At 43.0% G+C, this 56255-nt stretch carries 48 protein-coding genes and 6 tRNA genes (1 of these 54 cut by a window edge); 48 read left to right on the forward strand and 6 right to left on the reverse strand.

The features are described from left to right. On the forward strand, window positions 1-573 hold the 3' portion of the coding sequence (locus L3J70_03080; GenBank protein MCF6235354.1) for an HDOD domain-containing protein. It extends 276 nt beyond the left edge of the window; the window shows 573 of its 849 coding nt (coding positions 277-849); its start codon lies beyond the left edge, outside the window; the stop codon is at window positions 571-573. A gap of 4 nt (window positions 574-577) precedes the next feature. Continuing rightward, window positions 578-2338 carry an ATP-binding protein gene (locus L3J70_03085; protein MCF6235355.1) on the forward strand — a complete coding sequence of 587 codons (1761 nt, stop codon included), beginning with the start codon at window positions 578-580 and terminating at the stop codon, window positions 2336-2338. A 110-nt stretch (window positions 2339-2448) separates the two neighbouring features. Here L3J70_03085 and acnA read toward each other — a convergent pair whose 3' ends face one another. After that, a complete protein-coding gene (gene acnA, locus L3J70_03090; protein ID MCF6235356.1) occupies window positions 2449-5244 on the reverse strand; it encodes an aconitate hydratase AcnA in 2796 nt (931 codons plus the stop codon). Window positions 5245-5466: 222 nt separating this feature from the next. Continuing rightward, window positions 5467-6528, reverse strand: coding sequence for a DUF3549 family protein (locus L3J70_03095; GenBank protein MCF6235357.1), 1062 nt, complete (start codon window positions 6526-6528; stop codon window positions 5467-5469). A 165-nt stretch (window positions 6529-6693) separates the two neighbouring features. Between L3J70_03095 and mtnA the strand changes: the two genes are divergently transcribed. The 19 genes from mtnA to L3J70_03190 all read left to right on the forward strand — a co-directional run bounded on the left by mtnA (window position 6694) and on the right by L3J70_03190 (window position 28440). Beyond that, entirely contained in the window at window positions 6694-7734 is a 1041-nt protein-coding gene (mtnA, locus tag L3J70_03100) for an S-methyl-5-thioribose-1-phosphate isomerase (protein MCF6235358.1), read from the forward strand. 140 nt (window positions 7735-7874) lie between these two features. After that, window positions 7875-10460 (forward strand): DNA gyrase subunit A, encoded by a 2586-nt coding sequence (gyrA, locus tag L3J70_03105; protein ID MCF6235359.1) that lies wholly within the window; start codon window positions 7875-7877, stop codon window positions 10458-10460. 1 nt (window position 10461) lies between these two features. Then, window positions 10462-11544 carry a 3-phosphoserine/phosphohydroxythreonine transaminase gene (gene serC, locus L3J70_03110; GenBank protein MCF6235360.1) on the forward strand — a complete coding sequence of 361 codons (1083 nt, stop codon included), beginning with the start codon at window positions 10462-10464 and terminating at the stop codon, window positions 11542-11544. A gap of 22 nt (window positions 11545-11566) precedes the next feature. After that, window positions 11567-12730: a phosphoglycerate dehydrogenase gene (locus L3J70_03115; GenBank protein MCF6235361.1), complete on the forward strand. Its 1164-nt coding sequence runs from the start codon at window positions 11567-11569 to the stop codon at window positions 12728-12730. Window positions 12731-12735: 5 nt separating this feature from the next. Continuing rightward, a complete protein-coding gene (gene pheA, locus L3J70_03120) occupies window positions 12736-13824 on the forward strand; it encodes a prephenate dehydratase (GenBank protein MCF6235362.1) in 1089 nt (362 codons plus the stop codon). Beyond that, entirely contained in the window at window positions 13824-14690 is an 867-nt protein-coding gene (locus tag L3J70_03125; GenBank protein MCF6235363.1) for a prephenate dehydrogenase/arogenate dehydrogenase family protein, read from the forward strand. The genes pheA and L3J70_03125 overlap by 1 nt, the downstream gene beginning before the upstream one ends. Before the next feature lie 27 nt (window positions 14691-14717). Beyond that, window positions 14718-16052 (forward strand): 3-phosphoshikimate 1-carboxyvinyltransferase, encoded by a 1335-nt coding sequence (gene aroA / locus L3J70_03130; GenBank protein MCF6235364.1) that lies wholly within the window; start codon window positions 14718-14720, stop codon window positions 16050-16052. Window positions 16053-16057: 5 nt separating this feature from the next. Next, window positions 16058-16741 carry a (d)CMP kinase gene (gene cmk / locus L3J70_03135; GenBank protein ID MCF6235365.1) on the forward strand — a complete coding sequence of 228 codons (684 nt, stop codon included), beginning with the start codon at window positions 16058-16060 and terminating at the stop codon, window positions 16739-16741. Window positions 16742-16858: 117 nt separating this feature from the next. Beyond that, window positions 16859-18535, forward strand: a complete 1677-nt coding sequence (rpsA, locus tag L3J70_03140) for a 30S ribosomal protein S1 (GenBank protein ID MCF6235366.1) — start codon at window positions 16859-16861, stop codon at window positions 18533-18535. 260 nt (window positions 18536-18795) lie between these two features. Next, window positions 18796-19083, forward strand: coding sequence for an integration host factor subunit beta (locus L3J70_03145; GenBank protein MCF6235367.1), 288 nt, complete (start codon window positions 18796-18798; stop codon window positions 19081-19083). A gap of 350 nt (window positions 19084-19433) precedes the next feature. Further along, window positions 19434-19712: a LapA family protein gene (locus tag L3J70_03150; protein MCF6235368.1), complete on the forward strand. Its 279-nt coding sequence runs from the start codon at window positions 19434-19436 to the stop codon at window positions 19710-19712. Between the two features lie 134 nt (window positions 19713-19846). Then, entirely contained in the window at window positions 19847-20125 is a 279-nt protein-coding gene (locus L3J70_03155) for a helix-hairpin-helix domain-containing protein (protein MCF6235369.1), read from the forward strand. A gap of 90 nt (window positions 20126-20215) precedes the next feature. Continuing rightward, a complete protein-coding gene (locus tag L3J70_03160) occupies window positions 20216-21268 on the forward strand; it encodes a Wzz/FepE/Etk N-terminal domain-containing protein (GenBank protein MCF6235370.1) in 1053 nt (350 codons plus the stop codon). 36 nt (window positions 21269-21304) lie between these two features. Next, the gene (locus L3J70_03165; protein MCF6235371.1) at window positions 21305-22801 is read left to right on the forward strand and encodes a mannose-1-phosphate guanylyltransferase/mannose-6-phosphate isomerase; all 1497 of its coding nucleotides are present in this window, start codon (window positions 21305-21307) and stop codon (window positions 22799-22801) included. A 40-nt stretch (window positions 22802-22841) separates the two neighbouring features. Further along, window positions 22842-23717: a UTP--glucose-1-phosphate uridylyltransferase GalU gene (gene galU, locus L3J70_03170; protein ID MCF6235372.1), complete on the forward strand. Its 876-nt coding sequence runs from the start codon at window positions 22842-22844 to the stop codon at window positions 23715-23717. A gap of 57 nt (window positions 23718-23774) precedes the next feature. Continuing rightward, window positions 23775-24665 carry a cysteine synthase CysM gene (gene cysM, locus L3J70_03175; protein MCF6235373.1) on the forward strand — a complete coding sequence of 297 codons (891 nt, stop codon included), beginning with the start codon at window positions 23775-23777 and terminating at the stop codon, window positions 24663-24665. After that, on the forward strand, window positions 24658-25989 hold the full coding sequence (gene rlmD, locus L3J70_03180) for a 23S rRNA (uracil(1939)-C(5))-methyltransferase RlmD (protein ID MCF6235374.1): 1332 nt from the start codon (window positions 24658-24660) through the stop codon (window positions 25987-25989). Before cysM ends, rlmD begins: the two co-directional genes overlap by 8 nt. Before the next feature lie 10 nt (window positions 25990-25999). Next, entirely contained in the window at window positions 26000-26503 is a 504-nt protein-coding gene (locus L3J70_03185) for a hypothetical protein (GenBank protein ID MCF6235375.1), read from the forward strand. A gap of 17 nt (window positions 26504-26520) precedes the next feature. Further along, window positions 26521-28440 (forward strand): ATP-dependent DNA helicase, encoded by a 1920-nt coding sequence (locus tag L3J70_03190; protein MCF6235376.1) that lies wholly within the window; start codon window positions 26521-26523, stop codon window positions 28438-28440. A gap of 25 nt (window positions 28441-28465) precedes the next feature. Here L3J70_03190 and L3J70_03195 read toward each other — a convergent pair whose 3' ends face one another. Both L3J70_03195 and L3J70_03200 read right to left on the reverse strand, forming a co-directional pair. Beyond that, entirely contained in the window at window positions 28466-29188 is a 723-nt protein-coding gene (locus L3J70_03195; GenBank protein ID MCF6235377.1) for a hypothetical protein, read from the reverse strand. A gap of 133 nt (window positions 29189-29321) precedes the next feature. Continuing rightward, on the reverse strand, window positions 29322-30032 hold the full coding sequence (locus L3J70_03200) for a M48 family metallopeptidase (GenBank protein ID MCF6235378.1): 711 nt from the start codon (window positions 30030-30032) through the stop codon (window positions 29322-29324). Window positions 30033-30096: 64 nt separating this feature from the next. On the opposite strand from L3J70_03200, the gene hisC reads away from it, so the two are divergent. The 19 genes from hisC (at window position 30097) to L3J70_03295 (ending at window position 45805) form a co-directional block, all read left to right on the forward strand. Continuing rightward, entirely contained in the window at window positions 30097-31182 is a 1086-nt protein-coding gene (gene hisC, locus L3J70_03205) for a histidinol-phosphate transaminase (GenBank protein MCF6235379.1), read from the forward strand. 18 nt (window positions 31183-31200) lie between these two features. Further along, complete coding sequence (gene aroC / locus L3J70_03210; GenBank protein MCF6235380.1) at window positions 31201-32301, forward strand: chorismate synthase; 1101 nt, start codon at window positions 31201-31203, stop codon at window positions 32299-32301. 18 nt (window positions 32302-32319) lie between these two features. Then, window positions 32320-33459: an MFS transporter gene (locus L3J70_03215; GenBank protein ID MCF6235381.1), complete on the forward strand. Its 1140-nt coding sequence runs from the start codon at window positions 32320-32322 to the stop codon at window positions 33457-33459. 95 nt (window positions 33460-33554) lie between these two features. Next, window positions 33555-33631: transfer RNA gene (locus L3J70_03220), tRNA-Pro, on the forward strand. 34 nt (window positions 33632-33665) lie between these two features. Beyond that, window positions 33666-33742 (forward strand) — tRNA-Arg (locus L3J70_03225). 6 nt (window positions 33743-33748) lie between these two features. Then, window positions 33749-33824, forward strand: a tRNA-His gene (locus tag L3J70_03230). Between the two features lie 149 nt (window positions 33825-33973). Further along, window positions 33974-34058 (forward strand) — tRNA-Leu (locus L3J70_03235). Between the two features lie 177 nt (window positions 34059-34235). Further along, window positions 34236-35543 (forward strand): trigger factor, encoded by a 1308-nt coding sequence (tig, locus tag L3J70_03240; protein ID MCF6235382.1) that lies wholly within the window; start codon window positions 34236-34238, stop codon window positions 35541-35543. Window positions 35544-35584: 41 nt separating this feature from the next. Continuing rightward, complete coding sequence (clpP, locus tag L3J70_03245) at window positions 35585-36214, forward strand: ATP-dependent Clp endopeptidase proteolytic subunit ClpP (GenBank protein ID MCF6235383.1); 630 nt, start codon at window positions 35585-35587, stop codon at window positions 36212-36214. Window positions 36215-36298: 84 nt separating this feature from the next. Beyond that, window positions 36299-37573 (forward strand): ATP-dependent Clp protease ATP-binding subunit ClpX, encoded by a 1275-nt coding sequence (gene clpX, locus L3J70_03250; GenBank protein ID MCF6235384.1) that lies wholly within the window; start codon window positions 36299-36301, stop codon window positions 37571-37573. A 347-nt stretch (window positions 37574-37920) separates the two neighbouring features. Next, window positions 37921-40347: an endopeptidase La gene (lon, locus tag L3J70_03255; protein MCF6235385.1), complete on the forward strand. Its 2427-nt coding sequence runs from the start codon at window positions 37921-37923 to the stop codon at window positions 40345-40347. 248 nt (window positions 40348-40595) lie between these two features. Next, window positions 40596-40874 (forward strand): HU family DNA-binding protein, encoded by a 279-nt coding sequence (locus L3J70_03260; GenBank protein MCF6235386.1) that lies wholly within the window; start codon window positions 40596-40598, stop codon window positions 40872-40874. Window positions 40875-40889: 15 nt separating this feature from the next. Then, window positions 40890-40965 (forward strand) — tRNA-Val (locus L3J70_03265). Between the two features lie 5 nt (window positions 40966-40970). After that, window positions 40971-41047: transfer RNA gene (locus L3J70_03270), tRNA-Asp, on the forward strand. Window positions 41048-41172: 125 nt separating this feature from the next. Continuing rightward, window positions 41173-43071, forward strand: a complete 1899-nt coding sequence (locus L3J70_03275) for a SurA N-terminal domain-containing protein (GenBank protein ID MCF6235387.1) — start codon at window positions 41173-41175, stop codon at window positions 43069-43071. Window positions 43072-43080: 9 nt separating this feature from the next. Next, a complete protein-coding gene (locus L3J70_03280) occupies window positions 43081-44265 on the forward strand; it encodes a hypothetical protein (protein ID MCF6235388.1) in 1185 nt (394 codons plus the stop codon). Window positions 44266-44306: 41 nt separating this feature from the next. Next, complete coding sequence (locus L3J70_03285) at window positions 44307-44552, forward strand: succinate dehydrogenase assembly factor 2 (protein MCF6235389.1); 246 nt, start codon at window positions 44307-44309, stop codon at window positions 44550-44552. Between the two features lie 58 nt (window positions 44553-44610). Continuing rightward, entirely contained in the window at window positions 44611-44958 is a 348-nt protein-coding gene (locus L3J70_03290) for a hypothetical protein (protein ID MCF6235390.1), read from the forward strand. A 121-nt stretch (window positions 44959-45079) separates the two neighbouring features. Further along, window positions 45080-45805 carry a phosphoadenylyl-sulfate reductase gene (locus L3J70_03295; protein ID MCF6235391.1) on the forward strand — a complete coding sequence of 242 codons (726 nt, stop codon included), beginning with the start codon at window positions 45080-45082 and terminating at the stop codon, window positions 45803-45805. A gap of 27 nt (window positions 45806-45832) precedes the next feature. Here the strand turns inward: L3J70_03295 and ffh are convergent, their stop codons facing one another. Both ffh and L3J70_03305 read right to left on the reverse strand, forming a co-directional pair. Continuing rightward, window positions 45833-47182 (reverse strand): signal recognition particle protein, encoded by a 1350-nt coding sequence (gene ffh, locus L3J70_03300; GenBank protein ID MCF6235392.1) that lies wholly within the window; start codon window positions 47180-47182, stop codon window positions 45833-45835. A 77-nt stretch (window positions 47183-47259) separates the two neighbouring features. Then, window positions 47260-48024, reverse strand: coding sequence for a 3',5'-cyclic-nucleotide phosphodiesterase (locus tag L3J70_03305; GenBank protein MCF6235393.1), 765 nt, complete (start codon window positions 48022-48024; stop codon window positions 47260-47262). Between the two features lie 225 nt (window positions 48025-48249). Between L3J70_03305 and ccsA the strand changes: the two genes are divergently transcribed. The 8 genes from ccsA to L3J70_03345 all read left to right on the forward strand — a co-directional run. Further along, on the forward strand, window positions 48250-49050 hold the full coding sequence (gene ccsA / locus L3J70_03310) for a cytochrome c biogenesis protein CcsA (GenBank protein ID MCF6235394.1): 801 nt from the start codon (window positions 48250-48252) through the stop codon (window positions 49048-49050). A gap of 10 nt (window positions 49051-49060) precedes the next feature. Continuing rightward, window positions 49061-50341 carry an HlyC/CorC family transporter gene (locus tag L3J70_03315; protein MCF6235395.1) on the forward strand — a complete coding sequence of 427 codons (1281 nt, stop codon included), beginning with the start codon at window positions 49061-49063 and terminating at the stop codon, window positions 50339-50341. Continuing rightward, the gene (locus L3J70_03320) at window positions 50338-51465 is read left to right on the forward strand and encodes a 4-phosphoerythronate dehydrogenase (GenBank protein MCF6235396.1); all 1128 of its coding nucleotides are present in this window, start codon (window positions 50338-50340) and stop codon (window positions 51463-51465) included. The genes L3J70_03315 and L3J70_03320 overlap by 4 nt, the downstream gene beginning before the upstream one ends. A gap of 208 nt (window positions 51466-51673) precedes the next feature. Next, on the forward strand, window positions 51674-52429 hold the full coding sequence (gene zapD, locus L3J70_03325; protein ID MCF6235397.1) for a cell division protein ZapD: 756 nt from the start codon (window positions 51674-51676) through the stop codon (window positions 52427-52429). Further along, window positions 52426-52623, forward strand: a complete 198-nt coding sequence (locus L3J70_03330; protein MCF6235398.1) for a DNA gyrase inhibitor YacG — start codon at window positions 52426-52428, stop codon at window positions 52621-52623. Before zapD ends, L3J70_03330 begins: the two co-directional genes overlap by 4 nt. A gap of 794 nt (window positions 52624-53417) precedes the next feature. Continuing rightward, window positions 53418-54551, forward strand: coding sequence for a glycosyltransferase (locus L3J70_03335; GenBank protein ID MCF6235399.1), 1134 nt, complete (start codon window positions 53418-53420; stop codon window positions 54549-54551). Between the two features lie 36 nt (window positions 54552-54587). Continuing rightward, window positions 54588-55847 carry a glycosyltransferase family 4 protein gene (locus tag L3J70_03340; protein ID MCF6235400.1) on the forward strand — a complete coding sequence of 420 codons (1260 nt, stop codon included), beginning with the start codon at window positions 54588-54590 and terminating at the stop codon, window positions 55845-55847. Next, on the forward strand, window positions 55844-56255 hold a 412-nt coding region (locus L3J70_03345), incomplete at its 3' end, for a glycosyltransferase family 1 protein (GenBank protein MCF6235401.1). The genes L3J70_03340 and L3J70_03345, both read left to right, overlap by 4 nt.

The raw sequence follows: 56255 nt of genomic DNA on the forward strand, positions 1-56255 counted from the left end.
ATAAAAACATTCAATCACTTGCCTGCCGATCTGGTTGATATGGATTCTTTTTGGCGACACAGTATGGCGACAGCAGTGGCCGCGCGTTTGTTGGCCACGTACTGCAAAGAGCTTAATGTCGAGCGCTATTTTGTTGCTGGCTTATTGCATGATATTGGTCAGTTGGTCTTGTTTAGCGAGATTCCTGATCTCATTTGTGAAGTGATTCAAAAAGCACGGTCAATGCAGCTATTGTTGCAAGATGTAGAGCTGGAAATGGTTGGCTTTACTCATGCTGATGTGGGGGCTTTGTTGATGAAGTTATGGAAGTTACCTGAGTGCCTTGAGGAGGTCGTAGGGCATCATCACGTGCCTGCCAGTGCCAAAGTTTCAATAAAAGAGGTGGCTATTGTTCATGTGGCCGACCTAATGACGACCGCACTGCAGCTGGGTCGCAGTGGTGAGTTTTATGCCCCTGAATTGAACAATGAAGCTTGGCAAAGCCTTGGCTTGTCAGCCAATGTGATCCCTTTGATTATTCAGCAGTTAGAGCGGCAGTATCAGGATGCCATTCGTTATATTTTGAGTGATTGAGTTTATGTTTGATGACTCACTGACAAAAGAGAAGAGAGTTGCAACGCTTGAGAAAGCACATCATCGCTTGCTTGATTCTATAGATGTTATTGTTGCAACCCAGCCCCCTGCGTTAGGTGCGAATGAAATTCCAACCCCGGAAGTGATCACGCTTGATGCACTGACGCGTTTAAAGAAAGTGGTTCCTTTAGATGCATTGGGCCTATTGATGGTGGATAAACTGGGCTTGGAATTTGACCTTCAGGTTTGTGAGCCTAAAAGTTCGAGGCAGGATCTGGAGCGTATTGTCGATGCTTTTATTGATGATGGAACGTTTGCCTGGGCAATCAGCCAAAAACGTACGATCGTTGTTCCCAGCGGCGGTAGTTCTCAAACAAAAATACTGCATGTCATTGCAACGGAAGGTGTTGTTCTAGGGATGTTTGTTGGGTTGACAGACCTGCCAGCAATTGAAGTGGATGATGTTTTTTTAAGTCTGTTATCAGTTATTTTCATGCGTTGTGCTTATGGTCTGGAAAGCTATGCACTCAACAGGCGAATTAAAGAGCACAATCAGCACCTTGAAAAAGAGGTTTTAATTCGTACCAAGCAGTTGGTGATTGCCAAAGAGCGCGCTGAAGCAGCGAACCAGGCAAAATCAAGTTTTCTTTCAACCGTAAGCCACGAAATTCGTACACCGCTCAATGGTGTGGTGGGTATGCTGGGTCTGCTTGAAGAAGAGCAATTTGATGCAGAACAGTTGGGGTATTTGACGCTGGCACGTCACTCGTGCGATTCGTTACTCGTATTGATTAATGATCTTCTCGATTTTTCCAAAATAGAGGCGGGTCACTTAACAATAGAGAGCATTGAATTTAACCCGGCTAATATTGTTGACGAAAGTATCCGTTTATTAACAGGGAATGCTTTGAATAAAGGCCTTGAACTGGTTTTCAGTCCAGCGACTGATATACCCAGTCGAGCTTTGGGTGATCCCACACGCTTGCGCCAGGTGATGACTAACTTATTGAGCAACGCCATTAAATTTACTGATCAAGGGAAAATTACTGTAAAAATAGAGCGTGCTTCGCGGCAGCAAAATGGTTTTAATCTTCACTTTGAAGTGGTTGATGAAGGTATTGGAATTTCACTGATAAACCAGACCAAAATTTTTGAATCTTTCTCTCAAGCAGATAACTCAACCACACGAAAATATGGTGGAACGGGCTTGGGACTGGCTATTTGCAAGCGTTTAGTTAATGCGATGGGCGGTGAAATTGGTGTTAAAAGCATAGAAGGGAAAGGAAGCGCCTTTTATTTTGATGTAAATTTTTTGCCTGCACCGGATGCTACGCATGAGGTAGAGTCGACTCAGTTATTATCCAAACTAGAAAAAATAGAGCCTGGGGTGCGTGTTCTTGTGGCGGAAGACAACCGAATTAATCAAACCATTGCAAAGAAAACTTTAGGGAAGCTGGGTTGCATCGTGGATATTGCTGATCATGGAGAAATGGCTATAGCGCTTTTGTCACAGCACTTTTATGATCTTGTTTTTATGGATTGCCATATGCCGGTGATGGATGGTTATGAAGCAACACGGCAAATCAGAAACAGGGAAAAAGAGGGAATGCTGCACACTCCAATTATAGCATTGACAGCAAGCTCACTTGAAGAAGGGTATGATAAATGCGAAGAGTATGGCATGGATGATTACCTGACCAAGCCTTATAAGATAGAGCATCTTGAAGCGATGCTGGTGAAGTGGTTGCCTGAAAAGGTGAGGTAACTATTCAGCTCACCCCTGAAATTCGCCATTCGAATTTCAGGGTCAATCTGAACAGTGACATGTGCATTTTCTACTAATGCCGCTTTTTATCTCAGTGAATACTTACACCGCTATAATGCTTGGCGAAGCACGTAAGGTAAAATTCCTCCGTGATAGAAGTACTCCAGCTCGTTCGCAGTATCAATACGTGCGATCACTGAAAAGGTTTTGACTTCACCGTTTGTTGATGTTGCTGTCACCGTGATTGTTTGCCCTGGTGTTAGACTTTTCAATCCACCGATATCGAAAGCTTCTGAGCCGTTCAGGCCGAGTGACTCCGCACTTTCTCCTTCTGAAAACTGCAGTGGAAGAATACCCATTCCAATAAGGTTTGAGCGATGAATGCGCTCATAGCTGATCGCAATAACAGCATTAATTCCCAGTAATTTCGGCCCTTTTGCCGCCCAGTCGCGCGATGATCCGGTGCCGTACTCTTTACCGGCAATGATGATTAAAGGAATATTATCCGCCTGATATTTCATGGAGGCTTCATAGATGGTCATGCCTTCACCTTCGGGTTGATGCCGAGTGAAGCCACCTTCCGTGCCGGGTGCAAGTAAATTACGTAGGCGGATGTTGGCAAATGTACCCCGCATCATCACTTCATGATTACCACGCCTGGCACCGTATGAGTTGAAATCTTTAAGTGCCACACCATTTTCAATCAAATATTTTCCTGCGGGTGTTTCAGCGGTGAACGAACCTGCCGGAGAGATATGGTCTGTGGTGACTGAATCCCCTAAAAGAGCCAGTACGCGTGCTTGTTTGATGTCTTGTACGGGAGTGGGCTCTTTTTCCATTGTTGCAAAAAATGGAGGCTCTTTAATATAAGTAGAATCCTCTTTCCAGCTATAGAGTTCGCCCGTGGGTACATCAAGTTCGTTCCATTCCGGCTCACCTTTGAATACATCGTGATAAGCATTTTCAAACTGTTCAAGCCCAACATGTTTTTCAACAAATTGTTCGATTTCTTCAGGCGAAGGCCAGATATCATCGAGATAGACGGGGTGGTGGTTAGAATCAAGACCCACAGGTGATTTGCTCAGATCGACATTAAGGTTGCCTGATAAAGCATAAGCAATCACCAGTGCTGGAGAGGCCAGATAATTTGCACGAACCAATGGGTTAACACGCCCTTCAAAGTTTCTATTGCCTGATAACACAGCCGCAACGGATAAATTACCTTCAGTGATCGCATCACTGATATGTTTGTGGAGTGGGCCGCTGTTACCAATGCAAGTGGTGCAGCCATAACCCACCACATGAAAGCCGAGTGCTTCCATGTAAGGTAACAGGCCAGCAGCTTCCAGGTAATCAGTGACCACTCTGGAACCAGGTGCCAGGCTTGTTTTTACCCAAGGCTGTGATTTGAGGCCGCGATGAACGGCATTACGTGCTAACAATGCAGCCGCAATTAAACCACTTGGGTTCGATGTGTTTGTGCAGCTGGTGATAGCCGCAATTACAACAGAGCCATGACATAAATTATAAGCAACACCATCAGGTTGACGAGTTGGAATGTTTCTGCTGAGCAGTTTGTCCAGTTCGGCATCGGGATGCTCTTCATGCAGTTCGGGTGGAATTTGCATTGGGCTGCCGCCTTCACCCAGCCAGCAGACCATAGAGTCCTCATCGACTCCATCCAGCTCCTCTTCAAGGTGCTCACTGAGTGCGGCGCGAAATGAGTTGCGGACTTTAGAGAGTGCAACGCGATCTTGTGGGCGGCTCGGGCCTGCCAATGAGGGTTCAACGTCGCTTAAATCAATCTCTACAATATTGGTATATTCTGCGGTATTTTGCTCGGCGTTGTACCAAAGGCCTTGGGCTTTATAATAAGCTTCGACCAGTGGTGCATTATCACCACGGCCTGTTAGTTTCAGAAAGTCTGTTGTTTTTTCATCAACTGGAAAAAGCCCAATTGTTGCGCCATATTCGGGAGCCATATTGGCAATGGTGGCACGATCGGCCAAGGAGAGATGAGCCAGGCCTGGACCAAAGAATTCGACAAATTTACCAACCACACCTTTTTTGCGCAGTATTTCAGTAATCGTTAATACCAGGTCGGTAGCCGTGGTTTGTGCGGAAAGTTGGCCCATTAATTTAACGCCAACCACTTGCGGAACGAGTAATGAGGAGGGTTGGCCGAGCAGAGCCGCTTCAGCCTCAATACCACCGACACCCCAGCCCACAACACCGAGGCCATTAATCATGGTGGTGTGTGAATCTGTACCGATGAGTGTGTCAGGGTAAACCCATGTCTCACCATCAAAGTCAGCTGTGATGGCGACTTTGGCTAGATACTCAAGATTAATCTGGTGGACGATGCCCATATCGGGTGGAACGACTCGGAAGTTATCAAAAGCACTCTGTCCCCAGCGTAAAAACTGATAACGCTCTCTATTTCGAGAGTATTCAAGCTCAGAATTTGCTTTTAAAGCGGTCACAGAGGCGTATTGGTCGACTTGCACGGAATGATCAATCACCAGATCGGCCGGTGTAAAAGGGTTTATTTTAGCAGGGTCACCTCCGAGTCGCTTTAATGCAGAGCGCATTGCAGCAAGATCGGCAACAGCAGGTACGCCAGTGAAATCCTGAAGGAGAACTCGAGCCGGCATGAAAAGGATCTCTTTGTCAGGAGTTGCTTTTGCATCCCACTGGCATACGGCTTCAATGTCAGATTTTTTGACTTCAATGCCATCTTCGCGTCTGAGCAAGTTTTCTAAAAGAATTTTAAGCGAGAAAGGAAGCTTGCTCAAGTCAATGCCACTTGCTTTAGCGACTGCGGGGAGTGAAAAGTAGTGGTATGTTTTATTCGCAACAGCAAGCGTTGATTTGACACTAAAACTATCGAGTATATTTTTGCTCATTATGCAATTCCATTCAGACTTCTTGAAGAAAATAGTGTGATTCTAACAATATCTTGCAATGCTGGGAAATTTCAGTTTAAGGTCAGTGTGCTCTTCTTCGTTGCATGTACGGAAAAACAATTTTAAGTGCGACACTCGCATCCATCATCAAATTTATGGTCGCCTTTTTTCTCGTACGGCTCGAATCTTATTATCAGGCAAGAGTGGAGCACTTTCGTGACGCTATAAAATTCGCCCAATGGCATCGTGACTCGGTACTCCAAACATGGCTCCTGTTGCCTTTTCAATTTGCTTTGAGCGCTCTGGGTTGCGCAAAACTTGTAACAGTGAGCCACGCATTCCTGGAATGTAGAGCAGATCTGACATGACGTGATTAAATATATCTTGCCCAACATCCTCATTCGCTAACGCTTCAATATAAGGTTGATTCAGTTCAGGTGAATGAAGGTCACTCCAGGCGCGTCCTGCAATGGTAACTAAAACTTCAATATTGTGAGCCACAGGATGGTTCAGCAAACTTTTAATCAATTGTTCTCGTAAGCCCTTGGCCTTGGCGTAAGAGATGCCGCGCAAACCCGAGGTGATGATTTGGATATCGGGTTTTTCTGCTGAGAGTTGCTCATGAACTCGAGCAATAATCATTTCAGTCATTTGTGTATCTATTTTTTCATTTTCGAGAAAATTACATAGTGATGTAAAGGGCTGAGTCGGAATATGAGGTATTGATGCAGCAATATGTTGTGCGTTGTTCTCTTCATCTAGGCGTGTGGCGATATCTGCAATTCCTTGCAATCCCAGTTGAGACCATTGTTTGTAATCTAAGTCACCAGCAAAGTAGCTTTGTGCATGTTGATAATATTGTGAGGGTGTTTGTCCGAGCACTTTTAGTGTTTTGGCGTGAAAGCAGGCCATACGCTCTTGATTAGGGGTGAAACCGTAGGGGTTATCATCCATTGCATTTTGTTGGGTACCGCTGAATTTGTCATCAACTGTTTTGAGTAGTCGGTGCAAAAAATCGTCTCGACCAGCTGGCATTATGTAAGCTTTTTCATCAAGAGGTAATTTTAAAAACCAGATGAAATGATTGCTCTTGTTTTCTTTTTCCCACCCTAAAACGCCGAGCCAGGCTTGGCGCTGTGAAGGTTGAGGGTATGCCAGTGCGCACTCTTCAAATTGTTGGAACTGCTTTGAAGGTATTTTGCAGATGCGTCGCCCCATATCAAAGGCGCGGAATTGGGTGTTGGAGTGCTCAAAAAATTGGCCAATTGTTGTAATTTGATTCATAAACTGTGCTGATCGGTTTATTGTGAAAATGAGAAGGATTGTGGAGATTATATACTGATTAAAACGGGTGGATTGTACTTGTAAATAAAATAATGATTTTAAAATTAACAGGGTTTGTGGTATTCAGTAGTTCATATCTGTTTTATTTAAAGTCGGAGTGCTGTGATGTCAGAAAATAATAGTGATTCAGTTCATGCCGTTGTATGGGAGGAGGGGGTGCTCAGATTGCTGGATCAACGCTTGTTACCTCAAAAAGTTGAATATTTGAGTTATGCGGATTCTGCCGAAGTGGCTTCAGCCATCCGCGATATGGTGGTGCGAGGTGCACCAGCGATTGGTATCGCGGCGGCTTATGCGATGGTGCTTTCTGCGCGTGCTTGGTATGCACGCGTGCCGCAGCGCTGGAAAGAGCTGATGGAGGCTGATATTAAACAGTTGGCAGATGCTCGTCCCACGGCGGTAAATTTATGTTGGGCGCTTGATAAAATGCGGGCTTGTCTTGCGGGATGTGAAAATCCTGAAGAAGGGTTGCTGGATGAAGCTAAGCGTATTCATGCAGAGGATGTGGCCGCGTGTCAGCGCATGGGTGAGTTGGGCGCTGAACTCATTAAATCTCGCTGTTCTGTGTTGACGCATTGTAATGCAGGGGCGTTAGCAACAGGTGGATACGGTACGGCGTTAGGTGTGATTCGGTCGGCCAATCACGCTGGGAAAATTCAGCATGTTTATGCAGATGAAACGCGGCCTTGGTTGCAAGGCTCTCGTTTGACTGCTTGGGAAATGGTACAGGAAAAAATTCCAGTGACAGTTTTAGTTGAGGGAGCGGCGGCTCATTTGATGAAACAAGGCAAAGTGCAGTGGGTGATTGTTGGCTCGGATCGGATTGCGGCGAATGGTGATGTGGCCAATAAGATCGGGACTTATAATTTAGCTGTTGTGGCACGTTATCATGGCGTGAAATTTATGGTGGTTGCGCCGACCAGTACGATTGATATGCGTATCGGCCAAGGTGACCAAATTCCGATTGAGTTGCGTTCTGAAGATGAAATTATGATGAACCAGTGCAAGCGTGTGGCGGCGACAGGTGCCGTGGGTTGGAACCCTGCATTTGATGTGACCCCTGCGGATTTGGTGGATGCGATTGTGACCGAGAAAGGGGTGGTGTTTGAGCCTACGGCCAAGAAAATGGCAGCATTAATGGCGTAGTCGAGTATAAGGGTCGCCCATGAAATAATTATATAAATTATTCTGTGTGCACTCCTAACCATGCAGCACTTTGCTGATTGTGGTACGATTTCGCGGTTTTTTACGCATTCAAACCAATATCATAAGGCTTGTGAATTTTCATGACTGAGTTTGCTAAAGAAATCCTCCCGATTCACATTGAAGAGGAGATGAAACAGTCGTACATGGAGTACGCAATGAGCGTGATCGTCGGGCGTGCTTTGCCTGATGTGCGTGATGGGTTAAAACCGGTGCATCGTCGCGTTTTATACGCCATGCGAGATCTTGGTAACGACTGGAACAAGCCTTATAAAAAATCAGCGCGTATCGTCGGTGATGTTATAGGTAAGTATCACCCTCATGGTGATACCGCCGTTTATGACACCATCGTTCGTATGGCGCAACCATTCTCTCTGCGTTACATGCTGATTGATGGCCAAGGGAACTTTGGCTCGGTGGATGGTGACTCACCGGCAGCGATGCGTTATACCGAAATTCGCATGGCGCGTATTGCGCACGACATGTTGATTGATCTTGAAAAAGAGACGGTTAATTTTGTTGCGAACTATGATGAATCAGAATCTGAACCGACTGTTTTACCGGCACGAATTCCTTGCTTACTGGTGAATGGCTCTTCAGGTATTGCGGTCGGAATGGCGACCAATATTCCCCCCCACAATATTAATGAAGTAATTAACGCATGTCTTGCACTGGTTGATGATCCAGAAATTACGATTCATGGCTTGATGGAGTACATTCCTGGGCCTGATTTTCCAACTGCGGCTATTATTAATGGTTCAAACGGAATTCAAAAAGCGTATGAAACGGGGCGGGGTTCTATTTATGTACGTGCTAAAACAGGCGTAGAAGAGTCTGCCACTGGCAAGCAGAGTATTATTGTTCATGAACTGCCCTACCAGGTAAATAAGGCTCGCCTTCTTGAAAAAATCGGTGAGCTGGTTCGAGATAAAAAAATCGAAGGCATTAGTGCACTGCGTGATGAGTCTGATAAAGATGGCATGCGCATGGTCATTGAAGTCAAACGTGGTGAAGTTGCTGAAGTGGTGATTAACAACCTCTTTAAGCACACTCTGATGCAGACAACATTTGGCGTCAATATGGTGGCGATTGTTGATGGCCAGCCGAGATTGCTGAACCTTAAGCAGATATTAGATGCATTTATTCGCCATCGTCGAGAGGTGGTAACTCGGCGAACTATTTTTGAAGTTCGTAAAGCGCGTGAGCGCGCTCATTTGCTGGAAGGTTTGGCGGTCGCGTTAGCAAATATTGATGAAGTCATTGTATTGATCAGAAATGCCCCTGATCCAGCGACCGCTAAAAAAGGTTTGCTTGCACGCGTTTGGGAGCCTGGCATTGTTGTGGAGATGCTGGAAAAAGCAGGTGCAAGCCCTTTCCGTCCAGACAGTGTGGAAGAGGGGTGTGGTTTAACGGATGAAGGTTATCGCCTTTCTGAGTCGCAAGCGCAAGCGATTCTTGATCTGCGTTTGCATCGTTTGACCGGTCTGGAAAAAGATAAAGTCATCAAGGAATATGGTGAACTTCTGGCTCTGATTGCTGACTTGATGGATATTATCAATAACCCTGATCGCTTGATGCGTGTGATTCGTGATGAGTTATTAAAAATTAAAGAGCAATATGGTGATGAGCGTCGCACCGAAATTTTAAGAGATCGCCTTGATTTAAGTCTGGAAGATCTTATTACCGAAGAAGATGTCGTAGTGACTCTTTCTCATGCCGGTTACGCCAAAGCACAGCCACTGGATAGTTATACAGCACAAAGGCGTGGTGGCCGTGGTAAATCGGCTACGTCGATGAAAGAAGAAGATTTTATTGACAAGCTTTTTGTTGCAAGTACGCACGATACCATTCTCTGTTTTTCCAGTCGTGGCAAGGTTTATTGGCTAAAAGTCTACGAGTTGCCTCAGGCCAGTCGTGCTGCACGAGGCAAACCTATTGTTAATTTGTTGCCTTTGGAAGAGGGCGAACGAATTAATGCAATATTGCCTGTGCGTGAATTTGAAGAAGATAAATACGTATTCATGGCGACTGCCAGCGGTGTTGTAAAGAAAACCTCCCTTAAAGATTTTTCTCGGCCGCGTGCTAATGGCATCATTGCACTTGATTTACGTGATGATGATTGTTTGGTGGGCGTTGATATTACTGATGGGCAGCGTGATGTCATGTTGTTTAACAGTGCAGGTAAAGCGATTCGTTTTAGTGAAAGTGTAGTGCGAGCTATGGGTCGTACTGCGCGTGGCGTACGAGGCATGCGTCTGAAACCGGGTCAAGAAATCATTTCACTGATTCTTGCAGATGAAGGTCATATTTTAACGGTGACTGAGCATGGTTTTGGTAAATGTACTTTGATCGAGGACTATCCAAGTCATGGCCGTGGTGGCCAAGGCGTGATTTCAATACAGACATCTGAGCGTAATGGTGCTGTGATTGGTGCAATATCAGTCACCAGCCAGGATGAAGTGATGTTGATCAGTAACGGTGGCACATTGGTGCGTACACCGGTTGCGGGCATTTCAGTCGTTGGGCGAAATACTCAAGGAGTGACACTGATTAAACTCGGTAAAAAAGAGTCACTCGTCAGCATTGAGAAAATTGAAAATCTTGATGGCGATGATGATGACGTAGACGCAGAAAACGATAGTGATAGTGATAGTGAGGGTGAAGAGTAAAATGGCACGTATTTATAACTTTAGTGCAGGGCCTGCAATGCTGCCGACGGCGGTTTTGGAGCGAGCTCAGGAAGAGATGCTTGATTGGCAAGGCACAGGAATGTCGGTGATGGAGATGAGCCATCGCGGTAAAGAATATATGTCAATTGCTGAAAAGGCTGAATCTGATCTGCGTGAACTGCTCGCTGTTCCAGACAATTACAAAGTGCTGTTTTTACAAGGCGGAGCAAGTAGCCAGTTTGCTATGGTTCCCCTTAATTTATTACGAGATAAAACATCTGCTGATTATTTTTATACAGGGCAGTGGTCAAAAAAAGCGATTGCTGAAGCAAAGCGTTATTGTGATGTAAATATTGTCGCAACTTCTGAGTCTGATGGCTTTAATAGCATTCCTGCGCAAAGTGAATGGCAGTTGAGTAAAGGAGCGGCTTATGTGCATTACACACCAAACGAAACCATTGGCGGCGTAGAATTTCAATGTCTTCCTGAAGTGGGTGATGTGCCGCTTGTGGCAGATATGTCTTCAAGCATATTGTCACGCCCGATTGATGTCTCAAAATATGGTGTGATTTATGCCGGAGCGCAGAAAAACATTGGCCCAGCAGGCTTGGCGGTTGTTATTGTGCGTGATGATCTGATCGGCTCTGCCCGTGACGGTACGCCCAGCATGTTTGATTACAAAATCCATGCTGATAATGGCTCTATGTACAATACTCCACCGACTTATACGTGGTATCTGGCCGGACTGGTCTTTGAGTACCTTAAAGAAAAAGGTGGATTAACAGTTGTTGCTGAAGAAAATCAGCGTAAAGCAAAAAAACTGTATACCTTTATTGATGCTTCTGATTTTTATGCAAACCCCGTTGCAATTGATAGTCGTTCCTGGATGAATGTGACTTTTACATTGGCAGATAACAACTTGGATGCAGCCTTTTTGAAAGAAGCTGATGCGCTGGGTCTTAAAACACTGAAAGGTCATCGGTCGGTCGGTGGTATGCGTGCCAGTATCTATAATGCAATGCCAGAAAAGGGCGTGAGCGCATTGGTTGATTTTATGGCAGAGTTTGAATATCGAAATGGCTAGATATTTAAGGTAAAGGGAGTTTATGTATAAAATTCTAACACTCAATAATATTTCAGTCGCAGGGTTGGAGCGCTTACCGCGTGAACAGTATGAAGTAGCCTCTGAAATTCAACATCCAGATGCTATTTTACTGCGTTCTTTTAAGATGCACGGCATGGATATTCCCGAAACACTTAAAGCTGTTGGGCGTGCAGGGGCTGGGGTGAATAATATCCCCGTTGATGAGATGAGTCAGCGTGGAATTCCCGTATTTAATGCGCCCGGTGCGAACTCTAATGCAGTCCATGAGCTTGTATTGGCTGGAATGTTGTTGGCAAGCCGCAATATCTGTCAGGGTTGGGAGTATGCACGCAATCTGGAAGGCGATGATGGCGCGATTCACAAACAAGTAGAATCAGGCAAGAAAAATTTTGTCGGCTTTGAACTGCCTGGGCGAACACTGGGTGTGATTGGGTTGGGTGCAATCGGGATTAAAATTGCCAACTCGGCACTGAAGCTCGGCATGAAAGTGATCGGGTTTGATCCACAGATTACAGTTCAAAGTGCCTGGAAGCTTTCATCTGATGTGCAGCTGGCCTCCAGTTTAGATGATCTATTAATTCACTCTGATTTTGTTACTTTCCATGTGCCATTGATTGATGCAACACGCAGTATGCTGAATAAAGATCGCTTTGATCTAATGAAACCAGGCGCAACTATTCTTAACTTTTCTCGCGATGGTATTATTGATAATGAAGCTCTGTCAGCCGCGATTAAATCTGATAAAATTCATGCCTATGTGTGTGACTTCCCCTCTAATTTGATGAAAAATCATGAAAAGGTTATTACGTTGCCGCATTTAGGGGCATCAACGATTGAAGCTGAAGAGAATTGTGCTGTAATGGTCGCAGATCAAGTGCGTGACTTTTTGGAAAATGGCAATATTTGTAATGCAGTGAACTTTCCCGAAACTCAAATGCCTCGTTCAGATGCTTATCGTATTGGTATCTTTAACTCCAATGTGCCGAATATGGTGGGGCAAATATCAACAACGCTGGCTGATGCAGGCTTGAATATTGTAGATTTGCTGAATAAATCCAAAGGTGAATATGCTTATACTTTGGTTGATGTGGAGAGTGAAATTCCTCAATCTGTAATTAAGGCATTGGGCTCTATTGAAGGTGTATTGGCAGTTAGATCGTATTAAAAACTATGTCAGAGTCTGAGAAATTAAAAGTTGCACGCAATTGTATTGATACGCTGGATGAACAGATCCAGAATTTGATCAATAAACGGGCTGAATGCGCTATGGACGTTGCGCGTATCAAACAATCTTCTGCCAATAAGCAGATCAATTTTTATCGACCTGAGCGTGAAGCAGATGTGCTCAGGCATGTGCAGAAACGCAATAAAGGGCCATTAGGCAACGAGGAAATTGCACGTCTTTTCCGCGAAATTATGTCAGCCTGTCTTGCATTGGAACAGCCAATGCGTATTGCCTATCTTGGTCCGGCAGGAACATTCACTCAAGCGGCGGCATTGAAACATTTTGGTCACTCAGTGACCACCGTGCCGTTGATGGCGATTGATGAAATTTTTCGTGATGTGGAGTCGGGTGCTTCACATTATGGAGTCGTGCCGATTGAAAACTCTACTGAAGGTGTAGTGAATCATACGCTGGATACATTTATTAATTCGCCCTTAAAAATTTGTGGCGAAGTTGAGCTTCGCATTCATCAGAACTTGTTGGGACAAATGACCCGTATTGATCAGGTGAAACGCATCTATTCCCATCAGCAATCTTTAGCCCAATGCCGTGAATGGCTGGATGCCAATCTACCGGGTGTTTCACGTATTCCTGTGAGCAGTAATGCGGAAGCTGCACGTCGAGTAAAAAATGAAGCTGATGCCGCTGCAATTGCGGGTGAATTGGCGGGCGAACAATATGGGCTGAATGTCATTGCAGCTAATATTGAAGATAAACCTGACAATACGACACGTTTTTTAATGATCGGACGGCAGAGTACGATGCGTAGCTGTCGTGATAAGACATCGTTGTTACTCTCATCTCGAAATCGCTCAGGAGCACTACATAGTTTACTTGCGCCCTTTGCGCATCACGGTATTTCAATGAATCGTATTGAATCTCGTCCTTCTCGGCGCGGAATGTGGGATTATGTTTTTTTTGTTGATATAGAAGGTCATCAGGATGAACCGAAGGTTGCAAAGGCTTTGGCAGAGCTGGAAAAAGAAGCAGTGATGGTCAAGGTATTAGGCTCTTATCCTTGTGCGGTGTTGTAGTGTCTGAGAAAAAAGAAAAGATTTTATCCATTCTTGGAGTGGGATTAATTGGCGGATCTTTAGCCAAGGCGGCTAAATCAGCAGGTTTGTTTCAAAAAGTTGTGGGTTACGGACGTTGCCTCGAATCATTGCAAACCGCACTTGATCTGGGTGTTATTGATCAGGTTGCTTGTGATGTTAAAGCTGCAGTTGAATCTGCTGATATTGTGGTGTTGGCAACTCCAGTCGGTGCGATTGAGCCTTTGTTAAAACAAGCCGCTGGATATTTTAAATCCAATGCAGTCATCACTGATGTAGGTAGTACTAAAGGTAGTGTGATTGAAGCTGTGCGCCTAGCTTTGGGTGAAATTCCCGAAAATTTTGTACCCGGCCATCCTATTGCCGGTACTGAAAACAGTGGTGTTGCGTTCGCTGACGCAAAGCTGTTTAAAGGGCGGCGTGTGATTTTAACGCCACTTAAAAATACGGATGCTGATGCTGTGTTACGTGTGCGCCAAATGTGGGAAGGTGTGGGTTCAATTGTTTCTGAAATGGCGGTGAACCACCACGACGAAGTGCTGGCAGCGACCAGTCATATGCCACATATGTTAGCGTATTTGATGGTAGATAGACTTTCAAAAATGGATGAGCAGCATGAAGTTTTTAAATATGCTGCCAGTGGGTTTCGTGATTTTACCCGTATCGCATCCAGTGATCCGGTAATGTGGCGAGATATATGTCTGGCTAATGGTGATGCTTTATTGTCGGCATTAGAGCAATACAGTTCAGAGCTTACGCAGCTTCGAGATGCTATTGAAACTAAAGATGATAAATATTTGATGGCTCTGTTTGGCCGCTCCAAGGCTGTTCGAGATCAGTTTTCTTGAATAATTTTTAAAAAAGTAACTATTTTTATGTCAAATTCCAATACTCCTTCCCTTCGCTTTATTGTTGAACCTGGCGGTCATTTGACCGGAGAAATTCGTGTGCCTGGAGACAAATCTATTTCACACCGTTCAATTATGCTCGGATCTATTGCTGAAGGGGTCACAGAAGTTCAAGGGTTTCTTGAAGGTGAAGATAGTCTCTCTACATTGAAAGCTTTTCGTGCTATGGGTGTTTCTATTGATGGCCCTGTTGATGGAAAAGTGACAATTCATGGGGTCGGATTGCACGGTTTGAAAGTACCTGATGCGCCATTAGATCTGGGTAATTCAGGGACATCCATGCGTCTCATGTCTGGTTTGCTGGCGGGACAAATTTTTGATGTGGAAATGATGGGTGATGAATCATTGTCTGGTCGCCCAATGTCGCGTGTGACCAATCCCTTGGCGTTGATGGGGGCAATCGTTGTAGGTGATGAGGATGGTACGCCACCTCTGAGAGTGAGTGGCGGTCAAGCTTTGAAAGGAATTGATTATACGCTGCCTATGGCCAGTGCCCAAGTGAAATCATGTCTGTTATTGGCTGGATTGTATGCTGAAGGGCGTACTTGCATCACTGAGCCTGCACCCACTCGAGATCATACCGAGCGAATGCTGAATGGTTTTGGCTACTGCGTTGAGCGCAAAGGTAATCAAGTTTGTATTGAAGGTGGCGGAAAGCTCACCGCTTGCGCTATTGATGTGCCGAGCGATATCTCATCGACTGCTTTTTTTCTGGTGGGCGCGTGTATTGCAGAAGGTTCAGATTTATTGTTAAAGCATGTAGGGATGAATTCTACTCGCATTGGTGTGATCAATATTTTGCGTTTGATGGGAGCAAATATTGAATTGTTGAATGAGCGTGAGGTCGGTGGTGAGCCTGTGGCAGATATTCGTGTGCGCTCAAGTCAGTTAAAAGGAATACGTATCCCAGAAGATCAGGTGCCTTTGGCCATTGATGAGTTTCCTGCGATTTTTATTGCAGCTGCGTGCGCGACTGGTGAAACTGTTTTGACGGGTGCGGAAGAGTTACGGGTTAAAGAGAGTGATCGTATTCAGGCGATGGCGGATGGGCTGGTAACATTGGGTATTGATGCCAAGCCAACAGCGGATGGTATTGTGATTCAGGGTGGGCAATTAGGTGGTGGCGTTGTTGAAAGCTGTGGTGATCATCGTATTGCCATGTCATTTGCAATGGCGGCATTGCGCTCAAAAGAGAAAATTATCATTGAGCATTGCAATAATGTTGCAACATCATTTCCAGGGTTTGTTGAATTAGCTCGGCAGACAGGGTTAGCTATTAATGCAGAGCATGTGAAAGGGTAGTCGTTATGTTGGAGAGCAATATCCCTGTTTTTACGATTGATGGCCCCAGTGGTTCAGGAAAAGGTACCGTCAGCCGTATTTTGGCGCAGCGTTTAGGTTGGCACTACCTGGATAGTGGCGCACTATATCGTTTAACCGCTTATGAGGCAGGAAAACAGGCGATCGCTTTGAGTGATGAAGTTGCTGTAGCAAAAATTGCTGGCTCATTGAATGTTCATTTTGACGCTGAAGCTGTTTTTCTTGATGGCATTGATGTGAGTCATGCCATAAGGTCAGAAGAGTGTGGTAATCGAGCCTCCAAAATTGCATCTTTGTCTGCAGTACGTGATGCACTTCTGGGCTGGCAACGTGCATTTAAAAAACCTCCAGGTCTTGTGGCGGATGGTCGTGATATGGGGAGTGTTGTCTTCCCTCAAGCTACGGTTAAAGTTTATTTGACGGCCAGTGCAGAAGTTCGCTCAGAGCGACGTCACACGCAGTTGAAAGAGAAAGGTATTAATGGTACCCTCGACGCTATTTTCAACGATATTCGTGAACGTGATTTACGTGATAGTGCGCGTAGTGTTGCGCCGATGAAGCCTGCTAAAGGGGCTGTTCTGCTTGATACCGATAAGCTGTCTATTGAGACTGTCGTTGAAAAGTTGATAGATCTATTGCCTGGTCGTATTATTTCAGGTGCAGTTCGGTAAAGATGAAAGTCTTTATCTGGCTTTTTTGTGCTTGTCAATTTTGACAAGTTTTTTTAATTAACCGCGGTTTTGCCGCAACGTTATCCTCGATTTTTGAGGGTTTAAGGGTTTTTTCTAATGAGCGAAAGCTTTAAAGAGTTATTTGAAGAGAGTTTGATTGAGCAACGGATGCGTCCTGGTTCTATTGTGCCTGGAATCATTGTCGAGATTAAATCAGATGTTGTTATTGTCAATGCAGGTTTAAAATCTGAAGGCGTAATTCCTATTAGCCAGTTTTATAGTGAAGCGGGCGAGCTGGAGGTTGCTGAAGGTGATTGTGTTGATGTCGCATTGGATGCAATTGAAGATGGTTTTGGGGAGACTCGGCTTTCACGAGAAAAAGCTAAACGATCTCAGGCTTGGACTGAGCTTGAAAAAGCACTGGATGATGCCGTCACAATTATTGGTATTATTTCCGGCAAGGTTAAAGGTGGTTTCACTGTTGATGTTGGAACAATTCGTGCCTTCTTGCCTGGCTCACTTGTAGATGTGCGCCCTGTACGGGATATTGCACACTTGGAAGGTAAGCCACTTGAGTTTAAAGTTGTTAAATTAGATCGAAAACGTAATAACGTTGTAGTTTCTAGGCGTGCTGTTGTTGAAGTTGAAAGCAGTGCCGAGCGTGAAAAACTGCTCGAAAATTTGGAAGAAGGGCAGACTGTTAAAGGTATTGTTAAAAACCTGACTGATTACGGTGCATTTATCGATCTTGGTGGAATTGATGGATTGTTGCATATTACTGATATGGCGTGGAAACGCGTTAAACAACCTTCTGAGATTGTTAATGTTGGCGACGAAATTGATGTCAAAGTATTAACTTTTGATAAGGAGCGCAGTCGTGTTTCACTGGGTTTGAAACAGCTGGGTTCAGACCCTTGGCTTGAGCTTGCGACCCGTTATCCAATGACCAGTCGTCATATGGGTAAAGTGACCAATATTACTGATTATGGTTGCTTTGTTGAGATTGAAGATGGCATCGAAGGCTTGGTTCACGTTTCTGAAATGGACTGGACTAATAAAAATGTTAATCCATTTAAAGCGGTGCATCTTGGGCAGGAAGTTGAAATTGTTGTGTTGAATATTGATGAGGAACGCCGTCGTGTTTCTCTAGGTATGAAACAGTGTAAAGCGAATCCATGGGAAGAGTTTTCTGCAACACACAATAAAAACCAGAAAGTCTCTGGAAAAATTAAATCAATCACAGATTTCGGTATCTTTATTGGTCTGGATGGTGAGATTGATGGCTTGGTTCATTTGTCTGATATTTCTTGGAATGCAACGGGTGAAGATGCTATTCGTGAATTCAAGAAAGGTGATGAAATTGAGGCAGTTATTTTAGCAATTGATTCCGATCGTGAGCGCATTTCGTTAGGTATCAAACAGTTAGAGAAAGATCCGTTCTCAAACTATATGGCTGATCATGAGAAGGGCGGTATCGTTAAAGGCGTTGTAATCAGCGTTGACAGCAAAGGTGCTGAAGTTAAACTTGACGGTGATGCTGAAGGTTACTTGCGTGCATCTGAGATTTCTCGTGAACGTGTAGATATTAATTCTGTTCTGAAAGAAGGGGATGAGATTGAAGCTAAGTTTGTGAGTATTGACCGTAAGAATCGTGTTATTCTGCTCTCTCTTAAAGCGAAGGAAGAGGGTGAGGAGGCTGAAGCGCTGGATGATTACAATCGTTCTACTACAAGCTCTGGCTCGGCTACTCTAGGTGATCTTCTGAAAGAGCAGATGTTAAATCAGAAGAGTTAAAGTGTTCTGACTGTCATACTTTGATTGGCAGTGTTAAGTAAGGAAGGGAGGCCTTGATGTGTGGTAGTTGCATCATGGCCTTGTTTTTTTATACACTTGCGTATCTTATCTTTTGAAAGGAATCTTATGAATAACAACATGAACAATCGAGGTTGTCCTTTAGGTATTTTCTCCGTTGCCGTTATGTTTGTTGAGTGTTTCTCTGATAATAAGTATTGGAGGGACGTAATATAAATAATTTTTTGGAGGTTTGAATATATATGACAAGATCAGACCTAATTGAAGTACTGACGCAGAGCCAGACTCAACTTTCTTATAAAGATATTGAGCTTGCTGTGAAAAATTTAATTGAGCAAATGTCTGAAGCACTAGCTAATGGCAATCGAATCGAGATACGTGGTTTTGGAAGTTTTTCTTTGCACCATCGACCATCGCGTATCGGGCGTAATCCTAAAACGGGTGAGTCTGTTTCTCTAGAGGGAAAGTATGTTCCTCATTTCAAACCGGGGAAAATGTTACGTGAACAGGTAAATAATAGCGCTAAATAGTGTATATAGACACGGTCATGAAATACTTATATGCTCCAATTTTTACCTTTCTATCCCTGTTCAAGCGATCTCAGTCGTTACATAATCAGTCTGTATAATGTTTGAGCAGGAGTTGAAGTTCCAGACAACATAATTTCAGAAACTATTATGCATATGCTTCTTATTATTTTTTTATGCAATTTAGTTTGCAATTGAGCTTTCCCTTATTTTGTATAAAAGTTAGTATGTCTGCTTTAGGAAGCTCCGAACAAGTCTTGGTTTTACGTCGGCTAAATCCAACCAGACTTACTTAGAGCTCCCTTGATTAATGAGCAGCTGATTTTATTGGCTGGTAGTTTTAAGGAAATGCTATGGCTCGTATTTATACAATTTTTTCAATTCTATTTGCTGTTTTGGTTTTTTTTATTTATCTTGGTTTAGCGACACAAAATACTGCATCAATTAATTTTCATTACTACTTTGGGAGCTTCGAACTTCCACTGTATATTCTTTTAACACTCTTTATGGTTTTTGGAATCTTGCTTTGTAGCTTTATTTTTTTACCGCGTTTTTTTGGCTTGAAATTTAAATTGTTACGTATCCAAAGAGCATTAGATAAAAAAACATTGGAACTGGAAAAACAGAAATAATTTTAAATAAATAATAGATGTCTCTTTTTTTTAAATCGTGTATTATCGGCGCGCCTGTATTTTAATTGGACGGAACTATTGTGACTTTTTAATTACAGGTATTTCACAAAGCATTTTTTACAGGAGGTTATATAATGCTTTTTTTTAAAAAAATTCTATTATTGTCTGTTTTTCTGGGTTGTTTTTCTGCTGCGTATGCAGCACCTGTTAATATTAACAATGCTGATGCAGAGTTATTGGCTAATAATTTGGTTGGTGTTGGGGTTGAAAAGGCAAAAGCAATTGTTGAGTATCGAAAGAAGCATGGAGCATTTAAAGTTGTTAATGATTTGGCGCAAGTAAAAGGTATAGGTAAGAAGACGATTGAAAAAAATCGTAAAAATATCACGATAGGCCGTTCATCAACAAAGTAATATATTATATAATTTTGTGATAAACAGGCACCTTAATGGTGCCTGTTTATTATCTGTTACTATTTTTTATAATTTTATGAGTTGTTCTATATGGGTATTTCTACAGAAGAAGGGCAAACGTATAACAATAGGAATGAAATAAGTTTAGTCGACCTTTGGTTTATTTTATATCGACGTAAAGCAGTTTTTTTTATTGTTGTTGGCTTTTTCTTGTTTTTTGGGGTCGTGAGTTCTTTTTTGACGTCAACTAAATATACCTATACGACATCAATAGAGATCGGATCTACATTTGATCAAGAGCGAGAGCTCATTGATTCACCTGATGTATTGCTGGCAAAGATAAGGGAAAGTTATATTCCGCTTGTTCTGCATGAGCATGCAAAATCGGGAACAGACGGTGGCGTTTATCAAATTAGTGCCAGAGCTCCTTCTGGTAGTAATATCATTGTTTTGGAAAGTCAGGGGTCTGAAGAGCTTTCCAGCACCTATCTGAAGTTGCAAACTAAAATAGTTGATAAAGTTGTAACGGATCACCGTGGGATTGTTAAAGTCGCGCGCTTGGGGTTGAATGGCGACAGAAAAAAAATCCAGCTTAAATTGTCTGAGCTTCAAGATCAAGCTAAATTATATGTCAAAAAAACTGGGCGTCTGGATGAAAGTGCAGCCTTGTTGGTCAAACAAATGCAAGAAGTTAATCAGCTAATTGTACTGTCAGAAAAAAATCGAAATCAAGCGATAACCGAAGTGAAAGGGTCACTTGGTGCGATGGCTTTGATGGTATTAGATAATGAAACTCAACAAAACAGAGTGCAGCTGGCTGAATTTGAGGAGCGTTTATATATCACGCTACCAAATCAACGCGATGATTTGAAAGTTCAGTTGGCGAATAATAAAAGGGCGCAAGCGAGGCAAGGTCAGCTCATTGAAGAGATTGATGTGCGTTTATCTAATGCTCGAGAGACGAAAGCAATTGTTCCACCCATGCAGTCTTTGAAACCCATCGGTTCGAGCAAAAAACTAATAGTTTTTTTAAGTTTGGTTTTAGGGGTTTTAGTTGGAATATTTTTGGCTTTTTTTATTGAGTTTGTTACTAATGTACGGTCACAGATGAAAAATGAAGATATGGTGACAACTTCAGATTAAATGAAGTTTTTTTGAATTTTTTCAAGAGAGGTTTAAATGAGTTTGATTGTTCAACCGGTGATATTATCTGGCGGATCGGGGACGCGATTATGGCCGCTTTCTCGAGAGTATTATCCAAAACAGTTGTTGGCATTAACATCAGATCTTACTTTGTTGCAAGAAACTGTGTTACGTCTACATAAAGTAGAAAATTCCAATAAGACTCCAGATAGGCAGTTGGATATAACAAAACCAATCATTGTATGTAACGAAGAACATCGTTTCCTTGTGGCAGAGCAGCTTCGCCAACTGGGTGAAAGTGCTGCCTCAATTATTCTGGAACCTATGGGGCGAAATACTGCGCCTGCTTTGACACTGGCGGCTGTAGATAACCACTCAAAAGATCAAGATCCTGTTTTATTGGTGATGCCAGCAGATCATGTGATATTGGATAAAACGGCATTTCACAATGTTGTAGCAAAAGGTGCTGAGCTAGCTTCTAATGGGTATCTTGTCACCTTTGGTATTGTTCCTACCCGTCCTGAAACAGGCTATGGTTATATTAAGGAGGGTGCTGCTATTGGTGGCAGTAGTAGTTCAGCTGAGAAACATGCTTATGAGATTGAGTGTTTTGTAGAAAAGCCTGATCAATCAACAGCAAAATCCTATATAAAATCAGGAAAGTACTTGTGGAATAGTGGCATGTTCATGATGAGGGCATCATGCTGGATTGATGCTATTAAGGAGTATCAACCCGATATTTTTTATGCTTGTAATAAAGCGTATGAGCAAGGTTCTTTAGATGGTGATTTCTACCGTGTTGATCGCTCACTTTTTGAGTCTTGCCCTGATGATTCAATCGATTATGCTGTAATGGAAAAAATAACAGCAAACAACAGCCTGTCAAAACTGCGTTCTTGTGTTGTTCCGCTTGATGCTGGGTGGTCTGATGTCGGTGAGTGGTCTGCAATTTGGGAGGTTAGTGATCGAAATGAGCAAGGTAATGTGCTGAAAGGGCAGGTTTATACTCATAACACCAAAAATAGTTTAATGATTTCTGAGAGCCGGCTGGTTTCCGTGGTTGGCATGGAAGATGTTATTGTTATTGAATCTTCTGACGCAGTCATGGTTGTTCATAAATCTTGCGCACAGGATGTAAAACAGATTGTTAATCAGCTAAAAAAAGAGCAACGTCCTGAGCTCAAAAACCACCGGCGTGTATCGCGCCCTTGGGGGACGTATGAAGGGATTGATGCGGGTGATCGATTTCAAGTAAAGCGAATTGTTGTAAACCCAGGTGAAACTCTCTCTCTTCAAAAACATCACCATCGCGCTGAGCATTGGATTGTTGTTAAGGGAACAGCAAATGTGACTTGCGGCGATAAAACATTTCTTTTAACTGAAAACCAGTCAACTTATATCCCGATAGGGGAGACCCATCGCCTAGAAAATCCAGGGATTATGCCATTAGAGCTTATTGAAGTTCAGTCGGGTGCTTATTTGGGCGAAGATGATATCGTTCGTTTCGAAGATGTTTATGGACGAGATCAATAGATAGCACCTCTATCATTATTATCTGTTAAAGAGAAGTTATATGGAAAAAAGAATTAAAAAAGCCGTATTTCCTGTCGCAGGAATGGGAACACGTTTTTTACCGGCGACAAAAGCAAACCCTAAAGAGATGCTACCTGTTGTTGACAAACCTTTGATTCAGTATGCGGTTGAAGAGGCAATTGAAGCGGGTATTACAGAGCTTATTTTTGTAACAAGCAGTGCTAAACGTGCGATTGAAGATCATTTTGATAAAAACTATGCGCTGGAAAGTCAATTAGAAAAACATAATAAAAATGAGTTGTTAGAGGTCGTCAGGAATATACTGCCTAAAGGTGTGAACTGTGTCTATATTCGCCAGCCTGAAGCACTGGGTTTGGGGCATGCGGTGTTGTGTGCGGCATCAGTCGTAGGGCGAAATCCTTTTGCTGTTATATTGGCCGATGATCTAATTGACAGTGGTTCAAAAGGTACGATGTCTCAAATGGTTGATGTCTACGCGAAGTATAGCTGTAGTGTTTTAGGGGTTGAGCAAGTAGAAGAGTCAGAAACTAATAAATACGGTATTGTAAGCAGCACTCCTTTTGCTAAAAATGTGACGCAATTGAACGGTATTGTGGAAAAACCAAACCCAGATGACGCACCATCAACATTAGCGGTTGTGGGGCGTTATATTTTAACTCCTAGAATTTTTCATTTACTGAAAAGTGTGGGTAAAGGTGCAGGTGGCGAAATACAGTTAACAGATGGAATCGCTAAGTTGTTGAATGAAGAGCACGTGTTAGCTTATGAGTTTGATGGCGTTCGCCATGATTGTGGAAGTAAGCTAGGCTATCTGCAGGCAACCGTTGAGTGCGCACTCAAACATCCTACTTTAGGTGCAGACTTCTCTGAATATTTGAAAACCCTGAAATTCTAACATTCATCAACAATATTTTTCCGTTACAATGCACGTTTTTTCTTATTGGGGTCGATTATGGATTACTCAACAGTCGAAGCGTGTATTGGTCAAACCCCCCTTGTAAAATTACAGCGTCTACCCGGTAAAACTACAAATATATTATTGGTCAAACTGGAAGGCAACAATCCTGCGGGGTCTGTAAAAGATCGGGCAGCACTCAGTATGATTTCCCATGCAGAGGCGCGTGGTGAGATTCAGTCAGGTGACACGCTTATTGAAGCCACGAGCGGAAATACCGGAATTGCACTGGCGATGGTTGCTGCGATTAAAGGTTATCGCTTGGTGCTTGTTATGCCTGAGCATATGAGTGTCGAGCGTCGCTCTATCATGAAGGCCTATGGTTCTGAAATTATTTTAACGTCACAAGCAGGCGGCATGGAAGAGGCCATTGATACGGCTCGTGCTATGGAGGCTCAAGGCAAAGGTCGTATTCTGGATCAGTTCTCAAACCGAGATAATCCCAACGCACATTATGAAACAACAGCCCCTGAAATTTACCGTGAAACTGACGGGAAGATCACTCATTTTGTGAGCGCGATGGGAACGACGGGAACTATCATGGGATGCTCTCGCTATTTCAAAGAACAAAACTCAGAAATCCAGATTGTCGGTGTTCAACCGGAAGATGGCGCAAATGTTCCTGGTATCAGGCGCTGGCCCGAAGCCTATATGCCTAAAATTTGTGACTTCTCCCGTGTGGATCGGATATTAGATATTTCTCAGCAAGACTCAGAATTGACGACTAAGGCATTGGCGCGTGATGAAGGCATTTTTGCGGGCATTTCATCGGGGGGTGCGGTCAGTGCAGCATTACGTCTATCCAAAGAGGTGACAAATGCAGTGATTGTCACAATTATTTGCGATCGTGGCGATCGCTATCTGTCGACCGGTGTATTTGATGGCTAGAAGGCGTAGAAAAAAACAGGTTGAAACCGAGCCGCAGCATGCTGTGATTGAATCACTGAATCATGATAGCCGTGGTGTTGCGCATGTTGATGGTAAAGCGGTATTTATTCGTGGCGCACTGCCTGGCGAAGAAGTCATGTTTCGATCTTCTCGTAGCCGAAAAAGCTACAGCGAAGGTGACTGTATTGAAGTCATAAAAGCTTCTGTTGATCGCATTGAACCCCACTGTGCACACTTTGAAATTTGTGGCGGTTGTAGCTTGCAACATATGAAGCCAGAAGTTCAAATTCATGCCAAGCAGCAAGTTCTTTTGGAAAATTTACAGCACCTAGGCAAAGTGCAGCCAGAAACTGTACTACCACCACTGACTGGCCCACATTGGGGCTATCGTCGTAAAGCTCGGTTGGGTGCAAAATACGTTTTCAAAAAAGAGTCGGTATTGATCGGTTTTCGCGAACGCTCCAGTAGTTTTCTTGCAGATATTCAGCGTTGTGAGGTGTTGCATCCCGCCATTGGAGAGCACCTGCTTGAATTGCGTGAGCTCATGATGGGGCTGACAGCACGTGAACGTATTCCTCAAATTGAAGTGGCGATTGGTGATGATTGTGTTGCTCTGATTTTTCGAACCCTTGACCCACTGGGTGACGATGATAAAGCGCGTTTGAAAGCCTTTGCTGAAACTAAAAACTTTCAAATTTACCTTCAGCCTAAAGGGCCAGATACGGTCACTTTGCTTTACCCTTCAATCGCACAATTAAGTTATAAATTGCCTGAGTTTGGTCTCGAATTTCTATTTAATCCGCTCGATTTTATGCAAGTGAATGCAGATATTAATCGCAAGATGATGAGTCTGGCGGTTGACATGCTTGACCCTCAACCGGATGAGCGAATTTTGGATCTATTTTGTGGTCTGGGTAATTTTTCATTGCCACTGGCACGTAAAGCTGGCTCCGTTGTCGGTGTTGAGGGCGATGAAGGTCTGGTCGATCGAGCGCGTCAAAATGCAGCGCATAATGGCATCACCAATGCTGAATTTTTTAGTGCAGATCTTTCTGATGACCCAGAGAAGCAGAGCTGGTTTGGGGGCGGGTTTGATAAGCTATTGATTGACCCTGCGCGTGCGGGTGCCGCCGAAGTGATTGCTCAGCTGCCAAAGCTGGGCGTTTCTCGCATTGTTTATGTCTCTTGTAACCCAGCAACATTGGCGCGTGATGCGGGAGAAATTGTCAATACACATGGTTATCGCCTGGTGAGTGCGGGAGTGATGGATATGTTTCCTCATACCACGCATGTTGAATCAATTGCTCTATTTGAGAAATTATAAGGGTATCTGCATGAGTGTTTATTCTGTTGATAAGTTGATTTCTGAGGCACGTAAATTAGCGGCCGACTACCGTAAAGCTACAGGCAAAAGCCTCGGTGGGGTCAGCGGTGAAATTGCACTAAACGATGCGGCCAGGTTGCTTGATCTTGAGTTGTGTGACTCTGGCGTGGGTGGTTATGATGCTGTGGGTCGAGGGCGTTTAAAAGGTAAGAAAATTCAAATTAAGGGCCGCGTTATTTTTGATGAAGGAAAATCAACGCAGCGTATCGGGCAGATCAAAATTGATCAAGAGTGGCATAGTGTTGTGTTAGTGCTCATGAATGAAAGTTATGAACCTGTTGAAATTTATGAGTTGGATCGAGAAGAAATTATGGGTGATTTAGCGGAGACAGACAGTAAACGTAAAAAACGTGGTGCAATGTCTGTGGCCAAGTTTAAAATTATTGGGCGGCTTGTCTGGATAGAAAATGAAGGGGTGGTTGATAACGAGGTTTGGGATAATTCAAAGCAATAGTTAGCACAAACAATTCAATGCAATCCATTACCGAAATACTCAGCGAAAAAGGGCCGCTTGCAAAAACACTCGAATCCTTTGCGCCCCGAAAGCCGCAGCAGGAGATGGCTGAAGCGGTGATGCAGGCGCTGGATGATTATGGTGTGCTGATTTGTGAAGCGGGCACGGGCACGGGGAAAACCATGGCCTACCTAGTGCCCGCACTTCTTTCGGGCAATAAAGTCATTATTTCAACAGGCACTAAAAACCTTCAGGACCAACTTTACTATCGAGACCTACCTCAAATTAGAGCCGCTTTAACCGAGCCAGTCAGCATGGCGCTATTGAAAGGTCGGGCCAACTATTTATGTTTGCATCGCCTGAAAAATAATGAGCTAAAAGGGCGTTTTCGTACACCTAAAAATATGGCTCAACTGCAACAGATTCACAAATGGTCTGGAAGAACTAAGAGTGGTGATATTGCTGAATTTAGTGAAGTTCCTGAAGATTCCCCCATCTGGTTTGTGGTGACATCGACCACTGAAAACTGCTTGGGTCAGGAGTGTCAGGACTTTAATGACTGTCACCTGATGAAGGCACGGCGTAAAGCGCAAAAGGCTGAAATTCTAGTGGTGAATCATCACCTCTTTTTTGCAGATATGGCGCTGCGTGACGAAGGCTTTGGCGAGTTATTGCCTGGAGCCAATGCCGTAATTTTTGATGAAGCACATCAACTGCCCGAAGTGGCGAGTCACTTTTTTGGAACGTCACTGAGTGGTCGTCAGTTATTGGAGCTTTGCCACGATGCCCGTATTGCACAGATGCAAGATGCGGCGGATATGGAGTCACTGTTATTGGCTGCGGATCGTCTGGAAAAATTAGTGCGTGATATGCGTCTGTCGTTGGGCGTAGATTCACAGCGAGCGCCGTGGATTAACGTTTCAAAACAACCGGTCGTCATTGAGGCTATTAAAGATTTAACTGAGGGCTTTGAAGGGTTGGAGTCTCAGCTAGAGTTGGCTGAAGAGCGAAGCAGTGCTTTAAAGCGTGCATTGCAGCGTTGTAAAGAGCTTAATGAGTGCTTTGTAAAATTAACAGGGGAAACTCCCGAGCAGCACATTCACTGGTTTGAAACATTAAAACAATCTTTTGTTTTGCACCTGACCCCGATGAATATTGCCGACATTTTTTCAGCGCAGATGAAAGGGCAAAAACGTGCTTGGATATTTACTTCGGCGACATTGGCGGTGAATGAAAAATTTGATCACTTTTCATCACAGTTAGGCCTGTTCGATGCAAAAATGTACTGCTGGGGGAGCCCGTTTAACTATCAAGAGCAAACACTGCTCTACCTGCCCGCTCGTATGCCAGCTCCGGCGGCTGAAAATTATACGCAAGCGGTGGTGGAGTCTGCTTTGCCAGTGCTTAATGCGTGTGGTGGACGTACTTTCATGTTGTTTACCAGTCACCGAGCCCTTAAAGAAGCGGCGGAGTTATTGCAAAAGACGCTGGAGTTTCCACTGTTGGTGCAAGGCACCGCACCGCGAAATGAGTTGCTGGAGCAGTTTCGTTCTCTGGGTAACGCCGTATTACTGGGTTCCAGCAGTTTTTGGGAGGGTGTGGATGTGCGCGGGGAAGCGCTCTCTTGTGTCATTATTGATAAGTTACCGTTTGCGTCGCCAGGTGATCCTGTGCTTCAAGCACGGTTAGAGGCATTGCGCTCCCAAGGGAAAAATCCATTCAGAGATTATCAACTGCCGAATGCAGTCATCACTTTGAAGCAAGGGGCGGGACGTTTGATTCGCGATGTGACTGATCGTGGTGTATTGATGCTGTGTGACCCTAGGTTGCTGGGGAAAAGTTACGGGAAAATATTCTTGGAAAGTCTGCCGCCAATGAAACGAACACGAATACTGGATGAAGTGGTTGAGTTTTATCAGACCAGTGATTCTGAATAACTCATTATTGGTCATTTGGTGAGAATCAAAAAGCCCAGCCAAATTTCAGAAGTTCCATATCGAAGATGTATTCACCATCATCAAACTCACCCAGCTCAAAGTCGTATTTATCACCTGTAATATATTTACCAATGGAGAGGCTTGTGCCCCAATAGAGCCGTTTGGATGAAAATATTCGATAACCTATCCCAACACCAACGCCAAGTTTAGTTTCGCTTTTTGTCGATCGAGAGCAAGAGGAAGTTTCGTAAACACCATAATAATTGCACTGTAACGTCCCCTTTAAATAGGCTAATCGAGTAAAACCACTTATGTAAAAGCCATTTAATCGATCGTTTAAAAAGGTTCTGTAATGGAAGTCGATGGTCGAGATTCGGATTGACCTCTTATTATTTTCAGCATCTCCCCAATAGCCGTCGTTTTTTATGCTGTTTTGATAGAAAATTGGGAAAGCGTACTCCACCTTTCTTTTATGATCAAAAAGTGAAAAACCACCCGAAACTGCTCTCTCCTCTTCAAAAACAAGCAACCGGGCGATATTAAGTTCTACGCCAAAATTCTTGCTGCCGATGGGGTCGTCTTTGACTATTTTATAGGTCTTGTTTTGTGAGTCGATGAGCGTATCAAGCTTTTGATCAATACGATCCAGCTTTTCATTGGCCACTCCACTACTTTCGGTCTCTTCTGAAAGAGCGGGGTTTGAAAGAAATGAGATGCCAAGTAGTAAGGTAATAATGAGTGACTTCATACATTAACACTCCCGTGTATGTTTTAACGAATTCTTTCAAATTATTTTACAAACTCGATATTGAACATAGCCTGAATAGGGTGATTTAATGGTTGTATTATGACGCGCTATTGCCAAAGTTTCATTAGAATATTTACGGCAAAGCCCAATGTGGAACTTGCCTGTTGGCATGGTGCAAAGCTCGATCCAGGGCTTTATAGTTTGGCTCCATTTTTTCAACAAATGCCCAGTATGCTTTCGAGTGATTGAGGTGTTTTGTATGGCACAGCTCATGAATAAAAAGATACTGTACAACGGACTTAGGTAAAAACAGAAGGTTACGATTGATACTGATATTTTTACGGGATGAACAGCTACCCCAACGTGTTTTTTGTGCGCGTATCGTGGCTTTGTTGAAAGGCAAATTGAGCGTTTCACTGGTTTGATGAAGCCAGGGAATGAGAGTCTCTTTGGCGGTCATGTTTAACCACTGCTGAAGGGCCTTTTTTTTATGCGAGTTATGATCAGAGAAAATTTTAACAGTTTCAGGGGCTGTTCGTTTTAATAAGTCGTTTTTATTGTTGATATAATAATAGGCAATATTAAAGCTTTGCTTAATGGCTTTCAGGTGAATGGTGTCAGGAAAAGATAGCTCGGATTTGGTGGTTTGTTGTGTCTTTAAACGTTGCAAGGTCTCTGTGAGCCACTGTTGATGTTTTTTAACAAAAGGTTCGACAACCTTTGCATTCACTCCTTTGGGGAGCACCACCTCAACTTTTCCTTGCGCCGATACCTTCATTTGCAGACGTTTGGCACGAGCACTCAGGCGGATTGTGTATGGAATGGGTGTTTCTGTTGGCTTCATGGGGCATCGAATAGGTTATAATCTGCCGCAGATTATAACGACTGGATGAGAGATTGTCTGATTCATGAGAAGTTTTGAGCGAAAAAATATAAAAGCGATGGTGGGGTATACATCAGGGGAGCAGCCTGAAGATGAGTCTGTGATTAAGTTAAATACCAATGAAAATCCTTACCCGCCGCCTCAAAGCGTTGCGGATGTATTGAAGCAAATTGATGTTGCGAGCTTGAGGCGTTACCCCTCACCGACAGCTCGGCAATTTCGAGAAGTCGCGGCTGAGCTACACCACGTTAAACTCGAAAATATTATCGCCACCAATGGCGGTGATGAATTGCTGCGTCTGTTGCTGACAACCTTTGTTGAGGTGGGAGCACCGATCGGTATCGCTGATCCAAGTTATTCGCTTTATCCTGTGTTGGCGGCGATTCATGATAGCCCTGTGATGCGTGTGCCGCTGACATCGGATTGGGAGCTTGCCGATGATTTTGCGAAGCAGATGAATGCGTTCGGGGTTAAAATGACATTTGTTGTGAACCCTCATGCACCCTCAGGTAAATTAATTCCTGTGAAACAACTGGCTGAAATTGCACAAGAGCTTGATGGCATTTTGGTTGTTGATGAAGCCTATGTCGATTTTATTGATCCTGATCAACACTATAGTGCAATTGAGTTACTTAATCGTTTTGACAACGTTGTTATTTTACGTACTTTAAGTAAAGGTTACTCTTTGGCAGGATTGCGTTTTGGTTATGGTATGGGTTCAATTAATCTGATCGAACCAATGCTGGGTAAAACGAAAGATAGTTACAATATGGATGCCATTTCCCAGCAGCTTGGAATGGCTGCGTTGCAGGATCAGGTGGCTGCAAAGCTAACTTGGCAGGCGGTGCGTGATGAGCGGTCGCGTATGGCGCAGGAGTTCAATAAGTTGGGGCTGGTCTCGCTGCCCAGTCAGGCTAATTTTTTGCTTGTCGAAATACCGCATGAATGTGCGGGTGGGGCGGAAGTACTTTATCAAACATTTAAAAATGAGAAAATATTAGTGCGCTTTTTTAATGAGGAGCGCCTCAAAAACAAGTTGCGTATCACGGTGGGAACACCTCAGGAAAATAGTGCCTTGTTACGTGTTTTAAAAATAGCAATTAACAAATAATATTTAGGTCTAGGCGTTATGTCAGGAAGCACAATCGGCAAGTTGTTTACGGTTACATCTTTTGGTGAAAGTCATGGTGCAGCGATTGGCTGTATCGTGGATGGTTGCCCGCCGGGATTGGCGCTTTCAGAAGCCGATCTGCAAGATGATCTGGAGCGTCGTCGCCCCGGTAAGTCACGCCATACAACGCAGCGCCGAGAAGAAGATAAAGTTCAGATTTTATCCGGTCTGTTTGAAGGCAAAACAACGGGAACGCCAATCGGTCTAATCATTCAAAATACGGATCAGCGCTCTAAAGATTATTCAGACATTATGGATCGTTTTCGCCCAGGGCATGCGGATTACACGTATCAACAAAAATATGGTTTTCGTGATTATCGTGGCGGTGGGCGTTCTTCCGCACGAGAAACAGCGATGCGTGTTGCAGCAGGAGCGATCGCAAAAAAATACCTAAAAGAGCAGTTAGGTGTGGAAATTCGAGGCTATTTGGCGCAGTTGGGGCCGATTAAGGCAGAAGCTTTTGACTGGAGTGTGATTGAAGAGAACCCTTTTTTCTTTCCTGATGCCGAAAAAATTGAAGCATTAGAGCAATACATGGATGACCTGCGTAAAGCGGGTGACTCTGTCGGTGCGCGGGTGAATGTGGTGGCGACGGGTCTGATTCCTGGATTGGGCGAACCTGTTTTTGATCGTCTGGATGCTGATATTGCTCATGCGCTGATGGGGATTAATGCCGTCAAGGGCGTTGAAGTCGGTGCAGGCTTTTCTTGTGTTGAACAAAAAGGCAGCGAACATCGCGATGAAATGACACCTGATGGGTTTTGCAGTAATGAAGCGGGTGGGGTATTGGGTGGAATTTCATCGGGTCAGGATATTGTGGCCAGTATTGCACTCAAACCGACCTCAAGTATTCGCATTCCTGGGCGCAGTGTTAATCTTCAAGGCGAGCCTGTCGAAGTGGTGACTTTGGGGCGGCATGATCCCTGTGTTGGTATTCGAGCGGTTCCTATTGCTGAGGCGATGATGGCGATTGTGTTGATGGATCACCTGCTACGTCATCGTGCTCAAAATATAGACGTAAATTCGACAACGCCCGTGATTCCAGCTTCACTCAAATAATAAAAAATAACAGAACCCATGCTCTACTGGCGTTTGTCCGGTTTTTACCTGCTCTTTTTTGCATCCGTCGGGCTTCTTATGCCCTATTGGTCAGTCTATCTGGATTCACTGGGTTTTAGTGCGCAAGAAATTGGAACTTTAATGGCGCTGGCAATGGCCACCAAGATCATTTCGCCCAATATTTGGGGTTGGATTGCAGATAAGACGGGGCGACATATTCGTCTGGTGCGCTGGGGAACATTGGCTGCAGCTCTGGGTTTTTGTGGTGTCTTTTACGGTACAACTTACGGTTGGTTACTGTTTGTCATGATCGTCTTCAATTTTTTCTGGAATGCGATACTGCCCCAGTTCGAAGCCATAACACTCTCTCATATGGAAGGTGACTCTCATCGCTACAGTCGAATTCGACTGTGGGGCTCTGTCGGCTTTGTCATCGCTGTAATTTTGATGGGTTGGGCGCTGGATGTCTATGGGGTTTCTATATTGCCATGGGTGTTGGTGGTGATGTTGCTGGGTATATGGGGCGTGAGCCTGCTTGTGCCTGAGTGTAAAAAGAGAGAGCATCATGAGAAGCTCGAACCTTTTTTGGGGATTTTATTAAACCCTGCGGTGATCGGGCTTTTTTTGGGTTGTTTTCTAATTCAAGCCAGTCATGGGCCATATTACACATTTTTTACTATTTATCTCACTGATGTTGGTTATTCCGGGCAGATGATCGGGTGGCTTTGGGCGCTTGGTGTGGTGGCTGAAATAGGTATATTTCTGGTGATGGCTCGGTTGGTTGGTTGGTTAGGGTTGCGCCATTTATTGTTGCTAAGTATGGTGATCACCGCATTGCGTTGGGTGCTGATTGGCTTGTATCCTGATCAGCTTGGTACTCTCTTGTTTGCACAAATATTACATGCGGCAAGTTTTGGTATGTATCATGCCGCCGCTATACTATTAATACATCAATATTTTTCTGGCCCGAATCAGGGACGTGGACAGGCGTTATATAGCAGCTTAGGCTTTGGCGCTGGCAGTGCTTTTGGAAGTTTATATAGTGGCTATATCTGGACAGCTTACGGCGCGATGTATAGTTACTTTTTCGCAGCATTTTTAGCGTGCCTGGCTTTTTTGGTCGCATGGCTTTTTGTTCAACCTAGAAACCCCAGTTGAGCGTGAAAAAAAATGTATAAAAGGATTGACGGGATAAGCTTGGGTGAGTATCATCGCGTCCTCAATTACGGTTGATAATGCTGTCGTTGTGGTTTCGGGGTATAGCGCAGTCTGGTAGCGCGCCTGCTTTGGGAGCAGGATGTCGGGAGTTCGAATCTCTCTACCCCGACCAAATTTTAAGATAAAGCCTTGTGTAGTTTGATCATGCGCCCGTAGCTCATCTGGATAGAGCATCGGCCTTCTAAGCCGAGGGTAGCAGGTTCGAGTCCTGCCGGGCGCACCATTTATGGTGAGCGTAGCTCAGTTGGTAGAGCCCTGGATTGTGATTCCGGTGGTCGTGGGTTCGAGCCCCATCGTTCACCCCATTTCTATAGGCTTCCGCTAAGTGGTCGTACTTGGCAGCCTTGATTATTAGTACATAGTTTGATTTCTTTTGATTTTTAAAATTAAAAGTGAGACTTTTCAGGCCTATTCTGTATAATAGTCGAACTTTTAAATTTTGAAATGTCTGAATGCGAGAGTGGCGGAATTGGTAGACGCGCTGGATTTAGGTTCCTGTGGGGTAACCCGTGAGAGTTCGAGTCTCTCCTTTCGCACCATATTATTGTTTTTTTCCGAAAAATGTTAATTCAAAGTATGCAAATTATTGGCTGCCATTTTGGTTGAACCAATAACATTATTATAGCTAGTTTTTACTATATAATGGTTTGCAGTGTTTTGTATGTTGCAAAATTAAGTTTGATTGGAATAATTATTATTTGTTTTGAGGAGTTTGGATGGAAATTGCATTAACTGAAACTCAAGGTCTTGAGCGCCGTATGAGTATGGGGATTGAGGCTGATAAGGTCGACCAGGAGATGCAGGTGCGTTTAAAGTCGCTCTCCAAAAAAGTAAAAATTGATGGGTTTCGTCTTGGGAAAGTTCCCTTGAGTGTTGTGAAGAGCCGTTACAGTTCACAAGTTAAGCAGGAAGTGCTTGATGAATTAGTAAAGAGTGCTTTCTCTGAAGCAATTCAAAAAGAATCCTTGAAATTAGCGGGACCTCCACGATTTGAAATCGAAAAAGAAGACGAGTTCCAATTTGCTGCAATTTTTGAAGTATTCCCCGAGGTTGAAATTGTATCAATAGAAAAAATGAAAATTGAAAAGCCACAGTCTGAGGTTGTCGATGAAGATGTGGACAAGATGATTGATGTTTTGCGCGAGCAAAATTTATCCTGGAAGAAGGTCGATCGTAAAGCAAAAAATAAAGATCGTGTCGAGATAGACTTTGTTGGCACGATTGATGGCGAAGAGTTTAATGGTAATCGTGGTGAGCATGTCTCTGTTACACTCGGTTCAAATGGAATGATCAAGGGTTTTGAAGAGGGTTTGATTGACGCTAAGGCAGGGGAAAGTCGCACCTTAAGCTTGGAGTTTCCTGAAAGTTATCATGTTAAAGAGCTGGCCGGTAAGCCTGTCTCTTTTGAGGTGGAAGTACACGCCGTTTTCGAACCAAAATTACCGGAAGTTGATTCAGATTTTGTAAAGCAGCTGGGTATCGCTGATGGTGATGTTAATGCATTTCGTAATCAGGTAAAAGAGCGATGTGATGTTGAACTTGAGCAGCGTTTGAAAGACAAAATCAAGGGTAATGTTATGGATGCACTATTGGAAGTTAATGAAGTAGAGCTTCCAAAAGTGATGGTTCAAGAGGAGATGAAAAATTTACGTCAGGAGTTTGCAGATAAGTTGGCGCAACAAGGCGTTGATGCGGCTAATATGCAATTGCCCTTAACTGTTTTTGAAAAACAAGCTGAGCGTAAGGTCTCTTTAGGGCTCATTCTTTCAGAAATAGCAAAGCAGCAAGAGATTAAAATTAAAGCAGAAAGTGTGCGCGATACGGTCAATATGATTGCTTCGGGTTATGAAAAACCTGAAGAGGTCGTTAATTGGTATTACGGCGATGATCGTCGACGTCTGGCTGGAGTTGAATCGTTGGTACTTGAAGATCAGGTTGTCGAATGGGTTTTAGAAAACTCTGATGTATCAGAGCGAATAATGACTATGAGCGAGCTTGTTGATGATAGCAAGAAAGTTGCTTAGTAAAGTTAGCAGTACAATAATGGCAGCATAAGGCAAATTTAATGATTGATACAATGAATCAAGGGGTTGCAGGAACGATAACTCAATCACTTGTTCCTATGGTTGTAGAGCAATCCTCTCGGGGTGAACGTGCATATGATATTTATTCACGTCTCTTAAAAGAGCGGGTTATTTTTTTGGTTGGGCCTGTTGAAGATCATATGGCTAATTTGGTGGTCGCCCAATTGCTGTTTTTGGAATCAGAAAACCCTGAGAAAGATATTCATCTATACATTAATTCACCAGGTGGTTCAGTGAGTGCTGGGTTGGCGATTTACGATACTATGCAGTTTATCAAGCCCGATGTGAGTACGTTGTGCATTGGTCAAGCTGCAAGTATGGGCGCGTTATTATTGACGGGTGGTGCTAAAAATAAACGTTATTGTTTACCTCATTCACGGATTATGATTCACCAGCCATTAGGTGGGTTTCAGGGGCAAGCGTCTGATTTTGATATTCATGCACGGGAAATTCTTGCGGTTAGGGATCGTTTGAATAACATTATGGTTAAGCATACGGGGCAACCGATGGATGTTATCCAAAAAGATACCGATCGTGATAATTTTATGAATGCAAAGGAAGCGGCTGAATATGGGATTATCGATACAGTGATGACTCATAGGGATGCTTGAACTGTTGTTATTTTTAAAGCTGGATATGATTTTTAAAAACTGACAGTAATACTGTCTGGATATAATGATAAAGCGGAGACTGTTATGAGTGACGACAAGCAGAATAAAGGTGATAGCGAAAAATTACTTTATTGCTCTTTTTGCGGGAAGAGTCAGCATGAAGTGCGCAAGCTGATTGCAGGTCCAGCAGTATTTGTGTGTGACGAGTGTGTCGAGTTATGTAATGACATTATTCGGGAAGAGGTGAGTGATCAAGCCACATCTGTTGAAGGGGCTAAGCTTCCTTCACCTCGTGAAATCAAGAAGACACTGGATGATTATGTGATCGGCCAGTCTCATGCCAAGAAGGTGTTAGCCGTTGCTGTTTATAATCATTATAAACGTTTGAACGCCGCGAGCGAAAACAAGGATGAAGTTGAGCTTTCAAAAAGTAATATATTGCTGATTGGCCCAACAGGCTGTGGTAAAACATTGCTGGCTGAAACACTTGCCAGAATGTTGGATGTTCCTTTTACAATTGCTGATGCAACGACTTTGACTGAAGCAGGTTATGTGGGTGAGGATGTTGAAAATATCATCCAGAAACTGCTGCAAAAATGTGATTATGATGTTGAAAAAGCTCAGTCCGGGATCGTTTATATTGATGAGATCGATAAGATTTCGCGTAAATCAGATAATCCATCAATTACTCGGGATGTTTCGGGGGAAGGTGTTCAGCAAGCACTGCTTAAGCTGATTGAGGGAACCATTGCTTCGGTACCTCCTCAAGGGGGTAGAAAGCACCCTCAACAAGAGTTTTTACAGGTTGATACCAGCAATATACTTTTTATTTGTGGTGGTGCATTTTCTGGGCTGGATAAAATTATCCGTGATAGAACTGAAAAAAGTAGTATTGGTTTTTCAGCGGCAGTCAAAAGTAAAGATGATGAAAGTCAGATAGGTCAGCTGCTTTCTAATATAGAGATGGAAGATCTTGTTAAATATGGTTTGATTCCTGAGTTCATTGGGCGGCTACCTGTATTGGCAACCTTGGAAGAGCTGGACGAGGAAGCTTTGATTCGTATTTTGACAGAGCCAAATAATGCATTAATAAAGCAATATTCACGTTTGTTTGAAATGGAAAATGCTGAACTTGAGTTTCGTGAAGATGCATTGAAAGCTATTGCTTCAAAAGCGATGGAGCGTAAAACAGGTGCTCGGGGGTTGCGTTCTATTTTAGAGCGAGTTTTACTTGATACGATGTACGATTTACCTTCAATGGATAATGTGAGTAAGGTTGTTATTGATGAGGGCGTTATTAATTCAGAGACTGAACCTCTTCTGATTTTTGATGGAGGCGAACAGAAGCAGGCGCAATAACGACTAAAATAGACTTTGCAACACCATAATTTTTCATAAATTGATGGTGTTGCTGAGTATGTTGTGAAAATTGATTGTTAACTAATTTGATGATCTTTAAAAGTATTTTTTCTGCCGTTCGTAAACATTGGCGCAGAATTTCTTTGTAGACCTCCCTTTAAAGCCAACATCCTGAGCGATAGTATCGAAATATTCAGATTAAGGTCATAGTCCTTGATTTTTTCTTAATTGCCCATACCTACCCTCATACTATCTTAGATATAAATCTTGCGACACATGCCCTGATAAAATTGGCAGGTTTAGCCACTATGAATATAGTGTAATCCATTATTTTAGAAAGGGTGATTATGGAACAAAATAACGATAAAGTTTTAGATAAAGTGTTATTTCCGATATTGCCGTTAAGGGATGTGGTCGTTTATCCACACATGGTCATTCCTCTATTTGTTGGGCGGGAAAAATCAATAAAGGCTCTGCAGGTTGCGATGGAAGGCGACAAGCAAATTATGCTTGTTGCTCAAAAGAACGCGACTGTTGACGATCCTAATCCTGATGATATTTACAGTTCAGGAACACTTTCAACAGTATTGCAGTTATTAAGGCTTCCTGATGGTACCGTGAAGGTACTGGTTGAAGGGGTAAAACGTGCAACGATTCTGGAAGTTTTTGAAACCGACGATTTTTACTCTGCACATATTGCAATGCTTGAAGGTACACTTGCAGAGGGAGAAAATACTGAGGTGCTGTGCCGCTCTTTGCTTGGGCAGTTCGAGCAGTATGTTAAATTGAATAATAGTTTGCCTGCTGAGCTTCTTACATCACTGGCGAGTATTGAAGATCCTAGCCGTTTAGTGGATAGCATTGCAGCGCATATGGTTCTTAAGATAGAGGCGCGTCAAGAGGTTCTGGAAATAGAGGATATTGCTGTTCGTTTGGAGCGCCTTATGGTGCTTCTTGAATCAGAAATTGACCTGCTTCAGGTTGAAAAGCGTATTCGCGGTCGTGTGAAAAATCAGATGGAAAAAAGCCAGCGAGAGTATTATTTGAATGAACAAATGAAAGCCATTCAAAAAGAGCTGGGTGAGATGGATGATGTGCCGAATGAAATTGAAGAAATTTCACTCAAAATTGAAAAAGCAGGGATGCCTAAGGAGACTAAAAAGAAGGTTGTTGCTGAGCTTGGTAAATTGAAAATGATGTCGCCGATGTCAGCTGAATCAACAGTAGTCAGAAACTACATTGACTGGATGGTCGGACTTCCCTGGAAAAAGCGCAGCAAGGTCAAGCACGATCTGGATGAAGCAATGCAAACGCTGGATGATGATCACTATGGGCTTGATAAAGTCAAAGAGCGAATCTTGGAATATCTAGCTGTTCAACAGCGCGTTAAAAAATTAAAAGGGCCTATCTTATGCTTGGTTGGGCCGCCAGGGGTTGGAAAAACAACGCTTGGGCACTCTATTGCAAAAGCGACAGGGCGTAAGTTTGTACGGATGTCTTTAGGTGGTGTACGAGATGAGGCTGAAATTCGTGGTCATCGGCGTACTTACATCGGTGCAATGCCTGGAAAAATTATACAGAGTTTATCTAAGGTTAAAGCAAATAACCCACTGTTTTTACTGGATGAAGTGGATAAAATGGCGATGGATTCCCGAGGTGACCCGGCATCTGCGTTGCTTGAAGTGCTGGATCCTGAGCAAAATCATACATTTAATGATCACTATTTAGAGGCAGATTATGATCTCTCTGAGATCATGTTTGTTGCAACAGCAAATAGTCTGAATATCCCATCTCCGTTGCTTGATCGCATGGAAGTTATCAGGCTGTCGGGGTATACCGAAGATGAAAAGCTGAATATTGCCATACGCTATATAATTCCAAAGCAAATGAAAAATAATGGCCTGAAAAAAGAGGAGGCAAGCATTTCTGAAGGTGCTGTTTGGGATATTATTCGCTACTATACGCGAGAAGCGGGTGTACGAAGTCTAGAGAGAGAAATTTCAAAAATTTGTCGCAAGGTTGTTAAAGCTATTTTGCTAAATAAGAGTAAAGGGAAAAAGGTTTCTGTTGGTACACGCCATCTTGAAAAATACCTTGGAGTAAGGCGTTTTCGTTACGGGATTGCTGAAGAGCAAGCTCAGGTGGGGCAAGTAACAGGGTTGGCGTGGACTGAGGTTGGTGGTGATCTTTTGGTCATTGAAGCGGCCAAGGTACCAGGTAAAGGGAGGCTCAACATTACTGGGCAGTTAGGTGAGGTGATGCAGGAGTCAATACAAGCAGCGATGACAGTTGTACGGCACCGAGCAGCAAGGCTGGGGATTCAACCTGATTTTTACCAGAAACATGATATTCATATTCATGTGCCCGAAGGAGCCATACCTAAAGATGGCCCAAGTGCTGGTATTGGAATGTGTGTTGCTTTAGTTTCAGTGTTAACTGGGATTCCTGTTAAGTCTAATCTTGCAATGACGGGAGAAATCACATTGCGGGGAAAAGTACTGCCTATTGGAGGGCTTAAAGAGAAATTACTAGCTGCGCATCGAGGTGGAATACAGAAGGTTCTGATTCCTGAAGAAAATGTACGAGACCTTGCTGAAATTCCAGAAAATATTAAGCATAATCTGGATATTCAGCCTGTTCAGTGGATTGATGAAGTGTTAGCGGCTGCATTGGTTGAAGCACCTCAAGCACTTTCTAAAAAAGAGATAGAGGATGCTTTGCTAAATAATAGGGTTTCAGACTCTGTTGCTGGTACGGAAATCAGGCCCCATTAAACTCTAAAAACTAATCAAAAAGCCACTTTATTTTTTGTGAAGTGGTTTATTTTTATAAAAAATAATATTTTCGTTGACAAGCTTAAGCATGCGCTGTAGAGTTCGCGCCAATGGATGCCAAACGCTAATGCAGTAAGCGTTTAGTGTAATAATGACAGGCGAAATTGTTGTTTTTATTTCGCCCTTGATGTAAAGTTCGCACTCTTTATAATTTTAGAGTTTGTTTCATACTAATTAGGAGTATGCTTGTGAATAAGTCTGGGTTTATTGATGAGATTTCTGCGTTTGCTGATATATCTAAAGCAGATGCTGGTAAGGCCTTGGATGGAATGATTAATGCTGTTACTGAGACCTTAAGAAAAGGTGAGCAGATCTCATTGGTAGGCTTTGGTACTTTTACTGTTCGTGAGCGTTCAGCGCGTACAGGTAGAAACCCACAAACTGGTGAGGCTATTAGTATTGCCGCTTCAAAAATTCCTGCATTTAAGCCGGGTAAAGCGCTTAAAGATGCAGTTAAAGAAGGTTAGCCTTCAAGTAAATTTGGGTGCTTAGCTCAGCTGGTAGAGCATCGCCCTTACAAGGCGAGGGTCACAGGTTCGACCCCTGTAGCACCCACCATTTATGGAGCGGTAGTTCAGTTGGTTAGAATACCGGCCTGTCACGCCGGTGGTCGCGGGTTCGAGTCCCGTCCGCTCCGCCAAATAAAGGGTGTATCTTGTTATGGGATACGCCTTTTTTTATGTCTGAAATATATACATTGTAATTTATTTTGTGAACGCTCCTATAGTAATAGTGGCTTAATTATATTAAAGAGAGTTAGAAAAAATGCTGCAATTTATTAGAAACCGTGCAAAAGGGCCGCTTTCCTGGATGATCGTTGGTCTGATTATTATTCCTTTTGCTCTTTGGGGAATTAATAATTATGAAAATGAGGTCGTGGTCAGTGTTGCCAGCGTAAATGGTGTTGACATTACTCAGCGTGACTACCAAAACGAGTATCAACGTGAACGATCTCGCCTTCAATCTATGTACGGTGAAAATTTTGATATCGAATTATTGGGAGAGCAGCGTGTTAAGCAGGAGGTCATTGACCGTCTCGTTGAAACGGAGTTGTTGCACCAAGCGGGTGTTGATGATGGTTTTTGGGTGAGTGATACCCAGTTAAGCTTATCAATTAAAGATATTGATGCTTTTCAAGGGGATAATGGTTTTGATAGTGAGCGATATAAGCGTACATTGGCAATGCAAGGTATGCAGCCTGCTGAATTTGAGGCTCATTATCGACGCGCACTTTTTGTGGATCAAAGGCAGGCAGGAATTATAAACAGCTCATTTTCAACACCCAATGAAATAGAGGCATTGGTTGTGCTTAGTGAGCAGCAGCGTGAATTGAGCTATTTGACTGTTCCTGTAGATCAGTTCATAGGAAAAGCAATAGTGAGTGACGATGCTTTGCAGTCGTATTACGATACCCATAAAGAGCGCTATGCAATACCTGAAAAGGTGAGTTTGCAATATGTTGAATTGAGTGTGGATGGTGTTGCCAAGTCTGTTGACGTGACTGATGAAGAGGTTCGAAATCTTTATGAAGATCGTCTGGCCGAATTGACAGAAGAAGAGCAGCGCCGAGCCAGCCATATTTTAATTTTAGTGGATGAAGAGACAGATGACTCTTCAGCACTGAAAAAAGCAGATGACTTACTGAAACGTATCAAGTCAGGAGAAGATTTTTCACTGCTGGCTAAAGAGTTTTCTCAAGATCCTGGTTCAGCTGAACTTGGTGGTGATTTAGATTTTTTTAGTAAAGGTGTGATGGATGATGCGTTTGAAGAATCAGCATTTTCTCTTAATAAAGGCGAAGTTAGCGAGCCTGTGAAAAGTAGCTTTGGCTATCACTTGATCAAACTGACTGATATTCAAGGTGGTAAAACAAAGCCATTTGAAGAGGTGAGTGATCAACTAAAAGAAGATATTGTTCAGCAAAAAGCAGCTGATATTTTTCTTGATCAAGCAGAAACTTTGGCAAATCTCACTTATGAAACCCCTGAAAGTCTGGGTGCAGTCGTGGATGAACTAGGTCTGTCCATACAGAAAACCTCTCTTTTCAGTCGAGGGCAGGGCGGTGGAATTGCAAAAAATTCGAAAGTAAATTCGACTGCTTTTAGTAACGATGTTCTGGGCGAAAAAAATAATAGTGAAGTTTTGGAGATTGCTCATGATCGGTTGGTCGTGGTTCGTATTGATAAACATGAAGATTCAAGTATTCGTCCTTTTGAAGAAGTGAAAGAGACTATTATAAACGATCTCCGTCGTACTGAAGCCTTGAAGTTAGTGAAACTGGAAGGTGACAAGTTACTTGCTGATATGAAAGGCGGCACTAATGGTAAAGGGTTGGCTGGTGAAAGTGGCTATGATTGGAAAGAGCCTGGGTTTGTAACACGTAACAATCAAGAGGTGAGTCGTTCAATATTAGATCATGTTTTTAAAGCTGAAAAACCTGTGGGTGATAAAAAAGTGATTTCTGGATTTGAACTTCCTTCTGGTGATTATATTGTGGCTGTTGTTTCAGGAGTAAAAGTAGGTGAAGTACATAAAGCGGGCACGCCTGAATGGCAAGGCGCTGAGCAAATGCAGAGTCGTATGCATGGAATGGCTGATTTAACGGGTTATATTAAAGCGCTAAAATCAGAAGCAGACATTACGTATAAAGCTAAAAACTTTTAAGTTCAAGACTTGAAAAAAAATTATATAAAAAAAGGTGCATCACGACATTATGTTGGTGGCTCTGATATTTTCGCTTATGAAGCACAAGCTTTATCTGAAAATCTGGGTGGTGATATTGTTATTAAATTGCAGCAACGGGGTGCACATCGAGGCTGGGTGAGTGATTCCAGTGCACCCCAAAGCCAGGTTGTTTTAGTAGAAGATATTTGTGATGCCTGGAAGCTGTCTGAGCCCATTGTTCTATCAGGATTTATTGATTCCAAACGGCTAATAGAGCATGAAACACATATAGATGAATCGTATCAATTAGTGAGTGATGTGCTTGATGATGAAGAGTGTAATGAGTTACTTTCTCAACCCCCTTATTTTTCACGTTTATCCCATCGCTTTGAAATACTTTCCAGTATTTATGATGAAAATGACCCTCAAGCGATTGAAAAAATAGAGTGTGATGTGATTGAAGAGGGTAAGGTTGTTGCTGAGAATTTGTGGTTGAAGCTTTCCTGGCTCTCTTTTGTAGAGAAGGATGCTTCATTACGGTTTCGTTTCTCTTTTGGATTAGAGTCTTATGAAGATGTTGCGGCTGACCCTGCTCGCCAACAATACGCTGCAGAGTTTACAGAGGCTATTTTCCCAGAGTCAGCACTGATCAGCCGTAATGAAGAGCTGAAAAAGGTATTATGTAAAGTACTTGGTGCCCACGATGTTTCATATGTTGAGCGGATCATTTTTTTTAATGCACCTGAGGGTGGAGCACAGTTTCATCAAGATATAGAGAAAGGTCATCAAGGGGTTGTTTATGCACAGCTCAGTGGGCGTACGGGTTGGTTAACTTTGTCCAAACAAGCTTTAGTTGATGAAATCCAGTTTTTTTTATCACGCCCTGATGCCTCTTCTTTGATGCAGCTTGTGAATAACACAGAAGAGATTGAGTATTTATATTCAAAAGCATTAAACAATACCTCATTGTCTGTTTATCTGGATGAGCAGGATAACGAACCATTAGAAAAATTGATTAATCGTCTTCCTGCTTTTGCACAGCAACTTGTTGAGCGGGGACATTTTTATATTGTGAATCCAGGTGATGTCGTATTGTTGCCACAGCAAGATATAGATCATTGCGCATGGCATGCCGTGTTGTGCCTAGATGATTTCATCGGTGAGGGGCTCTCTTTTGCTGTTCGTAAGGCTTGATGTGGGGTGGGAAAAAATAAAAATCAGGATTGTCGTTGTTTATGGATGACCCTCGCTCAAAAGTGCGCTGGCAGTGCAGGCGCGGGATGCGTGAACTGGATGTATTGCTGTTGGGGTTTTTTGATGCTCGTTACGATGCACTTTCTAAAAAAGAAAAAAATACTTTTCTCTCACTGTTAAACTATCCCGATAATGAGTTGCTTGAATGGCTTATGGCTCGCAGCAAACCCAAGGATTCAGGGTTAAATCATGTTATCACCCAAATACGCAACGCCGCTGCATCTTGACTTAAAACCCTCTCGGATATTGTTTGCACTTTTGTGCTTTATGCATGGAGGTGCGGTTTTGATTTTATTGATAATTCCTATTCCTGCCTGGTTATCTGTTTTTCTATTTTTTCTGATAGCGCTTGAATTATTTTTACAGACAAATTTACATGTTCGTATGTGCAGCAAACAGTCGGTGGTTCGCCTGATCTGGCTGGAAAGTAGTCGGTGGAAAATTTTTTATAATGAAGGAACGTATGTTGAAGGGGTGCTTTTGGGGCAAATCTATTTACATAAGGGGCTGGTTATATTACGGTTTCAAACAATAAAAAAAGAGAAGAAATCTGTCATTATTTTTATTGATAACATCACTTCTGAGTCACATCGGAAATTACGAGTACGTTTGCGCTTGCAGGCGGATTCATAAAAATAATTGGAACTCTGGTCAAGTATAGATGCCTCTCAGTATGTCATATTTATGATACACTCGGCGTTTTTAAAGGGACTATTTTTAAGTTTCTAATTACATATTTGGCAGGTTTAAAGTTATGTCTAAAAGTAGTACTGCTGTGGCGCATAAATCATCATCTGATAGTAATAATAGTGCAGGTTTGAGCGCTAAAGATATTCATGCGTTAAATGATAAATATCATTCGCTGAGTATAGAGGCGCGAATACAAGCGCTCTATAAGGATTTTTCTCAAGACAAAGTGATGCTGACCTCTTCTTTTGCGGCAACTTCAGCATATTTGCTACATATTTTTTCACGTTTTGCACCCACCCAAAAAGTATACTTTATTGATACAGGTTTTCATTTTCCTGATACGTTGGCATATAAAGAAAAATTGACAAAAATGTTTAATTTAAAAGTAGAAGATGTGTGTGCCGAGGCGTGGAAGCATGAGTATACGGTGAAAGATGAAACCTGGAAAACCGACCCTGACTTCTGCTGTTCAATTAATAAAGTTGAGCCACTCCATAATTTGCAGGGGTGTTATGATATCTGGGTATCAGGTCTGATGCGTTGGCAAACTGAGCATCGTGCAACATTAGATATTTTTGAAGAACGCAATGGAATTATTAAGTTTTATCCTCTTGTTGATGTAAGCAAGGAAGAGCGCGATCTTTATATTAAAGAGCATGACCTTCCATTTCATCCATTAGTTGCGCAAGGTTACTCCTCTATTGGCTGTACACATTGTACCAAGCCAGGGGATGATCGCTCAGGCCGTTGGAACAATAGTCCTAAAACAGAGTGTGGTTTGCACCTATGATGAGTGCCAGCACTTGCAGGATTTAAGTTAAAATGGGAGTTGTCCTTTGAGACCCCGAATCATTTTTTGCATCCCCCCTTTTTTGCTCATTCGCTTCATCATCTTTTGCATTTGAGTGAATTGTTTGAGTAAACGGTTCACATCTTGTATTTGAGTGCCGGAGCCAGCAGCAATACGGCGTTTACGAGAACCTTTGATAACGGCAGGGAATCGGCGTTCGTGAGGTGTCATGGAGCCAATAATAGCTTCAAGCCTCACGGTCTCTTTGTCATTAACTTGATTTTTAACGGATTGAGGAATGTTGGGCATCCCTGGAAGCTTGTCCATCAAACCCGCCATACCGCCCATATTACGAATTTGTTGCAGTTGATCACGAAAATCAGAAAGGTCAAAGCCTTTTCCTTTTTTCAGCTTTTTAGCCATTTTTGCAGCTTGTTTTTGGTCAACAGAGCGTTCAACTTCTTCAACCAATGAAAGTACATCACCCATTCCTAAAATACGTGAAGCCACACGATCGGGGTGAAATGGTTCCAATGCTGTCGTTTTTTCACCAACACCCAGAAATTTGATAGGTTTCCCTGTGATTTTTCGTACTGAAAGTGCTGCGCCTCCACGTGCATCACCATCCGTTTTAGTGAGTATCACGCCCGTTAAATTGAGTGCGTCACCAAAGGCTTTGGCCGTGTTGGCTGCATCTTGGCCCGTCATACTATCAACAACAAACAGAGTTTCGATCGGGTTAATGGCGCTATGCAGCTGCTTGATCTCCCCCATCATTTGTTCATCTATGTGTAGGCGACCGGCAGTATCCACAATTACAACATCAATATGGTGGTTTTTGGCGTGGAGAATTGCATTTTGAGCAATATCAACAGGTTTTTGATCAATGCTGCTTTCGAAAAAATCAACATGGACTTCATTTGCCAGAGTTTTTAACTGTTCAATTGCAGCGGGGCGATAAACATCGCAACTGACGACCAGAACTGATTTTTTCTCACGCTCTTTAAGAAGGCGTGCCAATTTAGCAACTGAAGTGGTTTTACCCGAACCTTGCAAGCCAGCCATCAGTATGACTGCGGGAGGTTGTGAGCGTAAATCAAGTGCTTCGTTAGCTTCACCCATCACCGTAACGAGCTCTTCATTAACAACTTTGATCAATGCTTGGCCAGGGGTGAGGCTTTGTAGAACCTCCGTGCCAATGGAGCGTGCGCGTACGCGATTGATGAAATCGCGGACTACGGATAATGCGACATCAGCTTCAAGCAGTGCCATACGCACTTCGCGCAGAGCTTCTTTGATATTGTCTTCAGTGAGACGTCCTTGGCCGCGTAATTTTTTTAAGGTATGGCCAAGTCGTTCAGAAAGTGAGTCAAACATAGTGATTAAGAGCTAATTATGGTGATTGATTAAGGTTGTTGGTAGATGATAGGGGAGTGGAGGGTAACATTCAAATGTTACAGCTGAAAAACCTCTCCCCCTTTGAGCGCTTTGATATTGAAATCAGAAAGTGCTATTTCACACTCAGCCAGAATGGCTTGTTCAGCTCCAGGTTTTGCATGCGTCAGATAGATGCGGGTATCATGTTTTAGTTTTTTTAGGTCAGCCGCTAATGTATTCGGGCAGTAATGTTTGGCGCGTTGGCTAAGCGCTTCATCTTGATTGGCGAATGCAGATTCAATGATCAGTAAATCAATGTGATCGTAATGATTAATAATATTCCAGAAGCTATCGTTACTTGTTGTATCGCCAGAGTAAACAAAAGTTTTGTTTTTATGGCTCACCCGGTAGCCAACAGTGGGCACGACATGGTTGACCGGAATCATTTCAAAATGGCGACCATTCAGGGTGCAAATTTCCCCAGGTATTAACGGATAATAGGCGATCGCAGGATGCTTGGGGTCAGGGAGTTCTGAAAAATCAGGCCAGATTACCCAGTTAAATATATGTTGCTGTAGAGCCTTAATAGTTTCTGGCAGTGCATGAATTGCAATGGGGCGCGTAATTTGATCAAAAACACTGTCAATTAACAGAGGCAAGCATGCAATGTGATCCAGATGTGAGTGGGTAATAAAAATGTGCTGGATACGGCTCATTTCATCCAGCGTGAGTTGCCCAGCCCCTGTGCCGGCATCAATGAGAATGTCGTGATCCACCATGAAAGAGGTGGTTTGCCGCTGTGCGCTGATGCCGCCACTGCATCCTAGTATGCGTAATTTCATTTAAATTCCCGGAGGTTTGGAGCTGTCATTATATCTTGCGTCCTATTTTTCGCTTTGATTTTTGAAGTTAAAAATTATTAAAATTAAGTATTAAGTCTTTGTATTAGCGTCAATAATAATGATATTTTTAATTAAATGCACGTAACCCGTTTTTTAAATTTTCATGTGGTGCCCGATTATGCCATTATTTACCCTCTTTTTAATTGCAACTCTTAAGGTATAATAATGTTAACTTCTTTTGCCGGTTTTCTTGCTGCGGCTCTTTATTTGATGACGGCGGTCTGGTTGGTCGTGCGTATTTCATCTGGGGGAGCACAAAAGAAGAGCTATGGGATTCTGGCGTTAGGGTTTGTTGCAATTATTTTGCACGTTGTGACTCTGGTTCCCAGCTTATTTACTGCGGCAGGAGTGAATCTGGGCTTTTATAGTGTGATTTCACTCTCCTCTTTGTTGATTGTTCTGCTGCTCTGGATTGCTGCGTTGAGCAAGCCCGTTGAAAATCTCGGTATTACCATTTTGCCTTTAGCAGGTTTGTCCGTTGTTCTGGATATGACACTGCCGGCTCTGCACCTCTTTCAAGAGCGGCCACCGTTGAGTCTTGAAATTCATATTGTGATGTCTATGTTGGCATATAGTCTGCTTGCACTTGCCGCTGCACAAGCACTTCTTCTGGCGGTGCAGGACTGGCGTTTACGAAACAGAAAGCCTGGTGGGTTTGTGCGAGCCTTGCCTCCGCTGGAAACTATGGAGCTGCTGTTGTTTCAGGCCATTACACTTGGCTTTGTACTTCATACCCTGGCGCTGTTGAGCGGCGCTGTTGCGGTGCAGGATCTGTTTGCACAGCAGGTTGTACATAAAACAGTTTTATCGCTGATTGCCTGGGTACTATTTGCGATTCTTTTATTAGGGCGATGGCGTTTCGGATGGCGTGGTCGAGTGGCCATTCGCTGGACGCTTGTTGCATTCTCTATTTTGTTGCTATCCTATTTTGGCAGCAAACTTGTACTTGAAGTTTTACTGACCTGAAAAATAGATCATGGATAATATACCGTTAGAGTTTTTGTTTGGTTTTCTGGCTTTATTGATTTTGCTCTCAGCATTTTTTTCTGCAAGCGAAACGGCAATGATGAGTATTAATCGTTACCGTTTGAGACACCTTGTTAAAATGGGGCAAGCTGGGCCGCAGCGTGTTGCGAAATTGCTGGAGCGTCCTGATCGTTTGATTGGAGTTATCTTGCTGGGTAATAACTTCGTTAATATTTTGGCATCATCTCTAGCGACCATTATTGCATTGCGTTTAATGGGTGAGGCAGGGATTGCGATTGCAGCAGGCTTGCTGACATTTGTGATACTTATTTTTGCCGAAGTAGGGCCAAAAACACTTGCTATTTTACATCCAGAGCGTATCGCTTTTCCTGCGAGTGTTGTGTTGTTGCCTATGTTGAAGTTGTTTTACCCTATTATCTGGATCATCAATACCATTGCGAATAGCATGTTAGCTGTTATTGGCGTTTCGCCCGACAAAGGTGGGCATCAAAATTTGAGTGCAGAAGAACTGAGAGCTGTTGTTAATGAAGCAGGCGCATTAATTCCGGCGAAGCACAAAAAAATGTTACTTAATGTGCTGGACTTGGAAAAGGTGACCGTTGAAGACATTATTGTTGCACGTAATGACATCGTGGGGATTGACCTCAATGAAGGGATTGAAGACATTATTGAGGTTATTACAAGCAGTCAACATACACGTTTATTAGTTTATCGTGGCAATATTGACCATGTCATGGGCGTGATGCATGTGAGAGATGCATTGCCACTTTTACATCGAAACGAATTGAGTGTTGATGCGATTATTGAAATCAGTAAAGAGCCTTACTTCATACCTAAAGGTACACCTCTTAATATTCAGCAACTGAATTTTCAGCGCCAAAAAAGACGTATAGCACTTGTGGTGGATGAGTATGGTGAAATATTCGGATTGGTGACGCTGGAAGATATTCTGGAAGAAATTGTTGGTGAATTTACCACAGATATTTCTGACAGTGGACGCGAGCTCCATCCTCAAAAAGATGGTTCATGTATTGTAGACGGAGCAATCAATATCCGAGCTTTAAATCGAAATATGCAAATAAATTTGCCGACTAAAGGCCCAAAAACATTGAATGGCTTGATTATCGAGCACCTTGAGTCAATACCAAGCCCAGGCACCAGTTTATTGATTGATAATTATCCAATTGAAATTTTACAAACAAAAGATAATGCGATTAAATCTGCCCGGGTTTTTCCTGTATTATCAGAAAAAAGTAAAATGGAAGTATGAAAAAGAAAAAGCCCCTGAAAATTCTTGCTGATGAAAATATGCCACAGGTTTGTGAGATATTTTCAGAGTTTGGTGATGTGGTTTTACGTTCTGGGCGGGAGATCACATCAGCAGATTTAACTGATATTGATGTATTGCTGGTGCGTTCGGTTACTCAGGTAAATCAGGCGTTGATTGCAGATTCACCGGTAAAATTTGTAGGTACGGCGACGATCGGAACGGATCATGTTGATCACTCTTTATTGCAAAAAGAGGAGGTTGGCTTTTCAAATGCCCCTGGCTGCAATGCTGATGCAGTTGTTGATTACGTTCTGAGTGCTATTTTTTTACTTGCAGAGCAGCAAGAGTTTGATCCAGCGGATCGAACGTATGGCATTGTTGGTGTCGGCAATGTGGGTGGTCGCTTGCAGCGTCGGCTGCAGGCACTAGGCTATACAGTTCTTTTGAATGATCCACCACGCGCACAAAATGAACCAGGTTTTGTTGGGCTTGATGCATTGGTTCAGGAAGCTGATTTTATCTGTCTGCATACGCCGTTGACTCTGGATGAGGTTTTTCCAACACATCATCTGTTTAACCAACCTTTATTACAAAGATTAAAAAAAGGGACAGTTTTATTAAATGCAGGGCGTGGTTCTGTCATTGATAGTAAGGCATTGTTGGAGTTAGGCCAGAAAAGAGCTGACCTGACTTTTGTCCTGGACGTGTGGGAATTCGAGCCTGCGGTTAATTCAGAGCTTGCTGCACGTTGTGCCTTGGTTTCACCTCACATCGCAGGTTACAGTCTGGATGGAAAAATTCGTGGCACTTATATGCTTTATCAAGCGTTGGCGGAGTATCTGAAATATCCGATTGCAAAAGTACTAGACGATTTTTTACCCGTGGCTGAACTTTCAGAGGTGAGTCAGGAAGGGCGGTCTGCGGTAGAGATTATGCGTCTGGTTTATGACCCTCTCCGTGATGATAAAGATTTGAGAAAGACGTTAGTTTTGCCGCTTGAAGAGCAAAAGCTGGCATTTGATCAACTGAGAAAAAATTACCCCGTTCGTAGGGAGTTTGCATCTTTAACCGTACATGATGGCAGTGAAATAGAGCAATTATCTGCTGCTGGATTTCAAACCTAAATATTATTTCGCAAAAAGCTGGCCAACGGGCAATATGGTGTTCTGGAGATTAACCGTTTTTGTTGTTTATTTTCTGATTGATATGTTTGGTTAAAATAAGTTTTCAGTATTAATCAATATTAGAATCAGTTATGATTTATATCGCATTTATCAAGGGAATTTTCCCATTGGGAATAGTAAGTTCCAGCTGTGCTGGTTAATATTTTATATGCCTAAATATATTGTTTATGAGCAACCCCAAAATGAACGAATAAAGAAATTTCTTCGTCTTGAATACCTGTTTGATCAAATGGCTTACCATGAGCGTGGTGGGAGTTCGTGGGATAGTGCTGCTGCTCTATCGGGTCTTCTCGATATTAAAACTCTGTTTTCTCGTTCAGATCTTAAGATTGAAATTGTTAAAGAGCTCGACAGGCAGATAGCCACTTTAGGTAAATTGGTCAAAAACCCTGAAGTGAATCGAGAACAGCTCGATAAAACGTTAAAAGAGTTTGAAGGCTTAGCGAATCGATTATATGCTTTGCCTGCGCAACAGGGGTCTAAGCGTAATGAGTTTCTTTACTCGATCCAGCAAAAAGATTGCATGACGGGGGGCGCTTGTATTTCCGATCTACCGATTTATCATTTTTGGTTGATGCAGCCACCAGAGCGTCGTAGACAAGATTTACTGCAATGGCAGCAGGGATTTGACGTAATACGGCAGGCTATAGAGCTAATTTTGCGTACCATTCGTGATAGTGGGTCGCCACAAGAGAAAGTAGCAGCGTCAGGTTTTTTTCAGCACACCCCTGATGCCAATACTCAATTGATTCGTATTTTGTTGACAGAGGGTTCGCCTTATTTCACGGAAATGAGTGGCGGTAAACATCGTTTTAGCGTGACTTTTATGAAAGCTTCACTCAATGAACGTTCTGAGAAAACATCAGAAAATATCGAATTTCAGCTAAGTTGTTGCATGTTATGAAAAACATAGAAGTTTCTTGCCCTGCTTGTCAGAAAAAAATCATATGGTCTACCGATGCGTTATGGCGCCCATTTTGCTCCGAGCGGTGTCAGTTGATTGACCTAGGTCAATGGGCTGATGGTTCGCATGTGATTGCGGGTGAAGAGCTTGTAAATCCAGAGTTGGATAGTGATGTCAGGAGTCTGCCGGACTGAACTGTTATGTCATTTTTACAGGAAAAAACGGTGGAATATCAAGTACTATATTTTTTTTTAAAAACTCTACCTGATTAGCCATAATTATCAGCAACGGGAGTTTTGTTCCCTGAAAAATGGTTCCTGATATCAAACTCGTTTGGTGATGACGTTGGTTACACTGATAGTCTTCACGAGTGAGTTGACAGTGTTTACTGTACCCACTTCAGGACATTGATAACCTGCAGGCCACTTTATTTTGAATAAATCCATCCGGACTCCTCCTTTTCATATTTTTCAATAAACTCATCAAGGTTGAGACCTTTTTGGAATTGAACACGATTGATGGGCATGGTTAGTCACCTTTTCAACTTGTTGTATTACCTTGGTATTATTATAACTTATTAGACGTAAGTTCGCTGGGCTTTACGGCTAATAAGGAAACTCTAAATATCTCTGTCTATGACAATGGGTTTTAGTTAAAGGGTTTAATTTTCACCTGTCTTTCATGGAAGATTCATTTTCCAGTCATTTGTTTTTTATCTATTTTTAATCTTTCATACCTCTCTATATTCATCGGAGTTTAGTGTAATGGCATTATTGTTAGCTAAGAACCAGCGACGCAATACATGGATAACCAACAACATATAATTTCAAGGAGCAGACCCGTGACCCAAAAAATAATTCCTATTTCTCAAATACCTCTTCAAAATTATGCTGAAGCTGTGAACGCTATATCAAATAAACCTCGCTTCGATATGTCGCGAAAAATTCGTATTGCTCTATATTCTCATGACACTATGGGGATGGGGCACATGCGACGCAATCTAATGATCAGTCAAGCCCTGGCGGATTGCAACTTGCCAACCAATATTTTAATAGTGGCAGGTGCGTGCCAGGCGAATGCGGCTCAAATGCCACCAGGCGTTGACTGCGTCACACTACCCTCTTTAAGCAAGAATAGTGACGGTAGTTACCGGTCGCGTTCGCTGGGTATTCCACTAAAGGATATTAAAAAAATTCGTGCTCAAATGATTTGTTCATCAATCGAAGCTTTTGAACCAGATATATTTATTGTGGACAGCGTACCTCGTGGCGCGCTCTATGAACTAGATGAAGTCTTATCGAATATCCGTCGACGTGGCCATACTTATTGCGTGTTGGGCTTGCGGGATGTGCTTGATGAACCTGAGCGAGTAAAAGTCGAATGGCATAAGGCCGAAAACGAGAAGACAATTCGTGATTTTTACGACAAAGTGTGGATTTACAGTGATCCACATGTTTACGATGCAATTCGAGAATATAAGATGCCCGATGACATAGTCGAAAAAGTCAGTTACACGGGTTACTTTGATCGTCGTATACATTTTGATCAGCATAATAAAGCCGTGACGAAGCCCAGCCGCACCAGGCTGGGTCTTCAAGAAGGCCGCTTCGTTTTATGCATGGTAGGTGGCGGACAGGACGGTGCAAGTTTAACCGAAGCCTTTGCTCGGGCCGTACTCCCAGCGGATATGTTCGCAGTGATAGTCACAGGCCCGTTTATGCCGGTAGAAATGAAAACAGAACTACATCGCATAGCGACTACCAGGGCCAATCTGATGGTGTTTGAGTATGTAAGCGAACCTACTCATCTTATTCAACAAGCCGATTGCATAGTTGCCATGGGAGGCTATAACGTTGTCTCAGAGGTTTTATCCTATGAAAAACGTGCGCTCATCATCCCCCGTGTCACACCGAAGAAGGAACAGTTAGTACGTGCCAAACGACTCCAGGAGCTTGGAATCATTGATGTTATTCTTCCTGATCAAGTCACACCCGAAATCCTTACTGACTGGATAAAAAAGGCCTCTCAAAACTCAGATACTCCATCTGTTCATGACCAGCTTGACTTTAAAGGCTTATCCCGACTACCACATTTGATCAGAGAGATCTGTCAATTGACATAATCGTCTAAAACAATTTATCAAGTGAGTGCATTTATCATGTCTAATTATTTCAAATCCGAACGAGTCGGTTATGTCGTAAAGCGTTATCCGCGCTATTCAGAAACATTTATCGTCAATGAAATTCTCGCTCACGAAAAAGCGGGACTGTCACTCGATATTTTTGCCCTACGCCAATCCAGTGATACGCATTTTCAGGACACGATTGCTAAAGTGCGCGCGCCAGTCACCTATTTGCCTGCTTCAAACGTACTGAGTGCAGGTGAATTCTGGAGAGAGCTAATGGCTACGATAAAAGACCTTCCTGGCTCTGTTTCAGGGCTGAATGCGGCAAGGAACGAGGTCGCTCGCGATGTTTATCAGGCCGCTTTGCTTGCCTTGCAGGTTCAAGAAAAAGGTATTACGCATTTACATGCCCATTTTGCCACCTCGACGACAACCGTTGCGCGTTTAGCCGCTTTATTTTCAGGAATCACATACTCTTTTACCGCTCACGCCAAAGATATTTTTCATGAAAGCGTAAATCACCATGATTTACTGCAAAAAATTCAAGATGCCTCCTCGGTGATCACCGTCAGTGATTACAATGTGGATTTTCTTCAGGACAAGTTTGGTCATGCTGCCAGCAAAGTACAACGCATTTACAATGGTCTCGATTTATCTCGCTTACTCTATTCTGATCCCAAAAATAGACCGCCAAGAATTGTCGCTGTTGGCCGTTTAATCGAGAAAAAAGGTTTCTCTGATTTGATCGCCGCCTGCGCCGAGCTACAGCAGTCCAATATCAATTTTGAATGTCATATTATAGGCGGCGGCCCACTAGAAGATTCGCTCAATAAAGATATTCTTAAATATAATTTACAGGATAAAGTAAAAACTTTAGGTCCTCGTCCCCAAAGAGAAGTGATCGCTAGCTTGCAACAAGCCGCTGTATTTGCAGCGCCTTGTGTGGTAGGTGCTGATGGTAACCGTGATGGCTTACCGACCGTTTTGCTTGAGGCGATGGCCCTGGGCGCACCGTGTATTTCAACCGATGTCACCGGCATCCCAGAAGCCATCAAACACAACCAGACGGGACTGATAGTTCCGCAAAAAAATGCGCTAGAACTTGCTCGGGGATTGACTGATTTATTAAACCAACCGCAGGAACGTACACGGCTTGCTCAACAAGCACGTTATTTGATCGAACAATCTTTCGATATTGATAAAAATACAACCATATTACGTTCCGTGTTTAACAACGTGGCCACGTCTCCATTGAAGAACCATAAATTGAACAAACAGCAGGTAGAATTATGAAAATTGCCTACATTTGCACTGATCTAGGCGTACCCGTTTTTGGGTATAAAGGATGCTCAATCCATGTTCAGGAAGTCATTCGATCTTTTTTAAGTCAAGGAGCGGAAGTCACTCTTTTTACTCCACGGCTGGGAGGCAAAGCCACTCTTGATCTACAAGGCGTGACAGTCGTCCAATTACCGATGGTTACTTCTAAAGATCCTAGTCAGCGTGAAATATTTTCCCAAAATCTAAATTCAAACATAATGGAAGCACTTGCACAAAGTGACCCTTTTGACCTGATTTACGAGCGCTATTCTCTTTGGAGTTATGCCGCCATGGAGTTTGCTAAAACTGAAGGGGTGCCAGGAATTTTAGAAGTCAATGCGCCACTAATCGAAGAGCAAAGCCGTCATCGCCAACTGATTA

This window comes from Gammaproteobacteria bacterium, from assembly GCA_021648145.1.
In the GTDB taxonomy this organism is placed as follows: domain Bacteria; phylum Pseudomonadota; class Gammaproteobacteria; order JAADGQ01; family JAADGQ01; genus S141-38.

Excerpts from the sequence above, each read along its gene's own strand:
- L3J70_03085 (MCF6235355.1), top strand. The coding sequence starts at position 578 with ATGTTTGATGACTCACTGACAAAAGAGAAGAGAGTTGCAACGCTTGAG.
- acnA (MCF6235356.1), bottom strand. The coding sequence starts at position 5,244 with ATGAGCAAAAATATACTCGATAGTTTTAGTGTCAAATCAACGCTTGCT.
- L3J70_03095 (MCF6235357.1), bottom strand. The coding sequence starts at position 6,528 with ATGAATCAAATTACAACAATTGGCCAATTTTTTGAGCACTCCAACACC.
- mtnA (MCF6235358.1), top strand. The coding sequence starts at position 6,694 with ATGTCAGAAAATAATAGTGATTCAGTTCATGCCGTTGTATGGGAGGAG.
- gyrA (MCF6235359.1), top strand. The coding sequence starts at position 7,875 with ATGACTGAGTTTGCTAAAGAAATCCTCCCGATTCACATTGAAGAGGAG.
- serC (MCF6235360.1), top strand. The coding sequence starts at position 10,462 with ATGGCACGTATTTATAACTTTAGTGCAGGGCCTGCAATGCTGCCGACG.
- L3J70_03115 (MCF6235361.1), top strand. The coding sequence starts at position 11,567 with ATGTATAAAATTCTAACACTCAATAATATTTCAGTCGCAGGGTTGGAG.
- pheA (MCF6235362.1), top strand. The coding sequence starts at position 12,736 with ATGTCAGAGTCTGAGAAATTAAAAGTTGCACGCAATTGTATTGATACG.
- aroA (MCF6235364.1), top strand. The coding sequence starts at position 14,718 with ATGTCAAATTCCAATACTCCTTCCCTTCGCTTTATTGTTGAACCTGGC.
- cmk (MCF6235365.1), top strand. The coding sequence starts at position 16,058 with ATGTTGGAGAGCAATATCCCTGTTTTTACGATTGATGGCCCCAGTGGT.
- rpsA (MCF6235366.1), top strand. The coding sequence starts at position 16,859 with ATGAGCGAAAGCTTTAAAGAGTTATTTGAAGAGAGTTTGATTGAGCAA.
- L3J70_03145 (MCF6235367.1), top strand. The coding sequence starts at position 18,796 with ATGACAAGATCAGACCTAATTGAAGTACTGACGCAGAGCCAGACTCAA.
- L3J70_03150 (MCF6235368.1), top strand. The coding sequence starts at position 19,434 with ATGGCTCGTATTTATACAATTTTTTCAATTCTATTTGCTGTTTTGGTT.
- L3J70_03155 (MCF6235369.1), top strand. The coding sequence starts at position 19,847 with ATGCTTTTTTTTAAAAAAATTCTATTATTGTCTGTTTTTCTGGGTTGT.
- L3J70_03160 (MCF6235370.1), top strand. The coding sequence starts at position 20,216 with ATGGGTATTTCTACAGAAGAAGGGCAAACGTATAACAATAGGAATGAA.
- L3J70_03165 (MCF6235371.1), top strand. The coding sequence starts at position 21,305 with ATGAGTTTGATTGTTCAACCGGTGATATTATCTGGCGGATCGGGGACG.
- galU (MCF6235372.1), top strand. The coding sequence starts at position 22,842 with ATGGAAAAAAGAATTAAAAAAGCCGTATTTCCTGTCGCAGGAATGGGA.
- cysM (MCF6235373.1), top strand. The coding sequence starts at position 23,775 with ATGGATTACTCAACAGTCGAAGCGTGTATTGGTCAAACCCCCCTTGTA.
- rlmD (MCF6235374.1), top strand. The coding sequence starts at position 24,658 with ATGGCTAGAAGGCGTAGAAAAAAACAGGTTGAAACCGAGCCGCAGCAT.
- L3J70_03185 (MCF6235375.1), top strand. The coding sequence starts at position 26,000 with ATGAGTGTTTATTCTGTTGATAAGTTGATTTCTGAGGCACGTAAATTA.
- L3J70_03190 (MCF6235376.1), top strand. The coding sequence starts at position 26,521 with ATGCAATCCATTACCGAAATACTCAGCGAAAAAGGGCCGCTTGCAAAA.
- L3J70_03195 (MCF6235377.1), bottom strand. The coding sequence starts at position 29,188 with ATGAAGTCACTCATTATTACCTTACTACTTGGCATCTCATTTCTTTCA.
- L3J70_03200 (MCF6235378.1), bottom strand. The coding sequence starts at position 30,032 with ATGAAGCCAACAGAAACACCCATTCCATACACAATCCGCCTGAGTGCT.
- hisC (MCF6235379.1), top strand. The coding sequence starts at position 30,097 with ATGAGAAGTTTTGAGCGAAAAAATATAAAAGCGATGGTGGGGTATACA.
- aroC (MCF6235380.1), top strand. The coding sequence starts at position 31,201 with ATGTCAGGAAGCACAATCGGCAAGTTGTTTACGGTTACATCTTTTGGT.
- L3J70_03215 (MCF6235381.1), top strand. The coding sequence starts at position 32,320 with ATGCTCTACTGGCGTTTGTCCGGTTTTTACCTGCTCTTTTTTGCATCC.
- tig (MCF6235382.1), top strand. The coding sequence starts at position 34,236 with ATGGAAATTGCATTAACTGAAACTCAAGGTCTTGAGCGCCGTATGAGT.
- clpP (MCF6235383.1), top strand. The coding sequence starts at position 35,585 with ATGATTGATACAATGAATCAAGGGGTTGCAGGAACGATAACTCAATCA.
- clpX (MCF6235384.1), top strand. The coding sequence starts at position 36,299 with ATGAGTGACGACAAGCAGAATAAAGGTGATAGCGAAAAATTACTTTAT.
- lon (MCF6235385.1), top strand. The coding sequence starts at position 37,921 with ATGGAACAAAATAACGATAAAGTTTTAGATAAAGTGTTATTTCCGATA.
- L3J70_03275 (MCF6235387.1), top strand. The coding sequence starts at position 41,173 with ATGCTGCAATTTATTAGAAACCGTGCAAAAGGGCCGCTTTCCTGGATG.
- L3J70_03285 (MCF6235389.1), top strand. The coding sequence starts at position 44,307 with ATGGATGACCCTCGCTCAAAAGTGCGCTGGCAGTGCAGGCGCGGGATG.
- L3J70_03295 (MCF6235391.1), top strand. The coding sequence starts at position 45,080 with ATGTCTAAAAGTAGTACTGCTGTGGCGCATAAATCATCATCTGATAGT.
- ffh (MCF6235392.1), bottom strand. The coding sequence starts at position 47,182 with ATGTTTGACTCACTTTCTGAACGACTTGGCCATACCTTAAAAAAATTA.
- L3J70_03305 (MCF6235393.1), bottom strand. The coding sequence starts at position 48,024 with ATGAAATTACGCATACTAGGATGCAGTGGCGGCATCAGCGCACAGCGG.
- ccsA (MCF6235394.1), top strand. The coding sequence starts at position 48,250 with ATGTTAACTTCTTTTGCCGGTTTTCTTGCTGCGGCTCTTTATTTGATG.
- L3J70_03315 (MCF6235395.1), top strand. The coding sequence starts at position 49,061 with ATGGATAATATACCGTTAGAGTTTTTGTTTGGTTTTCTGGCTTTATTG.
- L3J70_03320 (MCF6235396.1), top strand. The coding sequence starts at position 50,338 with ATGAAAAAGAAAAAGCCCCTGAAAATTCTTGCTGATGAAAATATGCCA.
- zapD (MCF6235397.1), top strand. The coding sequence starts at position 51,674 with ATGCCTAAATATATTGTTTATGAGCAACCCCAAAATGAACGAATAAAG.
- L3J70_03330 (MCF6235398.1), top strand. The coding sequence starts at position 52,426 with ATGAAAAACATAGAAGTTTCTTGCCCTGCTTGTCAGAAAAAAATCATA.
- L3J70_03335 (MCF6235399.1), top strand. The coding sequence starts at position 53,418 with ATGCGACGCAATCTAATGATCAGTCAAGCCCTGGCGGATTGCAACTTG.
- L3J70_03340 (MCF6235400.1), top strand. The coding sequence starts at position 54,588 with ATGTCTAATTATTTCAAATCCGAACGAGTCGGTTATGTCGTAAAGCGT.